The organism is Paenibacillus sp. 102 (genome assembly GCF_039549175.1).
GTDB lineage: Bacteria > Bacillota > Bacilli > Bacillales > Bacillaceae_G > Bacillus_A.
Genome location: NZ_JBCGHT010000006.1, coordinates 173015 through 227664, shown reverse-complemented (window position 1 = coordinate 227664; position 54650 = coordinate 173015). Strand labels below are relative to the sequence as shown.

At 35.9% G+C, this 54650-nt stretch carries 63 protein-coding genes and 4 riboswitches (2 of these 67 running past the window's edge); of the genes, 41 read left to right on the top strand and 22 right to left on the bottom strand.

Going from position 1 to position 54650, the window contains the following annotated elements:
• Window positions 1-106, top strand: partial view of a CBS domain-containing protein gene (locus AAIE21_RS16410; protein ID WP_343267757.1) — the 3' portion only. 314 nt of this gene lie to the left of the window's left edge; the window shows 106 of its 420 coding nt (coding positions 315-420); its start codon lies off the left edge, out of view; the stop codon is at window positions 104-106.
• A 368-nt stretch (window positions 107-474) separates the two neighbouring features.
• Window positions 475-1626: a DUF3965 domain-containing protein gene (locus AAIE21_RS16405; protein WP_343267756.1), complete on the top strand. Its 1152-nt coding sequence runs from the start codon at window positions 475-477 to the stop codon at window positions 1624-1626.
• Between the two features lie 90 nt (window positions 1627-1716).
• Here AAIE21_RS16405 and AAIE21_RS16400 read toward each other — a convergent pair whose 3' ends face one another.
• Window positions 1717-2049: a hypothetical protein gene (locus AAIE21_RS16400; RefSeq protein ID WP_343267755.1), complete on the bottom strand. Its 333-nt coding sequence runs from the start codon at window positions 2047-2049 to the stop codon at window positions 1717-1719.
• 6 nt (window positions 2050-2055) lie between these two features.
• Window positions 2056-3129: an SH3 domain-containing protein gene (locus AAIE21_RS16395; protein WP_343267754.1), complete on the bottom strand. Its 1074-nt coding sequence runs from the start codon at window positions 3127-3129 to the stop codon at window positions 2056-2058.
• A 352-nt stretch (window positions 3130-3481) separates the two neighbouring features.
• A riboswitch (TPP riboswitch) is annotated at window positions 3482-3593 on the top strand.
• A gap of 61 nt (window positions 3594-3654) precedes the next feature.
• Window positions 3655-3757: riboswitch (TPP riboswitch) on the top strand.
• 85 nt (window positions 3758-3842) lie between these two features.
• On the opposite strand from AAIE21_RS16395, the gene tenA reads away from it, so the two are divergent.
• The 19 genes from tenA to AAIE21_RS16300 all read left to right on the top strand — a co-directional run bounded on the left by tenA (window position 3843) and on the right by AAIE21_RS16300 (window position 19866).
• Window positions 3843-4538, top strand: coding sequence for a thiaminase II (gene tenA / locus AAIE21_RS16390; RefSeq protein WP_343267753.1), 696 nt, complete (start codon window positions 3843-3845; stop codon window positions 4536-4538).
• Window positions 4507-5256 carry an ABC transporter ATP-binding protein gene (locus AAIE21_RS16385; RefSeq protein ID WP_343267752.1) on the top strand — a complete coding sequence of 250 codons (750 nt, stop codon included), beginning with the start codon at window positions 4507-4509 and terminating at the stop codon, window positions 5254-5256. Before tenA ends, AAIE21_RS16385 begins: the two co-directional genes overlap by 32 nt.
• Entirely contained in the window at window positions 5253-6005 is a 753-nt protein-coding gene (locus AAIE21_RS16380) for an ABC transporter permease (protein ID WP_343267751.1), read from the top strand. Before AAIE21_RS16385 ends, AAIE21_RS16380 begins: the two co-directional genes overlap by 4 nt.
• On the top strand, window positions 6002-7003 hold the full coding sequence (locus AAIE21_RS16375; protein WP_343267750.1) for an ABC transporter substrate-binding protein: 1002 nt from the start codon (window positions 6002-6004) through the stop codon (window positions 7001-7003). The genes AAIE21_RS16380 and AAIE21_RS16375 overlap by 4 nt, the downstream gene beginning before the upstream one ends.
• A gap of 10 nt (window positions 7004-7013) precedes the next feature.
• On the top strand, window positions 7014-7634 hold the full coding sequence (gene tenI / locus AAIE21_RS16370) for a thiazole tautomerase TenI (protein ID WP_343267749.1): 621 nt from the start codon (window positions 7014-7016) through the stop codon (window positions 7632-7634).
• Window positions 7627-8736 (top strand): glycine oxidase ThiO, encoded by a 1110-nt coding sequence (gene thiO, locus AAIE21_RS16365; protein ID WP_343267748.1) that lies wholly within the window; start codon window positions 7627-7629, stop codon window positions 8734-8736. Before tenI ends, thiO begins: the two co-directional genes overlap by 8 nt.
• A 207-nt stretch (window positions 8737-8943) precedes the next feature.
• The gene (gene thiS, locus AAIE21_RS16360; RefSeq protein WP_343267747.1) at window positions 8944-9147 is read left to right on the top strand and encodes a sulfur carrier protein ThiS; all 204 of its coding nucleotides are present in this window, start codon (window positions 8944-8946) and stop codon (window positions 9145-9147) included.
• A 2-nt stretch (window positions 9148-9149) separates the two neighbouring features.
• Window positions 9150-9920, top strand: coding sequence for a thiazole synthase (locus AAIE21_RS16355; RefSeq protein WP_343267746.1), 771 nt, complete (start codon window positions 9150-9152; stop codon window positions 9918-9920).
• Window positions 9913-10932, top strand: a complete 1020-nt coding sequence (locus tag AAIE21_RS16350) for a thiazole biosynthesis adenylyltransferase ThiF (RefSeq protein WP_343267745.1) — start codon at window positions 9913-9915, stop codon at window positions 10930-10932. The genes AAIE21_RS16355 and AAIE21_RS16350 overlap by 8 nt, the downstream gene beginning before the upstream one ends.
• 16 nt (window positions 10933-10948) lie before the next feature.
• Entirely contained in the window at window positions 10949-11761 is an 813-nt protein-coding gene (gene thiD, locus AAIE21_RS16345; RefSeq protein ID WP_343267744.1) for a bifunctional hydroxymethylpyrimidine kinase/phosphomethylpyrimidine kinase, read from the top strand.
• A 229-nt stretch (window positions 11762-11990) separates the two neighbouring features.
• Window positions 11991-12138: riboswitch (cyclic di-AMP (ydaO/yuaA leader) on the top strand.
• A gap of 93 nt (window positions 12139-12231) precedes the next feature.
• A complete protein-coding gene (locus AAIE21_RS16340) occupies window positions 12232-12630 on the top strand; it encodes a hypothetical protein (RefSeq protein ID WP_343267743.1) in 399 nt (132 codons plus the stop codon).
• A 16-nt stretch (window positions 12631-12646) separates the two neighbouring features.
• Window positions 12647-12889 (top strand): hypothetical protein, encoded by a 243-nt coding sequence (locus AAIE21_RS16335; protein WP_343267742.1) that lies wholly within the window; start codon window positions 12647-12649, stop codon window positions 12887-12889.
• A gap of 274 nt (window positions 12890-13163) precedes the next feature.
• Window positions 13164-13309: riboswitch (cyclic di-AMP (ydaO/yuaA leader) on the top strand.
• Between the two features lie 103 nt (window positions 13310-13412).
• Window positions 13413-13517, top strand: a complete 105-nt coding sequence (locus AAIE21_RS16330) for a hypothetical protein (RefSeq protein WP_017153210.1) — start codon at window positions 13413-13415, stop codon at window positions 13515-13517.
• Window positions 13514-13594, top strand: coding sequence for a K(+)-transporting ATPase subunit F (gene kdpF / locus AAIE21_RS16325; RefSeq protein ID WP_000972376.1), 81 nt, complete (start codon window positions 13514-13516; stop codon window positions 13592-13594). The genes AAIE21_RS16330 and kdpF overlap by 4 nt, the downstream gene beginning before the upstream one ends.
• Before the next feature lie 19 nt (window positions 13595-13613).
• Window positions 13614-15281 carry a potassium-transporting ATPase subunit KdpA gene (kdpA, locus tag AAIE21_RS16320; RefSeq protein ID WP_343267741.1) on the top strand — a complete coding sequence of 556 codons (1668 nt, stop codon included), beginning with the start codon at window positions 13614-13616 and terminating at the stop codon, window positions 15279-15281.
• A 13-nt stretch (window positions 15282-15294) separates the two neighbouring features.
• A complete protein-coding gene (gene kdpB, locus AAIE21_RS16315; protein ID WP_343267740.1) occupies window positions 15295-17385 on the top strand; it encodes a potassium-transporting ATPase subunit KdpB in 2091 nt (696 codons plus the stop codon).
• Window positions 17386-17403: 18 nt separating this feature from the next.
• Entirely contained in the window at window positions 17404-17985 is a 582-nt protein-coding gene (gene kdpC, locus AAIE21_RS16310; protein ID WP_343267739.1) for a K(+)-transporting ATPase subunit C, read from the top strand.
• 65 nt (window positions 17986-18050) lie between these two features.
• Entirely contained in the window at window positions 18051-19196 is a 1146-nt protein-coding gene (gene kdpDN / locus AAIE21_RS16305; RefSeq protein ID WP_343267738.1) for a KdpD-like non-kinase potassium sensor, read from the top strand.
• Between the two features lie 121 nt (window positions 19197-19317).
• A complete protein-coding gene (locus AAIE21_RS16300; RefSeq protein ID WP_481858688.1) occupies window positions 19318-19866 on the top strand; it encodes a cupin domain-containing protein in 549 nt (182 codons plus the stop codon).
• 264 nt (window positions 19867-20130) lie between these two features.
• On the opposite strand, the gene AAIE21_RS16295 is transcribed toward AAIE21_RS16300, so the two are convergent.
• Window positions 20131-21339, bottom strand: coding sequence for an MFS transporter (locus tag AAIE21_RS16295; protein ID WP_343267737.1), 1209 nt, complete (start codon window positions 21337-21339; stop codon window positions 20131-20133).
• Between the two features lie 170 nt (window positions 21340-21509).
• On the opposite strand from AAIE21_RS16295, the gene AAIE21_RS16290 reads away from it, so the two are divergent.
• A complete protein-coding gene (locus tag AAIE21_RS16290) occupies window positions 21510-21950 on the top strand; it encodes a MarR family transcriptional regulator (RefSeq protein ID WP_481858689.1) in 441 nt (146 codons plus the stop codon).
• Between the two features lie 503 nt (window positions 21951-22453).
• Window positions 22454-23308 carry a patatin-like phospholipase family protein gene (locus tag AAIE21_RS16285; RefSeq protein ID WP_343267735.1) on the top strand — a complete coding sequence of 285 codons (855 nt, stop codon included), beginning with the start codon at window positions 22454-22456 and terminating at the stop codon, window positions 23306-23308.
• An 87-nt stretch (window positions 23309-23395) separates the two neighbouring features.
• Here AAIE21_RS16285 and AAIE21_RS16280 read toward each other — a convergent pair whose 3' ends face one another.
• A complete protein-coding gene (locus AAIE21_RS16280; protein ID WP_343267734.1) occupies window positions 23396-24697 on the bottom strand; it encodes an NCS2 family permease in 1302 nt (433 codons plus the stop codon).
• A gap of 231 nt (window positions 24698-24928) precedes the next feature.
• Between AAIE21_RS16280 and AAIE21_RS16275 the strand changes: the two genes are divergently transcribed.
• The 3 genes from AAIE21_RS16275 to AAIE21_RS16265 all read left to right on the top strand — a co-directional run bounded on the left by AAIE21_RS16275 (window position 24929) and on the right by AAIE21_RS16265 (window position 27227).
• A complete protein-coding gene (locus AAIE21_RS16275; RefSeq protein WP_343267733.1) occupies window positions 24929-25795 on the top strand; it encodes an SDR family oxidoreductase in 867 nt (288 codons plus the stop codon).
• 114 nt (window positions 25796-25909) lie between these two features.
• On the top strand, window positions 25910-26671 hold the full coding sequence (locus AAIE21_RS16270) for a L,D-transpeptidase (RefSeq protein ID WP_343267732.1): 762 nt from the start codon (window positions 25910-25912) through the stop codon (window positions 26669-26671).
• Window positions 26672-26954: 283 nt separating this feature from the next.
• Window positions 26955-27227: a hypothetical protein gene (locus tag AAIE21_RS16265; RefSeq protein WP_343267731.1), complete on the top strand. Its 273-nt coding sequence runs from the start codon at window positions 26955-26957 to the stop codon at window positions 27225-27227.
• A gap of 143 nt (window positions 27228-27370) precedes the next feature.
• Here the strand turns inward: AAIE21_RS16265 and AAIE21_RS16260 are convergent, their stop codons facing one another.
• From AAIE21_RS16260 to AAIE21_RS16200, 13 genes are all read right to left on the bottom strand, one after another.
• Window positions 27371-27586 (bottom strand): DUF1540 domain-containing protein, encoded by a 216-nt coding sequence (locus AAIE21_RS16260; protein WP_343267730.1) that lies wholly within the window; start codon window positions 27584-27586, stop codon window positions 27371-27373.
• A gap of 72 nt (window positions 27587-27658) precedes the next feature.
• A complete protein-coding gene (locus AAIE21_RS16255; RefSeq protein ID WP_343267729.1) occupies window positions 27659-28090 on the bottom strand; it encodes a thioredoxin family protein in 432 nt (143 codons plus the stop codon).
• Window positions 28091-28102: 12 nt separating this feature from the next.
• Window positions 28103-28522 carry a disulfide formation protein C gene (locus AAIE21_RS16250; protein WP_343267728.1) on the bottom strand — a complete coding sequence of 140 codons (420 nt, stop codon included), beginning with the start codon at window positions 28520-28522 and terminating at the stop codon, window positions 28103-28105.
• A 143-nt stretch (window positions 28523-28665) separates the two neighbouring features.
• Window positions 28666-29520, bottom strand: a complete 855-nt coding sequence (locus AAIE21_RS16245) for an LCP family protein (protein ID WP_343267727.1) — start codon at window positions 29518-29520, stop codon at window positions 28666-28668.
• Between the two features lie 128 nt (window positions 29521-29648).
• Window positions 29649-29897, bottom strand: coding sequence for a YhdB family protein (locus AAIE21_RS16240; RefSeq protein WP_343267726.1), 249 nt, complete (start codon window positions 29895-29897; stop codon window positions 29649-29651).
• Window positions 29898-30018: 121 nt separating this feature from the next.
• Window positions 30019-30525 carry a PCYCGC motif-containing (lipo)protein gene (locus AAIE21_RS16235; RefSeq protein WP_343267725.1) on the bottom strand — a complete coding sequence of 169 codons (507 nt, stop codon included), beginning with the start codon at window positions 30523-30525 and terminating at the stop codon, window positions 30019-30021.
• Between the two features lie 58 nt (window positions 30526-30583).
• Window positions 30584-31684, bottom strand: a complete 1101-nt coding sequence (locus AAIE21_RS16230; RefSeq protein ID WP_343267724.1) for a GerAB/ArcD/ProY family transporter — start codon at window positions 31682-31684, stop codon at window positions 30584-30586.
• A gap of 12 nt (window positions 31685-31696) precedes the next feature.
• On the bottom strand, window positions 31697-32779 hold the full coding sequence (locus AAIE21_RS16225) for a Ger(x)C family spore germination protein (protein ID WP_343267723.1): 1083 nt from the start codon (window positions 32777-32779) through the stop codon (window positions 31697-31699).
• Window positions 32776-34293: a spore germination protein gene (locus AAIE21_RS16220; protein ID WP_343267722.1), complete on the bottom strand. Its 1518-nt coding sequence runs from the start codon at window positions 34291-34293 to the stop codon at window positions 32776-32778. Before AAIE21_RS16220 ends, AAIE21_RS16225 begins: the two co-directional genes overlap by 4 nt.
• A gap of 162 nt (window positions 34294-34455) precedes the next feature.
• Complete coding sequence (locus tag AAIE21_RS16215) at window positions 34456-35658, bottom strand: NAD(P)/FAD-dependent oxidoreductase (protein ID WP_343267721.1); 1203 nt, start codon at window positions 35656-35658, stop codon at window positions 34456-34458.
• Window positions 35655-35987 carry a (2Fe-2S)-binding protein gene (locus tag AAIE21_RS16210; protein ID WP_343267720.1) on the bottom strand — a complete coding sequence of 111 codons (333 nt, stop codon included), beginning with the start codon at window positions 35985-35987 and terminating at the stop codon, window positions 35655-35657. The genes AAIE21_RS16215 and AAIE21_RS16210 overlap by 4 nt, the downstream gene beginning before the upstream one ends.
• Complete coding sequence (locus AAIE21_RS16205) at window positions 35984-36244, bottom strand: (2Fe-2S)-binding protein (RefSeq protein WP_343267719.1); 261 nt, start codon at window positions 36242-36244, stop codon at window positions 35984-35986. The genes AAIE21_RS16210 and AAIE21_RS16205 overlap by 4 nt, the downstream gene beginning before the upstream one ends.
• Before the next feature lie 263 nt (window positions 36245-36507).
• Window positions 36508-38205, bottom strand: coding sequence for a sigma-54 interaction domain-containing protein (locus tag AAIE21_RS16200; RefSeq protein ID WP_343267718.1), 1698 nt, complete (start codon window positions 38203-38205; stop codon window positions 36508-36510).
• A 303-nt stretch (window positions 38206-38508) separates the two neighbouring features.
• Here AAIE21_RS16200 and AAIE21_RS16195 point away from each other — a divergent pair, with 303 nt between their 5' ends.
• From AAIE21_RS16195 to AAIE21_RS16185, 3 genes are read left to right on the top strand one after another with little or no spacing between them, the layout of a single operon-like run.
• Window positions 38509-39687 carry an NAD(P)/FAD-dependent oxidoreductase gene (locus AAIE21_RS16195; RefSeq protein WP_343267717.1) on the top strand — a complete coding sequence of 393 codons (1179 nt, stop codon included), beginning with the start codon at window positions 38509-38511 and terminating at the stop codon, window positions 39685-39687.
• Window positions 39684-40706: a proline racemase family protein gene (locus AAIE21_RS16190; RefSeq protein ID WP_343267716.1), complete on the top strand. Its 1023-nt coding sequence runs from the start codon at window positions 39684-39686 to the stop codon at window positions 40704-40706. The genes AAIE21_RS16195 and AAIE21_RS16190 overlap by 4 nt, the downstream gene beginning before the upstream one ends.
• A 57-nt stretch (window positions 40707-40763) precedes the next feature.
• Window positions 40764-41693: a proline racemase family protein gene (locus tag AAIE21_RS16185; RefSeq protein WP_343267715.1), complete on the top strand. Its 930-nt coding sequence runs from the start codon at window positions 40764-40766 to the stop codon at window positions 41691-41693.
• Between the two features lie 38 nt (window positions 41694-41731).
• Here the strand turns inward: AAIE21_RS16185 and AAIE21_RS16180 are convergent, their stop codons facing one another.
• Complete coding sequence (locus AAIE21_RS16180) at window positions 41732-42328, bottom strand: hypothetical protein (RefSeq protein ID WP_343267714.1); 597 nt, start codon at window positions 42326-42328, stop codon at window positions 41732-41734.
• A 245-nt stretch (window positions 42329-42573) separates the two neighbouring features.
• On the opposite strand from AAIE21_RS16180, the gene AAIE21_RS16175 reads away from it, so the two are divergent.
• The 9 genes from AAIE21_RS16175 (at window position 42574) to AAIE21_RS16135 (ending at window position 49094) form a co-directional block, all read left to right on the top strand.
• A complete protein-coding gene (locus tag AAIE21_RS16175; protein WP_343267713.1) occupies window positions 42574-43134 on the top strand; it encodes a nitroreductase family protein in 561 nt (186 codons plus the stop codon).
• 233 nt (window positions 43135-43367) lie between these two features.
• Window positions 43368-44786 carry a stage V sporulation protein SpoVR gene (gene spoVR / locus AAIE21_RS16170; protein ID WP_343267712.1) on the top strand — a complete coding sequence of 473 codons (1419 nt, stop codon included), beginning with the start codon at window positions 43368-43370 and terminating at the stop codon, window positions 44784-44786.
• Window positions 44787-45145: 359 nt separating this feature from the next.
• Window positions 45146-45409: a metal-sensitive transcriptional regulator gene (locus AAIE21_RS16165; protein WP_343267711.1), complete on the top strand. Its 264-nt coding sequence runs from the start codon at window positions 45146-45148 to the stop codon at window positions 45407-45409.
• A 166-nt stretch (window positions 45410-45575) separates the two neighbouring features.
• Window positions 45576-46706 (top strand): MBL fold metallo-hydrolase, encoded by a 1131-nt coding sequence (locus AAIE21_RS16160; protein ID WP_343267710.1) that lies wholly within the window; start codon window positions 45576-45578, stop codon window positions 46704-46706.
• A 33-nt stretch (window positions 46707-46739) separates the two neighbouring features.
• Entirely contained in the window at window positions 46740-46967 is a 228-nt protein-coding gene (locus AAIE21_RS16155) for a sulfurtransferase TusA family protein (RefSeq protein ID WP_343267709.1), read from the top strand.
• Window positions 46968-47027: 60 nt separating this feature from the next.
• Window positions 47028-47396, top strand: a complete 369-nt coding sequence (locus AAIE21_RS16150; protein ID WP_343267708.1) for a rhodanese-like domain-containing protein — start codon at window positions 47028-47030, stop codon at window positions 47394-47396.
• Window positions 47397-47410: 14 nt separating this feature from the next.
• Entirely contained in the window at window positions 47411-47707 is a 297-nt protein-coding gene (locus AAIE21_RS16145) for a rhodanese-like domain-containing protein (RefSeq protein WP_343267707.1), read from the top strand.
• Between the two features lie 82 nt (window positions 47708-47789).
• On the top strand, window positions 47790-48269 hold the full coding sequence (locus tag AAIE21_RS16140; RefSeq protein ID WP_343267706.1) for a DsrE/DsrF/DrsH-like family protein: 480 nt from the start codon (window positions 47790-47792) through the stop codon (window positions 48267-48269).
• A 45-nt stretch (window positions 48270-48314) separates the two neighbouring features.
• Window positions 48315-49094 carry a sulfite exporter TauE/SafE family protein gene (locus tag AAIE21_RS16135; protein ID WP_343267705.1) on the top strand — a complete coding sequence of 260 codons (780 nt, stop codon included), beginning with the start codon at window positions 48315-48317 and terminating at the stop codon, window positions 49092-49094.
• A gap of 201 nt (window positions 49095-49295) precedes the next feature.
• Here the strand turns inward: AAIE21_RS16135 and AAIE21_RS16130 are convergent, their stop codons facing one another.
• Both AAIE21_RS16130 and AAIE21_RS16125 read right to left on the bottom strand, forming a co-directional pair.
• The gene (locus tag AAIE21_RS16130; protein WP_343267704.1) at window positions 49296-49736 is read right to left on the bottom strand and encodes a hypothetical protein; all 441 of its coding nucleotides are present in this window, start codon (window positions 49734-49736) and stop codon (window positions 49296-49298) included.
• 164 nt (window positions 49737-49900) lie between these two features.
• Window positions 49901-51256, bottom strand: coding sequence for an LCP family protein (locus AAIE21_RS16125; protein ID WP_343267703.1), 1356 nt, complete (start codon window positions 51254-51256; stop codon window positions 49901-49903).
• A gap of 341 nt (window positions 51257-51597) precedes the next feature.
• Between AAIE21_RS16125 and AAIE21_RS16120 the strand changes: the two genes are divergently transcribed.
• Both AAIE21_RS16120 and AAIE21_RS16115 read left to right on the top strand, forming a co-directional pair.
• Window positions 51598-52596, top strand: coding sequence for a YhdH/YhfP family quinone oxidoreductase (locus tag AAIE21_RS16120; RefSeq protein WP_343267702.1), 999 nt, complete (start codon window positions 51598-51600; stop codon window positions 52594-52596).
• 348 nt (window positions 52597-52944) lie between these two features.
• Entirely contained in the window at window positions 52945-53370 is a 426-nt protein-coding gene (locus tag AAIE21_RS16115) for a GNAT family N-acetyltransferase (protein WP_343267701.1), read from the top strand.
• Between the two features lie 78 nt (window positions 53371-53448).
• Here AAIE21_RS16115 and AAIE21_RS16110 read toward each other — a convergent pair whose 3' ends face one another.
• Entirely contained in the window at window positions 53449-53922 is a 474-nt protein-coding gene (locus AAIE21_RS16110; protein WP_343267700.1) for an 8-oxo-dGTP diphosphatase, read from the bottom strand.
• Window positions 53923-54165: 243 nt separating this feature from the next.
• Here AAIE21_RS16110 and AAIE21_RS16105 point away from each other — a divergent pair, with 243 nt between their 5' ends.
• Window positions 54166-54318: a hypothetical protein gene (locus AAIE21_RS16105; protein WP_343267699.1), complete on the top strand. Its 153-nt coding sequence runs from the start codon at window positions 54166-54168 to the stop codon at window positions 54316-54318.
• Between the two features lie 151 nt (window positions 54319-54469).
• On the opposite strand, the gene AAIE21_RS16100 is transcribed toward AAIE21_RS16105, so the two are convergent.
• A protein-coding gene (locus AAIE21_RS16100; RefSeq protein WP_343267698.1) for a Na/Pi cotransporter family protein crosses the window boundary here: on the bottom strand, window positions 54470-54650 show its 3' portion. 1475 nt of this gene lie beyond the right edge of the window; only the last 181 of its 1656 coding nucleotides appear in the window; its start codon lies beyond the right edge, outside the window; its stop codon occupies window positions 54470-54472.

The following is a 54650-nucleotide window of genomic DNA, read 5'->3' as shown; positions in this document are numbered from 1 at the left end:
TGGCCAGCTTGTTGGGATGTTAGCGCTAGGTGATTTAGCAATAACAGAGAAAGCTGATGATCAAGCAGGATTTGCTTTAAGTGAAATTTCTGAGCATACAGAATGAAATGTAGGTGTGAATTATTTTTCGCCTAGAAAATACAGTGTATTTAGATGTAAGAGAATAGGTAAGAGCGGATACGTTTTATTAATACTTATAAATAAGACTATATTGTTATTAAAACGTATCCCAATATACATAGGGAAAGAGGTTTATCTAAGTATATCTGAAGAATGACATATGTTAAGTTCATTTGAAATTTTGGTTAACAATTTCCATTACTAATTTTTGTTATGTTAAAAAATGATATAATAATAAATATAAGTTTCATAAGGGATTTTGAATATATTAATATTATTAATATTATTAATATTGTGATTATCTGCTAAGTTATTAAAAATTTCATATATATATAGAAACGGAGGGGAAATGATATGAGGGATGTACAGAGTAATCCAAATTGGAATTTGGTTACAGAGGCCTATGTGGAACCAAATGATTTTACGGACTTACTTTCTTTACTTGTACCAAATCATCCGAAAGGCGAAGGAAAAGAACGGACAATTTTAGCCTGGAAAGAAAAAGAATTTTATAAACAAGAAAACTTGGCTCCGTTTATTTTATATGGAATGAATAAAGTGAAGGATTTGCCACAGTTTCATAAAGATGAAATACCAACTTTAGTTCGTATTGTTCGTTTATGCCAGGACATTGGTTGGTATAAGGAAGCTTATACATTTATGGTGAACCATAAATTAGATGAATTTGTACATACATCTATGGAATATGAAACATGGGATGTTTTAACCCAAGTTGTGGCTTGGAACTACTTAATTGTAAAATATCGCATCGGAGAATTGGGAAATAGAGATATAATGATATGGGAAAGAATTAAATTTAATGAAGAATGTATTGAAAAATGTGAAAAGCTATTATCTCATAAGGAAGTAATGGAACTTACATTTTTTTATATTTGCAAACAGGCAAAACGATTGTCCAAAGAAGAATTGGATCAAGAGATGATGAATTTAGCAATATACTGTAATACATACGTTTATGACTTATACATATATGACCTATTAAAAAAATATCGTAAGTGTACGGATTTCTTAACATATTATGGACCTAGTCGCTCTGTTATTGCATGTCAAAGGGCTGTAATTGCTCAAATTTCTGACCGCCTTAATCCGCTAAAAACTACTCATGTGGATGATTATCTTTATGTAATGAAGGAAATGATGGAGCATATGTCATTTGAGTTTATGAATCGATACGAGCACTTCATTGGGAAACTATTATCATATGTACCATTTTTTGAAATGATTCAAGTTCCGCAACATGCATATTATTGTGAAGAGTTGATGTATGTTTGTAAAGGAATTGAACATAAAGAAGAAATTCTGCGGAATTATATATTTATACAATTACACGATTGTTTACCGTCATTTATTAAGCAATTTCTAAAGAATAAACGTTATGCAACGATTCATGATATTTTATTTTACTGGTGTGATGATGAACAACGAATGGGCTTAGAGAAGAAGTATAATTTAAGTTTTATTTATGAACGATATGCGTGTGGATAAAAAGAAATTTTTCAATATAATGTATAGGTGAAAAAAGGGGGCTCACTTGAAGTGAGACCCCTTTTTTCGTCGTAAATGTAGAAGGTTGTTCTAAGCTTCTTGTTGGTTCTTACGGTGTTCAGGAATGTAAATATATTGGGATATGATGATTAGTACCCCTATAAAAAATACAGGGAATATAGCAGCCATATGAAAACCACTATAAATAATATTTGTTATTAAGCCGCTCATAATAATAATTACAGTATATATATGAGAAATTTGTTTCTTTAGTCGGATTTTGAATGCTTCCATCAAAGATTCAATAGCAACAAATGAGATAACGATACCCAAAAAGACAGGGTTAGTATTGTAAATGACTAAGCAACAGATTAAACCGAGAAAAGCTATATACTCAATTATCAATGGTATATTACGTGGCATATAATATTACCGAACCAAATAAGGCAGTGGATTTACTGCGTTTGTCTTTTCAAAATTCCATTCACCATTATGTAATTCAAAATGGAGATGTTGTCCAAATGAATGACCTGTATTTCCCATATATCCTAACAATTGCCCGGTTTGAACTTGATCACCAACTTGTACTGAACGGTCTTTCATATGAGCGTAAACGGTTGTATATAGTTTACCTCGAATATGATGTGCTACAAATACGACATTTCCATAGCTAGCAGAGTAATAAGACTTTATAACTTTACCTGTAGCAGCTGCATGAATTGAAACATTACCTGGTGCGGAAATATCTACACCATAATGCATTTGTTCCCAGCGCATATTAAATGTAGAACTAATCGTTCCTTGAGTAGGGAATTTAAAAACAGCAGGAATAGAAGGAGCGGCTTGTCTCGTTTGTGGTTGTTTTTGAATAATATAATGTTTTGCTACAAATCCGTAAGATGTTCCGAAGCGAATTTTGTACCAGGTACCAACTGTTTCTATAACAGTGACTTGTGTCCCGTTTTGTAAAGATCCAATTACGGCAGTATCTGTTCCTGCTCCGCGGCGGACTTTTAATGTAGGTGTAGCAACGTAAAAGGAAGATTCATTTTGTACTGTAATTCCTTTTACTAATGGCTCTGATACATGGGATGCAAATTCTTTTTTTACATATCCTTGTTGTCCATTATGTGAGATTTTATACCAATCCCCTTGTATTTCTTGGACGGAGATGAATTTGCCGTTGGATAATCTATCAATAATAGGGGATTTGATATTTGGCTCAGAACGAATGTTTAACACATCGGCATTTATGATATAACTATTTTTACGTTCAGTAGATTTAGTAAACGCAATATTTGTTTTTTTTAAGGAGTTAGTTTTATTCCTTGTTTTCATTCTATTATTCAAATATAATATTTTTGAGCCTGGTTTTATATGTTGGATATTTTGTGTAGGCAATTCTTGGGCTGCTACAGTACGTGTGTCTACTTGATTTATGGATGGAAGTAGAGATGCGACTGCGACAGTAGTTGCCGTTAAAGCTGTAGCTTTCTGTTTCATCTAATATTAGCCTCCCATAGATGTATTAATATATTTTTTATTATAGTATAAAGATATAATATTTTGTGCATTGTTCACATAACTGTAATATGATATGTGAAAAAAATAACGACTTTTTAATGGAATCGAAATATATTACAAGAATAACAGATAAACAATCATTAGAGTTTGGATAAAAGATAATTAGTATTTTCAGAATAGATATAGAAATGCAAATTGAAAAAATGGCAGAAGAACGTTTTTTAGGTGGGGAAGAGAATCCACCCATGCATAGAAGTGGTCAGTAGCCCCATGCCAAGTTAAAACAGTTGCTGATAACCCATGACAATGTTATACTGACTATGGTAATTTCATATTGTGCTAGGAGAGCTGGTGTTGCCAGCTGAGAGTAAGACCGAAAGTCTTTTATCCTTTTACTACCTGATCTAGATTATGCTAGCGTAGGGAAGCAATTCGGACATGAACATTAGGTCCCCGTTTCTTTGCGTAAAGAAACGGGGATTTTTTATTTGCCAATTTAATAGTGAAAACCACTAGGGGTGCTTTGCATGCTGAGAGAGGAATAATCCTTAACCCTTACGGACCTGATCTAGGTAATACTAGCGAAGGGAAGTGGAACAACGAATAAATGTATTTTTATTTGCTGAACCACTTCTTATATAGAAGTGGTTTTTTATTTTAATAAACAGATATAAAAGGAAGGGGAAATATAAATGAAATTTTGTGAGAGGTTATTTGAGACCGTACAGCCTGTTTGGGAAAAAAGTCATAATCACCCGTTTGTAACTGGAATGGGGGACGGTACGTTAGACAAAGATAAATTCCAATATTACATCATACAAGATTATTTATATTTGCTAGACTATGCAAAACTATATGCAATAGGAGTTGTAAAAGCAACGAATCCGCAGGTAATGGGCAAATTTGCAGAACAAATAGATGGCATTTTAAATGGAGAAATGACAATCCATAAACAGTATGCAAAACGCCTTGGTATTTCTGTAAAGGAGATGGAAGAGGCAAAACCATCTGCTAAAAATTTAGCGTATACAAACTATATGATGTCAGTATCTCAAAATGGTACGCTTGCAGAGTTAATTGCGGCTCTTCTTCCATGTATGTGGAGTTATTGGGAAATTGGAAAGCGTTTAAATGATATTCCAGGAGCGAGAGATCATGAGTTCTTCGGAGAGTGGATTCAAGGATATAGCTCAGAAGAGTATGGAAGTCTTTGCATTTGGCTAATGGATTTATTAAATGAACTAGCTGAAGGGAAATCTGAACAAGAGCTAGCTAGATTAGAAGAGATTTTCTTATATTCCAGCCGATTTGAGTATTTATTCTGGGATATGGCGTATCGTAAGGAGATGTGGGGTTTTGAGGAGCAAGAGCATACTACAATTTCATAATGTTTCCTTTCATTATGATGAAAAGCCAATCATAAACGGTCTAGATGCTTCCGTGCAAGAAAAAGAGTTTGTTAGCATTATTGGACCGAGTGGCTGTGGCAAAAGTACATTGTTTCGTTTAATTACAGGGTTAGAAGAACCTACGGCTGGAAATATTCAACTGACAGAAACAACGAGTCATCCTGTAGGGTATATGCCACAAAAAGATATGCTTCTGCCGTGGAGAACGATTATTGAAAATGCGGCATTACCGTTAGAGTGCCAGGGGATAAAGAAAAAAGAAGCACATGTAAAGGCAAAAGAGCTGTTAGAACAATTTGGTTTACAAGGATACGAGAACAAATATCCGAAAGATTTATCAGGTGGTATGCGGCAACGAGTATCCTTTATTCGAACCTTATTAACAGGCGGGAACGTTTTGTTGTTAGATGAACCTTTTAGCGCATTAGATGCCTTAACGAAAGCAACGTTGCAAGAATGGTTGTTTGAACAATGGAAACAGTGGCAAAAAACAATTTTATTTATTACACACGATGTCGAGGAAGCACTTTTTCTTTCCAATCGGATTTTTGTTGTGACAGAGCAGCCTATTACAACTCTAACAGAGCGCATTGTTCCGCTAGGGATTGATCGCTCAAGAAAAGATTTGCATAAACCTGAAATACTAGCTTTAAAAGATGAATTACTAGGTATGCTACAAAGGCAGGTGCTCGTATGAAACGTGTGACAGAGTTATTGCCTGCGCTGATTTTAAGTGGCATACTGCTCATAGCTTGGGAAGTGGGGGCTAGAATTGTAGACGAGATGTATATTTTACCATCTCCTACTGCGATTCTAGCTAAAATGTGGGCATTGCGAGATATATTGCTTACAGTTCATTTGCCGGCGACGTTATACGTGGTTTTGATAGGAGTTGTTATTTCCATCGTACTTGGTGTGGGACTCGCGATGTTAATGAATGCTAGTATATGGATGGAAAGAGCATTTTATCCACTGTTGGTTGCATCACAAACGATTCCAATTACAGCTCTAGCACCATTGTTTGTTTTATGGTTTGGATATTCAATTTGGAGCAAGGTAGTTGTGACAGTTTTGATTACATTTTTCCCGATTGCAGTAAATACGTATGACGGATTACGCAGTACGAAAAAGGAATGGGAGGAACTTTTAGTTACATATGGTGCAACGAAAAAAGATATTTTTCTGAAGTTAAAGTTGCCCTCCGCACTTCCATATTTTTTCTCAGCTTTAAAAATTGCTGTTCCGCTTAGTGTAATTGGAGCAGCAATTGGTGAATGGCTTGGAGCACAGGCTGGGTTAGGATACTTTAGTAAACGAATGATGACGCAGTTAGACGGAGCTGGTGTGTTTGCGCCAATTGTACTGTTATCATTACTAGCTATTTTATTTGTATTACTCGTTTCTATATTAGAAAAGAAATTCATTAGTTGGAGGAAACATTCATGAAATTATTAAAGCGCATCTTTGTGTTTACATTATTAGTTGCAATGATTGCAGGATGTTCTAGTAATTCGGCATCAGACAAGAAAAAGAAAGAGAAAGAAATTACAGTGATGCTTGATTGGTATCCAAACGCAGTTCATAGTTTTATCTATGCAGCGATTGAAAAGGGCTACTTTAAAGAAGAAGGGGTAAAGGTGAATATTAAATTCCCTTCTAATCCAACAGATCCATTAACATTAGCGGCAGCAGGAAAAGTAACAGTTGGTTTATATTATCAGCCAGATGTTGTTATTGCAAAAGCAAATGAACAAATTCCAGTGAAATCAATTGGAGCTGTGGTCCGCTCACCACTAAATCATGTTGTATCGTTAAAATCAGCAGGTATTGGGTCACCAAAAGACTTAGAAGGTAAAACAGTTGGTTATTCTGGAACACCTTTAAGTGAGGCATATTTAAAAACGATGGTAAAAGAAGCCGGTGGTAATCCTGATACTGTAAAAGTAGTAGATGTTGGATTTGATTTAGTACCAGCGTTAATTACGAAAAAAGTAGATGCTGTTACAGGTGCTTATATTAACCATGAAGTTCCTGTTATGCGCCATCAAGGCCATGAGCCAGCATACTTTAATCCAGCTGACTATGGTGTACCAAATTATCATGAACTTGTTTTTGTCACAGGTGATAAAACATTGAAAAAAGATAAAGAATCATTGCAAGCATTTTTACGTGGTGCGAAAAAGGGATACGACTTCATGAAGAAAAATCCAGATGAGGCACTAAATATTTTATTAGATCATCAAGAAAAAGAAAACTTCCCGCTTGTTCCGGAAGTTGAAAAAGAAAGTATGAAAATTTTATTAGAGAAAATGGAAACAAAAGATGAGCCATTTTTATCGGATACAAAAGAGTCATGGGAAAAACAAAATAAATGGTTGAAAGAAAAAGGAATGACAAAAGAAAGTGTCCCTGCCAATGAATTATTTGAAAACATTTTAAAGTAGGCGAGTGAATATGAAAGATGAGCTCCATGTTATCTCAAATGGTCAGATGACATTCGAAGAGTTAACGAATGTAGCGATGCAAATTGAGAGTGAGATTGATTATTTGCATATTCGTGAGCGTGAGAAAAATACGAAAGAGTTATATGAAGGTGTGGAAAGTCTTTTAAAAAGAGGTTTTCCAGCATCTAAGCTTGTGATGAACGATCGGATTGATATTGCGATTCTATTAAATATCTCTCGCGTACAATTGGGATATCGAAGCGCAGATGTTAGGTCTGTAAAAGAAAAGTTTTCTTATTTGCATGTTGGGTATTCTGTGCATTCTTTGGAAGAAGCAATAGCAGCCTTCAAAAACGGTGCAGATTCCCTTGTTTATGGTCATGTATTTTCAACGAATTGTAAGAAGGGTGTTCCAGCAAGAGGGTTAGAAGAAATTTCAGATATGGCAAGGCGATTAACGATACCGATTACAGCTATCGGTGGGATAACACCTCAAAATACAGCAGAGGTTCTTAGGTCTGGTGTAAGTGGTATTGCTGTTATGTCTGGGATTGTCAGTGATCGTACTCCATACGAGAAAGCAAGATTGTATAAGGAAACAATAAGAAAGTGGGCGGAAAATCATGAGTAAGATATATGATGTAGCCATTATTGGTGGTGGTGTAATTGGTAGTTCAGTTGCACATTTTCTAGCGGAAAGAGGATACCAAGTGGCGATTGTTGAGAAGCAAATAATTGCGTCTGAAGCTTCTAAAGCAGCGGCAGGTTTACTTGGTGTACAGGCGGAGTGGGATGCGTATGATCCACTATTTGAGCTTGCTAGAGAAAGCCGTACAATATTTCCACAACTTGCAAAAGCTTTACGCGAAAAAACTGGCATCGATATTGGGTACGAGGAGAAAGGTATATACCGGATTGCCCAAAATGAAGATGAGAAGACAAGAATACTAGATATTATGGACTGGCAACAGAAAACAGGTGAAGAATCATATTTTATGACAGGAGATGAGCTTCGTGAAAAAGAGCCCTTTCTCTCTTCGGCCATTACGGGGGCTGTATATTATCCGAAAGATGGTCATGTCATCGCGCCGGAACTTACTAAAGCATTTGCGCATTCTGCAGCCGTTTCTGGAGCTGATATATATGAACAAACAGAAGTATTTGATATCAAAATAGAGAACAATCGAGTCGTAGGGATTATTACGAATGACGGTATGATTCTATGTGAAAAGGTAGTAATCGCTGGTGGTTCATGGAGTACAAAACTGCTTCGTCATTTTGATAAAGAGTGGGGGACATACCCTGTGAAAGGAGAAGTTGTTGCTGTAAAGAGTCGTAAACCACTACTAAAATCTCCTATTTTTCAAGAGCGGTTTTATATCGCGCCAAAACGTGGGGGACGTTATGTAATTGGAGCAACAATGAAGCCTCATACGTTTAACAAATCTGTACAACCAGAAAGCATCACTTCAATACTAGAGCGTGCTTATACAATCTTACCAGCTTTGAAAGAAGCAGAATGGGAAAATGCGTGGGCAGGGTTACGCCCGCAATCTAATCATGAAGTTCCTTATATGGGAGAGCATGAGGAAATAAAAGGGTTATATGCTTGTACGGGTCATTACCGAAACGGAATTTTATTAAGTCCTGTTTCTGGTCAATATATGGCAGATTTAATAGAAGGAAAGCAAGGCAATCATTTGCTAGATTCATTGCTTTCAAAGCCAGTTTAGATAAATGCAAATTGAAAAATGACATAAAACCTTTCTTTTTAGGTGGGAGAGAGCATCCGACCATGCATAGAAGCGGTCAGGTCCTTTTCCTGCCCCATGCCAAATGAAAACAAAGAGAGAAAACGAGAGCAGATTACCTTTTGTTCTTCAAAGCCGTGACTTATACGCTTGAAAAACAAAATGGATTTATAGAAAGGGGATGGAAGCTTGAACTTAAAAATTAATGGTAAGCAAATAGAGGTACCTGGGAGCATTAAGACAGTAGCAGAACTGCTTACGCATTTAGGATTAGATACAAAGATTGTTGTAGTAGAACGTAATACAGATATTTTAACAAAAGAAGACCATCAAAGTGCATCTGTTTTTGATGGAGACCAAATTGAGATTGTAACTTTCGTAGGAGGCGGTTGATTATGTTAAACATTGGACCATTTACATTCAATTCTAGACTTTTATTAGGAACAGGAAAATTTTCAGATTATGATGTGCAAAGAAAAGCAATTGAAGTATCAGAGGCAGAGATTTTAACATTTGCAGTGCGCCGTATGGATATATTTGATGCAGACCAACCGAATTTATTAGAAAAAATTGATGTGAAAAAATATACATTACTACCAAATACAGCAGGAGCGAAAAATGCTGAGGAAGCAGTTCGCATTGCAAAATTAGCAAAAGCTTCAGGGCTTTGTGACATGGTAAAAGTAGAGGTTATTGGTGATGACAGAACGTTATTACCAGATCCAGTTGAGACTTTAAAGGCATCTGAAATGCTTTTAGAAGAAGGGTTTATCGTTCTTCCTTATACATCAGATGATGTTGTATTAGCTCGTAAACTACAAGAACTTGGTGTTCATGCGATTATGCCTGGTGCATCACCAATTGGTTCAGGCCTTGGTATTGTGAACCCATTAAACTTAAGTTTTATTATTGAACAAGCAACTGTACCAGTTATTGTGGATGCAGGGGTAGGTAGCCCAGCTGATGCAGCGTTTGCAATGGAATTAGGAGCAGACGGTGTGCTATTAAATACAGCTGTATCTGGTGCAAAAGACCCTATTAAAATGGCATCCGCAATGAAATTAGGTATTCATGCAGGACGCTTAGGATTTGAAGCAGGACGTATTGCACGTAAGCGCTGCGCGACGGCAAGTAGCCCACTAGAAGGAATGAGTGTAGTTGAATAATCGATATTCTCGCCAAGAGCTATTTTCTCCAATTGGAGAAAAAGGGCAACAAAAGATAGGAGAAAAGCATGTACTAATTATCGGTGCGGGAGCACTTGGTAGTGCGAATGCAGAGATGCTTGTAAGAGCTGGTGTTGGCCGTGTAACAATTGTTGATCGCGATTATATTGATTGGAGTAATTTACAACGTCAGCAGTTATATTGTGAGGAGGATGTGAAAAATAATCTTCCAAAGGCTGTAGCAGCACAAAGACGCTTGCAAGCAATTAATAGCAATGTAATCGTAGAAGCTTTTGTTCAAGATGTAACGGCGGAAGAATTAGAAGAGCTCGTTAAAAATGTTGATGTCATGATTGATGCGACTGATAATTTTGAAACACGTTTTATCGTTAATGATATATCACAAAAGTATTCTATTCCGTGGATTTATGGGGCGTGTGTAGGAAGTTATGGCCTTTCTTATACGATTTTACCAGGAAAGACTCCGTGTCTATCTTGTTTATTACAATCCATCCCGCTTGGCGGAGCGACATGTGATACAGCAGGGATCATTTCACCTGCTGTATCTCTCGTTGTTTCTCACCAAGTAACGGAAACTCTTAAACTTTTAGTAGAGGATTATGAGGCACTTCGGGACGGACTTGTATCGTTTGATGTATGGAAAAATGAATATTCATGTATGAATGTACAAAAACTTCGAAAGCATAATTGTCCTTCATGTGGTGAGGAAGCGGTGTACCCATATTTAAATAAGGATAATACGTCAAAAACTGCGGTTTTATGCGGGAGAAATACAGTTCAAATTAGACCGCCTTATAAAGAACAACTGGATTTTGAACGGTATAAAGAACTGCTGCGCGACCATGTAGCAGAGTTAATGGTAAATCCTTATTTATTATCATTTTCGGTTGAAGGAAAGAGACTAGTTGCGTTTCAGGACGGTCGTGTTCTCGTCCATGGAACGAAAGATATAGTAGAAGCAAAGATAATTTATCATCGTTATTTTGGATAGAAAAAGGGTGAGTGAGATGAAAGTGAATAAAGCTTTAACAATTGCTGGATCTGATAGCGGCGGCGGTGCTGGGATTCAAGCGGATTTAAAAACATTTCAAGAGCTAGGTGTATACGGAATGACAGCTATTACAGCTATTACAGCCCAAAATACACTTGGTGTGCAAGGGGTATATCCAGTTGTACCTCAAGGGATTCAAGAACAATTAAACTCTATTGGTACAGACTTAACACCAGATGCTGTTAAACTTGGTATGTTATTTAGTAGTGAAATCATTAAGGTAGTAGCAGAAAATATTAAAAAGTTTGGCTGGAATAATATTGTATTAGATCCTGTTATGATTGCAAAAGGTGGGGCATCATTATTACAACAAGAAGCTGTGCAGGCATTAAAGGAATATTTATTACCAATTGCAACAGTTGTGACTCCGAATGTACCAGAAGCTGAAGTATTAACTGGAATGGAGATTCACAATATCCAAGATAGTAAAGAAGCTGCAAAAGTATTGCACGAATTAGGGGCCCAGTATGTTCTTATGAAAGGCGGACATGCGGAATATCAAGGTAACGAAGTAATTGATTTACTTTTCGATGGTAAGCAGTTTGTTGAATTTAGAAGCGAGAGAATTGATTCAAAACAAACACATGGTAGCGGTTGTACATTTGCATCTGCTGTAACGGCGGGACTTGCAAAAGGCTACCCAATTGAAGAGGCAGTAGGGGAAGCAAAACAATTTATTAGTATAGCAATTGAAGAGCAATTAAATATTGGAAGTGGTCATGGACCAACGAATCATTTTGCGTACAAACGTCAAGAAAGTCGTACATAAAGTGAAACTTTAATCAGTGGGGGAAACAGGAGCTAATAGGTTCCTGTTTTTTGTCGTTATTTGTCGCGAGGTCGATATATTTGGATTTGCACTGATAAAATTTCATTTACCAATTTATTCTACAGCACTATTGCTAAAAATTCTATCTCTCCTGTTTAACGGTCATATAACTGGTTTTTTTGTTGTTTACTTTTTCCATATTTAGGAGTATTATATCAGCCAGAATCTGTTTTTGGTAACGCTGAGTCCAATTCATTTGGAGCGGAGGAACCAAATTGTGCATCGTCACTAGGGGTGAATCTTTCATGATGAAAGTAGGGCTACTCTCAAAGTCCGAATCCGACAGCTAACTTCGTAAGCGTTTTGGGAGAGGATGGTGCATGGATGGGTACATTGCTTCATCGGTCTGATTAGTATAGGAGAATATCAATCTATATTCGAATTCTTTTATGCTAAGGAGGATGATATACATGGATGAGGAAAAAGAAGTAACGCTCATTTGTGTAGGGGAAGAGGAAAAAGTAAACAGTTTACGAGAATTAGTGCCTTTTCAACAAGATATGATTATTTTTACCACAACTGAACATGTAGCGGCTGAAGTGAGAGCATGTGGATTTGAATCAACGTATTGCTGCAATAAGGAACTAAATATAACAAGTATTTGTAACGGAATAAAAAAAGTAATCTTGCTAGGAGATGAGCTTCCAATCGTTAGCTTTTTTACTGAACGTATTCGTTTTTCTTTTCAAGCGCCTATTACAGTTGTCACAAGAAATAAAAGATATCCAGTCAGGCTCTATCAAACAATAGGAGCTAAATTTGTAGTGTTTACAAACTGTGATAATATTTCTTTTTTATTTTTTGAATAGGGCGGAGGAAGTGAAGATGAAGGTGTTATTACGTGAGGATATAGCAAATCGTTGGGCAGTATCAGTAGATCGAGTTCAAGAATTAGCAATGCAAGATCCAAATTTTCCAAAGCCGTATATAGTATTGCCATCAAAAGATAGTTTGTATTTAGAGCTCGATCTGATTGCGTATGAAAAAATACATGTGGAGTTGACACAAGTGTGCTTTCGTGGTCGGAGTTTACGAACGTTTTTAGCATGTTTTACAAATGGTGAGTGATATTGACAAGCTTATGAATGAGAAAAGAGCGGATTCCAGATGCTGAAATAGTATCTAGAATGATCCGCTCTTTTTTATTATTTCTAAATTAAAAGTTTATTTTAATGAAAAAGAAAGAAAAGACAAGGAAACAGATGATAAAATATTAATCTTAATCAATGTAAGCGTTTAAATGGATAATTCTTTTCTTATTTTAGTTAATTTTGCTCTTTACAAGTGAAATAGAGAGGAGTATATTTACATTCATAAATTGTTCATAAAAATTTCCAAAAACAACCTGATATCGCTGAGTCCAAGTATTTGGAGCGGGGGAACCAATTTTGTGCATTGTCACTTGGGGTGAATCTTTCATTACGAAAGTAGGGCTACTCTTTAGGCCCGAATCCGACAGCTAACCTCGTAAGCGTTTGGAGAGGAGGTTTACTTTTGTGTTGTTCATTTTTGAACACTGAGTAGAGCCTCAGTGTTCTTTTTTTGATGGGTAAATGGTAAAATTTTACATTCAAAGAGGAGAGGGATTGTAATGCTTGATATTGTGATGATCGGGATCTTTGTTGTATTAGTAGCATCTATGATAGGGCTTGCAAGCTGGTCAGATAAAGTTGTGAAAGAAGGGAAGCAATCATGATGATTGCCTTATCGATTATTGTTGCAGCGATTACTGTGTATTTAGTTTATGCGTTATTAAATCCAGAGAAGTTTTAATTAGGGGGAATCATTCATTATGATTTGGGTCGCAGTTGTCATCACAATGTTGTTATTTATTCTTGTTGCCAAGCCAACGGGTATTTATTTAGAGAAAGCTTTTCAAGGTAGTCGGAAATTAGATAAAGTATTTGGGCCTTTTGAAAAATTTATTTTCAAAATTGCAGGCGTTAGATCATACAACCAAACATGGAAACAGTACGCGTTATCATTAGTTGCACTTAATGGATTTATGATTGTAGTTGTATATTTTATTTTCCGTTTGCAAGGGGTATTGCCGTTAAATCCAGCGCATATTGAAGGGATGGAGCCGACGCTTGCTTTTAATACAGCAATTAGCTTTATGGCAGATACAAACTTACAGCATTATAGCGGTGAAAATGGATTATCTTATTTATCACAATTAATTGGAATTACGTTCTTAATGTTTGCTGCACCGGCAACAACATTAGCACTTGTAATGGCTTTTATAAGAGGATTAGCAGGCAAGGAACTTGGTAACTTTTTCGTTGATTTTACACGAGCTTTAACAAGGGTCTTCCTTCCAATCGCATTTGTTGCAGCACTGATTTTTGTTGCTTTAGGTGTACCACAAACGTTAGATGGAGCGGTTACAGCACACACGATTGAAGGTGTGAAACAAAGTATTTTGCGCGGTCCAGTAGCTTCATTCGTTTCGATTAAGGAGCTTGGTAATAATGGTGGTGGATTCTTCGGAGCAAACTCCACACATCCATTTGAAAACCCAGGACAAATCAGTAACATTTTACAAATGATGCTTATGATGCTATTGCCGACAGCGCTGCCGTTTACGTACGGAAGAATGGTTGGAAATAAAAAACAAGGACGTATCCTTTTCGTCTCCTTATTCATGGTATTTTTAATTGGATTTGGAACAATTGTTTCATCAGAATTACAAGGGAATCCAGTGTTAAATCAAATGGGTATGGAGCATGTACAAGGAAGTACAGAAGGTAAAGAAGTACGATTTGGAACAATCTTTTCTTCACTATATGCGACAGTAACAACAGCAGCAGAAACAGGTGCAGTTAATACAATGCATGACACGTTAACGCCAATTGGTGGATTGGTACCACTTGTAAATATGATGTTAAATACAGTATTTGGCGGCGTTGGCGCAGGTTTTGTCAATATTATTATGTACGCAATTATTGCAGTCTTTATATCTGGATTGATGGTTGGACGGACACCAGAATTTTTGGGTAAAAAGATTGAAGGGAAAGAAATGAAATTAATAGCGGTAACGATATTATTCCATCCATTGCTTATTTTAGGATTTTCAGCATTGGCTCTTTCAACACATGTAGGGACAGATGCAATTTCTCACTCAGGTTTTCATGGGTTAACGCAAGTTGTATATGAATATACATCTTCAGCTGCTAATAATGGATCTGGATTTGAAGGGTTAGCAGATAATACGCCGTTTTGGAATATTACAACTGGTTTAGTTATGTTTTTAGGACGCTATTTCAGCTTAATTACAATGCTAGCTGTTGCGGCTTCATTAAAAGAGAAGACAGTCGTACCGGAAACAGTCGGAACATTCCGAACAGATAATAGCTTATTTGGAGGTATCTTCATTGGAACAATCGTAATTGTCGGGGCGTTAACATTCTTCCCAATGTTGGTATTGGGTCCAATTGCAGAATTTCTTACATTGAAGTGATGGAGGGTAAATGATGAAACCTGTAGTGGTAAAAGAAAAACAAGTGAATCAATCACGAATACATGTTGTAGAAGATGAAGTTAGACAAGCAAAAACAATGGATCGTGACATTGTTACACATGCGATGAAGCAATCAGTCGCAAAACTGAATCCAAAAGTAATGGTGAAAAATCCAATTATGTTCGTAGTGGAAATTGGATTTATAATTACTTTGATTTTATCGTTTCTTTCCAATGAATCAAATAGTATACCAGGTTGGTTTAATATAACAGTTTCTCTTATTCTATTATTTACTGTCTTGTTTGCTAATTTTGCAGAAGCATTAGCAGAAGGGCGAGGAAAAGCACAAGCAGATTCTTTGAAACAATCGAAGAAAGATGTATTCGCAAATGTCTTAAAGGAGAATGGTAAAATCATTCAAGTTTCAGCTACTGAACTGAGAAAGGGCGACATTGTAATTGTAAAACAAGGAGAAATGATTCCAAGTGATGGCGAAGTAATTAAAGGTTTGGCATCAGTGGATGAATCAGCAATAACAGGTGAATCTGCTCCTGTTATTAAAGAAGCAGGTGGTGACTTTTGCTCAGTAACGGGCGGTACAATGGTTGTCAGTGATGAGATTACAATTTCGATTACAAGCAATCCTGGTGAGTCATTTATAGATAAAATGATCTCGTTAGTAGAAGGGGCTGCTCGTCAAAAAACACCGAATGAGATTGCTCTGAACACAGTATTAACAAGTTTAACTCTTATTTTCTTAATTGTAGTTGTGACACTACCAATCTTTACGAATTATTTAGGGTTTAAGATTGATACTGCTGTACTTGTTGCACTTCTTGTTTGTTTAATTCCAACGACAATTGGTGGCTTATTATCAGCCATTGGGATTGCTGGGATGGACCGTGTTACGAAATTTAATGTATTAGCAATGTCAGGTAAAGCTGTAGAAGCTGCTGGTGATATTAATACAATTATTTTAGATAAAACAGGGACCATTACTTTTGGGAATCGGATGGCACATACATTGCTTCCTGTAGGAAACGAAACAATTGAGCAATTAGGCAAATGGGCGGCATTAGGATCCGTTTTAGATGAAACGCCAGAAGGTCGTTCTGTAATTGAATATGTAAAATCAAAAGCTTTATCATATAACCATGAACTTGCTGAGCAAGGTGAGTTTGTTCCGTTTAAAGCAGAAACAAGAATGAGTGGTGTAGACTTACTTGATGGTACAAAAGTGAGAAAAGGTGCAGTTGGTGCGGTTATTGAGTGGGTACAAGCACAAGGTGGTATGATTCCAAAAGATTTGAATCAAAAAGCGGATTTCATTTCAAAAGAGGGTGGGACACCACTTGTAGTTGCAGTGAATAATCGTATTTATGGATTAATTTATTTAAAAGATACTGTAAAACCTGGCATGCGTGAACGTTTTGAACAGCTTCGTCAAATGGGAATTAAAACAGTTATGTGTACAGGTGATAATCCATTAACAGCAGCAACTATTGCGAAAGAAGCAGGTGTAGATGAGTTTGTAGCGGAATGTAAACCAGAAGATAAAATTGCCGTTATTAAAGCAGAACAAGATAAAGGAAAACTTGTAGCAATGACAGGTGATGGTACAAATGATGCACCAGCGCTAGCGCAAGCTGATGTAGGATTAGCGATGAATAGCGGAACCACAGCTGCGAAAGAAGCGGCGAATATGATTGACCTAGATTCCAATCCAACAAAAATTATTGAGGTTGTAGGGATTGGGAAACAGTTGTTAATGACGCGTGGTGCACTTACAACATTTAGTATTGCGAACGATATAGCAAAATACTTTGCAATTATTCCAGCGATGTTTACATTGGCAATTCCGCAAATGGAAGCACTCAATATAATGAAGTTAACTTCGCCGCTTTCAGCCATTTTATCAGCATTAATATTTAATGCGGTTATTATCCCTTTACTCATTCCATTAGCAATGAAGGGGATTGCATATAAGCCAATGAGTTCTAATGCTTTGCTTAGTCGTAACCTATTCATTTACGGACTTGGAGGAGTTATTGTTCCTTTCATTGGGATTAAGGTGATTGATCTAATTGTAGGGTTGTTTATATAAGGAAGAGGGGAAAAGAAGATGGCTAAAAAACAAAGTATACTTTCACCGGTCATTCGTGTTACCTTTACATTTCTTGTTCTATGTGGGCTTTTATATCCGTTACTTGTAACTGGAATTGCACAAGCAGTGATGAAGGATAATGCAGATGGAAGTCTTATATATAATGAGAAAAATGAAGTGATTGGTTCAAAACTAATTGGTCAAAACTTTACAGACCCGCGTTATTTTCATGGGCGTGTCTCTAGTATAGAATATAAAGCAGAAGCATCAGGGTCAAATAACTATGCACCATCTAATCCTGATTTAGTAAAACGTGTAGAAGAAAGTATAGCGAATTGGAAGGATAAAAACCCGGCTGTTTCAGTTACAGAAGTACCGATGGACTTAGTTACGAATTCAGGTTCAGGACTCGATCCTGATATTAGTCCGAAGGCAGCTTACGTACAAGTTGATCGTATCTCGAAATTAACGAATATTCCGAAAGAAAAGCTGAATCAATTGATTAAAGATCAAACAGAAGGTGCTGCACTAGGTTTATTCGGAGAGGATCGTGTAAACGTCTTAAAACTAAATTTGGAGTTACAGAAAATAATGAAATAGTATCATTACTACCTCAATCCAATCGATTGAGGTAGTGCTGTTTGCTAGGAAGGGTTGTGTGTGTCATGTATGCAGATGACTATAAACCGACGTTTCAAAGAAGAACACCAGAAGAGTATTTAGAATACATTCGAGAGCAAAACCGGGGGAAGTTAAAGCTATATGTAGGTGCTGCCCCAGGGGTAGGGAAAAGTTATAAAATGTTGTTTGATGCTAGGGAGATGAAAAAAGAGGGTGTTGATATTGTAATAGGTTTAATTGAAACACATGGCAGAAAAGAGACAGAAGAAGCAATTGCTGATTTAGAAAAAGTCTCTTTAAAGGAAATAACCTATAAAGGAAAAGTATTTTATGAGCTTGATGTAGGGGGAATTATAAAGCGAGCACCACAAGTAGTTGTTGTCGATGAACTAGCACATAGCAATATCCCTGGATCAAAACATAAAAAAAGATATATGGATGTAGAAGAACTATTAGAGGCGGGAATATCAGTATTATCAGCGTTTAATATTCAGCATCTGGAAAGCGTTCATGATATTGTGGAACAAATCACGAATGTAAAAGTACGAGAGCGTATTCCTGATTTTATTTTACAAAAAGCAAATGAGATTCAACTTGTTGATGTAACACCTGAAGTGCTGCGGAAACGATTAATAGATGGAAAGATATATAAGGAAGAAAAAATTCAGCAAAGCTTACAAAATTTTTTTACGGTTAATAATTTAGGTGCTTTACGAGAGTTATCACTTCGTGAAGTTGCTGATGATATGGACGAGAAAATTAGTCAGTCGGTGATGGAGCCAATAGGTGTAAAGGAGAAAATTCTTGTCTGCGTACAATACAGTTCAACAGCAGAGAAATTAATAAGGCGTGGCTGGCGCATGGCGGATCGGTTAAATGCTGAATTATATGTGCTAAATGTAGAAAGAGAAAATATAGAATCATTGTCGGCAGGAAAAAGGCAAACAATTGGTGAGTGGCAAGCTTTGACGAATCAATTTCATGCTACTTTCTTATTGGAAGAAATGAAAGGAAGAAAGCCAGCTGATGTCATTATTGAAGTTGCGAAACGATTACAGGTCACCCAAATTTTACTTGGTCAATCAGCAAGAACAAGGTGGGAAGAGATTCGAAAAGGCTCCATTGTAAATGAAATTATGAGGCAGACAAAGCATATTGATATTCATATTGTTGCAGACCAAAGAGCATAAAGTGTTTCTTTGAAATAAAGTTGGATAATTTATTACTGCCCATTTAGCCCCATTTTGCATCCATATAAATAGGCAACTGCATAGGATAAAAGGTAAATGAAATCATGAGAGGAGCATGAATATGTACCGTAAATCATGCTATCACTATCAATGGGAAAATCCAATGCATAACAATTGGAATAACAACAATTGGATATATAATTGGAATCCTTATTATTGTAATAGGAACAACAACAACAACTGGAATCCTTATTGCGGAAGCGTCAGATTAACAGATTATGGACCAAAACCATTTGTAGTGAATATTGATCAAGCTACTAAGCAAAACAATACTTACCGCACCACTTTATGGACAGGGGAAAACTTTCAGGTGACTTTGATGAGTATTAATGTTGGAGATGATATAGGTTTAGAGGTCCACCCTACAACTGATCAATTCATACGTATTGAAGAAGGTCAGGGACTTGTTCAAATGGGTGATAGTAAAGATAAATTAGATTTTCAAGAAATGGCCTATGATGACTATGCGATTATGATACCTGCTGGAAAATGGCACAATGTAACCAATATGGGTAATATACCACTAAAAATTTATGCTATCTATGCGCCACCAGAGCATCCATATGGTACAGTTCATGAAACAAAAGCAATTGCCATGTATGTCTACTGAAGAAAACCGCTATTACTAATCAACTAACAAGTGTCAATGTTCGACAAAATGTATCTTAAAACAATCAAACTTTTTATAAAAAAATTTAAATTTGCTGAAGAAGACTCCATTTTGATCAATCTTTTTTCAAATGGAGTCTTCTTATATACTTTAAAATATAAGTTTGTAGGGCGTTTTTAGTTAGACTTTATTCAAAAACTACATAAAGTGAGAATGTCTAAGTTCAGGAAAAGAGCTGTTCTCGGACACTCTCTTTTTTGCATGTTATTTAGCCTTTTGAATTTCTACGTTTTTTACAGGATGATGAGCTAGTTTTTTCATCGCATATAAGACCACGATTAGAAAAAGAATCGCCCCTGTAAAGAAAATCCAAAAGTAATTTTGATTAAAGAGTAGAAACCCACCTACAATTGGTCCCATGCCCATTCCGATATAACGAATAAAGTTATACATACCAATAGCAGTTGCTCGTTCTTCTAAAAATTCTTCTGTTAATAAAGTTGTATGAGTGGGCATAGATAATCCCATGCTAAAACCGTATAGAGATGTAGCGATGATAAGGATTAGGATATTTATATGATATGTGAAAGAGAATAGGATAACGCATATGATATTGAAGAAACTAGTGATAAGTAGAGCTTGTTTTGTTGTAAGCAATGTTTGTAAAAACTTGTAGCAATAACTGCCTAGCATAATGCATAGGGACATTGGTACAAACATAAGGCCGATTTCACCTGCGTTCAGATGAAATAGATTTGTTAATATCGCGGGTAAAAAAACGAGAAAACAAAAATATAGACAAAACTGGATAAAGCCAATGATTGCAATAGAAAATCCAGTGTTATGCCGTAAGATGCTCCAATAGTTATTGGTTGTTTTTGTTTTTTTAAGTACATTTGGTTTGGTTTCTGGGAGCAGTGAGATATTTGTAATTAATAAAATGACACCAATTGTAGATAAAAAGAGAAAAATAGATACGTGTCCATTTATATTTCCAAGATAGCCACCCATAAGAGGACCTATCGCAGGGGCAAGAGCAAGTAGTGTTTGATACAGGCTCATCGCTTTGCCTCGTTCATTTCCTTCGAATAAGTCGCCAATAATTGTAGCTGCTACAACAGGAATGGCAGCTATTCCTAGTGCTTGAATCGCTCTAAAAATAAGAAATACATAAATGTTTGTTGTAAAGGCACAACCAATTGAACCGATTGTACTTATTAATAAACTAGGAATAAGAATATATTTTCGTCCTTTTGCATCAATTAATGGTCCGTAAATAAGCTGCATAATGGCAAGAACAAAAGTAAAAATAGAGACAGTTAAATTTACAAGATAAAGAGAGGTGCGAAAGGAATCTTGAATCATTGGTAAAATAGGTGTGTAAATATTTTGAGCAAAAGAACCTAATAGAGCACTCAGGCAAACAATGTATAGAATGGAGTTTAATCTTGATGAAGATAATGAATGTCTCATAATAAACCCTCCTTAATTTAGTTTCCAAGGAAACTAAATTAATTTTAACATTATTTTCTTACTTGTAAAGATAAAAAAATGATTTTAAAATGGTATATAGTTAAATTGTTTCTGTGGAAACTTATAAAGTATCATGGAGGGGATCTGATTTGGACCGTACATTAAGGGAAATGGAAATACTTTCGGATATTCGGACACTTGTTCATAAAAAAGAAGAGCATATGAAGGAAAATGATGAGCAGTTTCTTCGTGAGACAGGTGTAAGCGGTATGTCTCTATCAGAACTACACGTAATTCAATGCATAGGAACAAAAGGTTTAATAAATGTGACAGCGATTACGGAAGAGATGGGAATGACAAAGGGAGCAATTTCTAAAATTTGTACAAAATTGTTTCATAAACAATTTGTTGAAAAGATGAAGATGCTAGATAATCAAAAAGAAATATTTTTCCGTTTAACAGATAGTGGAAATGAAATTTATATAGCGCATGAGACACTTCATCAACAAGCTGAAGAGAAGTGGCTATTACTTTTAAATCAGTATACAGAAGAGGAATTGTCATTGATTCAAAGGTTTATAAAGGATGTAGGAGCGCATTTAGAAAAGTAGAGGAATAATTTTTGCTTGTATTAAGCCTTCTGAATATGGTTTTTGGAAAGACTCATATATAATAGAAAGAGATACTTAACAAGATGAATAGTTAAAGATTCTAGATATATATAAATTCAAATAAAAAAACTAACATCCAACCATTCTTTTTAGATAGGTGAGAGCATCCGGCCATTCATAGAAGCGGTCAGTGCCTTTTTTAGCCCCATGCCATGTAAAAACAGAAGGAGAAAAGGAGTGAAAGTCTCTTTCTGTTCTTCATAACCACAATTTATATGTTAGAAAATCAAATTGGATTTATATATAAATGGAAATTATAAAACTATTCTTTTAGGGTGATAGAGAAGATTCGCCGGTGGATAGAAGCGGTCAGTGCCTTTTTTGGTCCCATGCTATGCAAAACCAAAAGGAAGAAACGAGCGGAGTTCACTTTTTATTTTTGTATCTACGACTGACATGTTGGAAAAGCAAAATCGATTTATATATAAAGAGGAGAGAAAACAATGCTTGAAAATACGGGTTTAGTATTAGAAGGCGGCGGTATGCGCGGCGTATATACGGGTGGAATACTAGAATACTTTATGGAACAGGATTTATATTTTCCATATATTATCGGTGTTTCAGCGGGAGCGTGTCATGCGGCGTCGTATCTTTCAAGGCAAAAAAATCGAAATAAAACAGTAAATATTGATTATGTAACACATCCGAGATATTTATCTTACAAAAATCTATGGAAAAAACGTCAGCTATTTGATATGGACTTTATTTTTCGTGAAATTCCAGAAAAGCATGTGCCATTTGATTTTGACACATATTTTAATAGTACAGAACGCTTTCTTGTAGGAACGACAGATTGTGAAACTGGAGCGCCGATGTATTTTGAAAAAGAAGGCACAAATGAAGATGCTTTGATGTTATTACAAGCTTCTAGTTCATTGCCATTTATCGCACCGGTTGTCAATTTCCGTGGTAAACGATTATTGGATGGTGGAATTTCGGATCCAATTCCTGTTCGGAAAGCACAGCAAGATGGATATGAGAAATCGGTTGTTATTTTAACGCGAAACCATGGATATGCTAAGAAAAAATCAAAATTTGGATGGATTGCAGCGAAGGCTTATAAAAAATATCCTCATCTTGTCAATACGATGCTTTCTCGTTATGAAACATATAATGAGACACTTCACTATATTGAAAAAGAAGAGTTGGCTGGTAATCTATTCGTGATTCGTCCAGAAGTACCATTGCAAGTAGATCGAATGGAAAAAGACCAAAAAAAACTGCAAAATTTATATGATCAAGGATATAAAGATGCAGCGAGACAGTTTGCGGATTTACAGGCGTTTTTACAAAGTTGATAGATGAAAAGTTCTTTAAGTTTTTTGATTCCGTATAATAAATGAGAAAGGCCTTGGCTCACAATTCTGTGAACCAAGGCCTTTTTATTAATGCGGTAAGAAAATCAACTGATAAGCGAACAAAATACCAAATAAGTATACAAGTGGATGAACAGCACGGAATTGTCCTTTTGCCATTTTCATAAGTGGATATGAAATGAATCCAAGTGCAATACCTGTTGCAATGCTTGATGTAAGTGGCATGCTTAAGATTACTAAGAATGCAGGGAATGCTTCGTCGAATGTATCCCAATCAATGTGACGTACTGAGCCCATCATAAGGCTACCAACGATAATTAATGACGGTGCTGTAATAGCTGAAACACCGGAAACAGAGCTGACTAGAGGACCGAAGAATGCAGCAACTGCAAATAGTGCAGCAACTGTAATTGTTGTTAAACCAGTACGACCACCAGCTGCAACACCAGCAGATGATTCAATGTAAGCTGTTGATGGTGTTGTTCCGAACATAGATCCGATTGTTGCTGAGAAAGAATCAGATAGAAGTGCTCGTCCCGACTTCGGTAGTTTCCCGTCCTTCATAAATCCACCTTGCTGAGCAACACCAAGTAGTGTGCCAGTTGTATCGAATAGTGTAACAAGGAAGAAGGAGAATACAACGCCGTATAATCCGTAATTAATAACATCGGAAACAGCAGTAATTGGATTTGAAACGATAATTCCTTCTGGTAATCCAGGCATTGATGTAATGCCGTTTGAGAAAGTTAATTGTCCTGTGAAATAAGCGATAATACCTGTTAGCAACATTCCTATGAATAATGCACCATTTATATTTAAGGACATAAGAACAAGGGTAATTCCAAGACCAGCTAATGCTAATAAAACAGGAGGGGAATGAAGATCCCCAAGCCCAACTAAGTTTGAGTCATGTTTTGTAACAATTCCAGTTAAACGTAAACCGATAAAAGCGATAAATAAGCCAATCCCAGCAGTAATTGCGTGTTTTAAGTTTTCAGGAATTACTTCCATTAACTTTGTACGGAAAGATGTGAATGATAATAAAATTAAAATCATTCCTGCTACAAATACAGCAGAGAATGCAATTGTAAATGTCATGCCTTCATGCGCTTTTACAACAGAGTAAGAGAAATAAGCATTAAGTCCCATACCCGGTGCGATTGCAATTGGTAAGTTTGTAAAGATTGCCATAAATAATGTTCCGACAACAGCTGCAATAATTGTCGCTGTAAATGCTTGTTCAAATGGAACACCTGCATCACCAAGGATGATAGGGTTTACGACAATAATATATGCCATTGTTAAAAAGGTAATGATACCTGCCATAATTTCAGTTTTAATAGAAGTTTTATGTTTTGAAAGGTTAAACATATAAACATCCTTTCTTTTCACGAATAATTGTCACAACAGTTATATATAATATTCGTTTTTTATCTGTATTGCAAGAGTTTTGCATAAAAAGTTTATAACAATTCATATTTTATGTCTTAATTTCGAATATTAATCGTAAGATTGCTTCTATATTTCGGCTTTTCACGTATAAGTACTTTTCATTATTGTGTACATCATAAGAAAGAGAAATGAGAAGGAGCTGAAAGATACATGACAGAACAAAAAAAGTTTTTAACGTTGCCACCGCAACACCAAAATAAACAACCAGGAATAGAATCGATGATGGACCCTCTTCCGAAGTACGAGGACCCTAATTACCGTGGTAGTGAAAAATTAAAAGGGAAAAATGTACTTATTACAGGAGGAGATAGTGGAATTGGAAGGGCAGTTGCCATTGCTTTTGCTAAAGAGGGCGCACATATTGCTATTGCTTATTTAGATGAGCATGCAGATGCAAATGAGACGACAAGACTTGTGGAAAAACAAGGTGTAAAATGCATATTATTTCCAGGTGATTTAAGTAGCGAACAACATTGTCAGAACATTGTAAAGGAAGCGGCTTTGCAGCTAGGTGGTCTGAATATTGTTGTAAATAATGTTGCGCAGCAATATCCACAGCAAAGTTTGGAATATATTACAGCGCAGCAACTTGAAAAAACATTTCGCGTTAATATTTTTTCTTATTTTCACGTTACAAAAGCCGCTCTCGCACATTTAAAAGAGGGCGATGTAATCATAAATACAGCTTCTATTGTAGCGTATGAAGGAAATGAGCAACTCATTGATTATTCTGCAACAAAAGGAGCGATTGTTGCTTTTACGCGTTCGCTCGCAAAGTCTTTAGTTCAAAAAGGGATTCGCGTAAATGGAGTTGCGCCAGGTCCGATTTGGACACCACTTATTCCAGCAAGTTTCGATAAGAAAAAGGTAGCTGAATTTGGAAGTAATGTTCCCATGAAGAGACCTGGTCAACCATACGAATTAGCACCTGCATATGTATATTTAGCTTCAGGAGATTCAACATACGTATCAGGACAGATTCTTCATGTAAATGGTGGTGTGATTGTGAATGGATAAAAGAAGGGGAATGAAGCTTGTATTTTCGTTCATAAGAAAGGAACTCATAGCAAAAGCTAATTATACCATTTTGCATTATGGTCAATTTTAATGGGGATGCTTGGGGGGATATGAATGAAAAAAGTATGTTTAGTTGTAATAATCTTTTTCTGTCTACCAATCAGTACTTTTGCAAGTAGCGATCATTTGATACTAATTAACCTTACGACAAATCAATTATCTTTTTTTGAAAATGGAAACTATGTAAGAACGTTTCCTGTTACAACGGGAAAACGTCAAACACCAACTCCTGAAGGCACATTTTGTATCATTAATAAATATAAAAACAAAGAATATCACCGTAAGAAGATCCCGGGTGGTGCACTGAATAACCCGCTTGGAACAAGGTGGCTCGGTTTAAATGAAAAAGAATATGCAATTCATGGTACAAATCGAGAAGGAACCATTGGAGGAAGGGAATCAAATGGTTGTATTCGCATGCATGATCGCGATATACAATGGTTATATGACAGGGTATCGTTACAAACAAAGGTAATTATTTCTCAGTTTTATACATCTCCAGAATATGCAGCCCATAAGCTTGGATATCGTGTTACAAGCTGGAATGGACGAATAATAGAAGAAGAACAAATTGGAATAGTAACACTTGTGGATCGCATGAATATATTTTGGCAGGAACCTAATGGTCAATTTACGAAAGTAAAAATGGTATTGCCAAATGAACGTTATGCTGTTTATTCAAAGGGGCAAAATGGCAGCTATTATATAGGTAATAATTTGTATATTATGGATGAAACAGGTGAGAAAATTCGTTATGAGCAAGTGCCTTATTCCGTTTTAAGTAATATTTATAAACGGAAATATAATGTACCGTAAAAGCTATCGTAAATAGACGATAGCTTGTTTATTATAAATAAAAGTCGAAAAAACCTTTCTTTTTAGATGGAAGAGAGGATCCGTCCATGCGTAGAAGCGGTCAGGACCTTATTTCGCCCCCTGCCATGTTAAACAAAGAGAGCGAATGAGTGGAAATCTCCATTTGTTTTCATAGCCGCGATGTATATGATGGAAATATAGCAAAGTGTAAATTAGCCTGCCCAATCGCAACTATTTTGTTCTTGTGAATATAATACAGTACAGATTGGGGGGCGGGCACATTATGAGAAAAGGGAATAGCCAATTTGCATTTAAAATCTTTTTGTTAACGAATTGCTTATTTATTATTTATTTGTATGTTTCATTTATGTTTAGTCTTTACATTCCCTATATTGATTTATTACTTTTCGTTGGCTTTATTTGGTCCTTTGTTGAAGCGAGAGACGGAGAAGATGGGATGTATCGCAGGATAACGCTGTTTGGAACAGTTTTTATATTGATTGTTTATATGACGATAATGCATGATGCATGGAAATATGGGTTTGTTATGATGTAGAAGCATATCTTTAACAGTATGCTTCTATGTCTTTAAGTATTGGCTGGGAAGCGATTGTTCCATGATTTGTACAAGTTATGGCCTACAATACATACTGAGGAAGAGAAAGACCCCCCATCTCCAAGGAAGATGGGAGGGAGGTATTAATATTTCGGTCTAAACGTTTGGCAACATGTTTCAACGCTTGTTGTCGCAGAGCTTTCAAGTGTTTCGCCTGTTAAGGCTGAGTTTGTATAAGAATCATTGCCTGCTTGATTCGTGTTTTGATCATCAGGCTGAACAAAGATCGCACTTGCTTGACAAAAGTTACCTTGTCCCCAAAATGAACAATTGGAAACAGAGCATCGTACCTCTGGCATAAAAACCCCTCCTTATACATTAGTGTGGGATTTTACACAGCTTTCATGTATAGAGGAAGTTTCCTTTTCTTGTTACTTTTTGTTTTCCTCAAACCATTTTTCAAACGTTTCTTTTGGCTCTTCGCCATGAATACGACTTACTTCTTTACCATCTTTAAAATGAATAATCGTCGGTGTTCCTTCAATTTTATATTCATCCCAAGTTGGGTTATCATTTAAAATATCAATGACTTTCATATCAATATTCATATCTTTTGCCATTGGAACAACGATAGGTGAGACTTTTTCACAGTGTACACAACCTGTTTGATAAAAATAGATAATCTGTTCTTTTTTCTCTTCGTTATTCTTACGGATATCAGAAGAAGAAATTTTATTTGAATAGTAATTTTTTTCATTCTTGGCGGCGTTTTTTGCTTCATTTTTACTTTCCATTTGTGTCACAGCGAAAATAGCTGCAAATAAAACGATAATGATACCGCCAAATATAAGCATTTTTTTCATTATTTCATCTCCCTATTTGTTTTTAATTACAATAAAGCTACAAATTGCAATCGTGATAAATCCGATCAGTGCTAAAAACGGAATTGTGACGAATCCAAACCAGTTAATATATTGTCCCGTACAAGGCACACGTCCGCAAGCAGCTCCTGCTTCTGAGAATGCAGAAATTTTTTGAATTGCATAATGATAGAGCGAAATACAGGCACCGATACTTGCAATTGGTAAGGAATATGTAGCAATGCGGTAGTCTTTTTTTACAACTGCGATGCCAAGCCATAAAACAAATGGGTACATAAAAATGCGTTGATACCAACAAAGTACACAAGGCTCAAACTTCATGATTTCAGAAAAATATAGGCTTCCGAGTGTAGCGATAAAAGAAGCCCCCCAAGCAGCAAACAATGCATATTCTTGTTTTGTTTCACGTGTCATGTTTTTTACCTCTCTTATAATAGTTACATACTAAATTATAGTATGAAGAGGACAAGAAAATAAAGAGAAAAAATTTTTAGTAAGAAAAGTTTTATAAGTGGAAAAGTTGGAAATGAAAAAAACAAGGTTTATAAACCTTGTTTTTAGGAGCGATTCACGGCTTTTGTCACATTGAAAAAGTTTTGGATGGCTTCTTTATTTTTTTTAGGCTGAATTTGTAATACGGAACCAGCATGTTTGGTAAGAGTAGATTCGTATTCGTTATCAATGGGAATTCGCATTGTTTCTATTTTTGTAACGGGTTGTTGACGGAATATACTATTGCTAAGTGACAATAGCGTTGGTATATCTAAATTTGTTTTTATATATGGAGAAATTTTATGTGCCATTATTGGTAAATCGAGTATATCGTCTATAGAATGAATTTTATCAGTAAATGAATGTTTTAAAGCTTGCAGCACTTCTTGTTGCCGTTTTACACGACCAAAATCACTTTCAGTATCATGACGAAAACGGGCATATTTTAATAAATCTTTTCCATGAAGAGCTTGTATTCCTGGCTTTAAATGTAGTCCCATATCATCGATTATTGTTTGTGTAACATTGACCGCAATCCCTTCAGGTGCAACCGTATCCACGATTTTCACAAATGCATCAAAATCAATCGTAACGTAATGAGAAACGTCGATTCCGAAATTACGTTGAATCGTCTTTCGTAATAATTCAGGGCCACCATAGTAATAGGCAGCGTTGATTTTATTATATTTTTTATCATAAGAAGGAATTTCTACATAACTATCTCGCATGATCGAAGCAAGTTTTGCGGTATTTTCTTTTTTATTATACTGGGCAATCATAATTGTATCAGCACGAGCTTGTTGTTCGCCTCGTGAATCGCTACCGATAATTAGGATATTCCATATGTCTTTTTCCTGTTTTACTCCGTGAAATGAATGAGGGTTATTCGCTTTTTCACAACCGATAAGTAGTATAATCATACAGAGAAATACGTACAAGGATTTATGCAAAGGATCACGTCCGTCCACTATTGATATATGTATTATGAACAGGTGTATGGAAAAATATTCAAAAAACGCTATTCTCGGGGGAGAGAATAGCGCTTCATTTACATTTGCATTTGGTCTATTTCTTCTATATGTGACTTTTGTGAGGCATGGTCGATATATTGAAATAGAAGTTGTAGCTGTTTGTCTACTTCTGGTAGTTCTTTTGCATATTGGTAAGCATGTAAAAAATGCTCGATTCGTTTAGAAAATAGTTGGTCATCAGTTTGTACCATTAAAACAAGCAACTTATCCCAATTACAACAATATGTGTAATAGAGAGCTTTATCGTAGTCGTTATATGTGTGCATTGTGTACCCTCCTTACTGAGGAGTTATATATAGTGTACACCAAGAGAGAAGAAAAACACTTGAAAGAATTTGTTAAGGAAAATGTTATGTAAAAAATAAAAAACGAGGAAATTCCTCGTTTTTACGCGTTTGGCATTGGGGTAGGCGTTGGTTTTGCGTAGCCCTCTTTATATTTATTATCAATGTAGTTTCGAATTTCAAGAGTGGATTTTCCTTTTTGCTGCATCGATGCAGATTCGACCGCAATTTCTAAACAATTTACACAGGTCGTTGCGTGAGAATCCCAAACAACTTCTCCACTTGGTTTAATTTCTTGGATAAAACAGTTTTTATTGTTTTTATGTCCCACACTTTCTCCGCATCCACAGTAACAAGGTATCCAATTTAATAATTCGGCATTTTTTCCTGCAACTGCATAGATATCCTTCATTTGTGGATCTAGTTTGTCCAAAAATGTTGGGAGTGTGTCAATTCCTTTTGTCGTTTCTTGGATATCACCTTGCTGAGCATGGGAAGCGTGCTCTTCTTTAGCTTCTTTAGGTTCAGAAGATTGTTTCTTGTCCGCTGCACCACAACTAGAAAGTATGAGACTGCTTATTACAAGTAGAGAGAATAGATACTTTTTCATCTGCATTTCCCCTTTGCTTTTGTGTTAGTAAAATTGTACCAAACTCTCTACTGCTTTCCTATGGAGAAGTTTTGTTTTGTTTATTTTTCAAGCGCCAACGAATGGAATGCCATAGAAAAAGAAGGGGGATATAGACATATACAATGTACATACCCGTCTGGGATAAAACTGTATTTAATGTGTTGATACTTTCTCGGTTTGTAAAAAATAAGGAAGCGATGTATATGACAAGAATAAAAAAAGGAAGTGTGATATTAAATGGGATACGGAATGAACGCTTCATAGACTGACAAGAGGACCATATTGTTAAACAGAGATTTGGTAAAATGATAAGAAACCATACAAAAATAATAATATATTCAAACCGCTGAATAAAAGGGATTTTAATAATTTTTAACATCGTTAACGTAGGCCAAATTGTATGTTTTAATAGTCCTTCACTATAGTACATAAAAGAGATAAGTGCTAAAAGTACATAAAGAATGGTTGTAAAAGCAGCGCCACCATGTGCCCATCTTTTTAAAGATTTTCCTTTTTCAATAAGTGGATAAAAGAAAAGGAGCGCTTCAAATCCTAGAAATTCTAACACAGAGTCTTTCGCTGATTTTGCAATATCTAAAGGTGAATGAGTAAGAATCGGTAGAATATTACGGAAATGTGCGTATTTCATTGGAAAAACTAAAAAGAACAATACGAAAATAGGTAGTACAATTCCCCAGAAACACATTCCTGTTACAGAACGAAACCCACCTTTGATAATATAGTAAGTGACTAATAAAAAGATTAAAGTTAGTTTCCATAATTTAATGGTCGGGAATACCCAAACTTGAATTACTTCGATATATGTACGAAGGACAGTAAGACAAAATAATAAAAAATAGATCGTAACAAGCAAAGAAAATAAGGAACCGATCCATTTTCCAAAGCATGTTGTATGAATATTGATGAGGTCGTTATCTTTTTCCAACATTTTTAGCATACAAAACAATACAAGGTGAGTTGCAATTCCCGCAAAGATAAGGGAAATCCAAGCGTCATAACCGGCACTTTTTGTAATAATGCGTTGATAACCTAAAATTCCGACTCCAATTTGAAGAGAGTGAATTAAAAAAAATACTAAGTAAGGGGAAACGGTTAGTTCTTTACTGGTTGTATCCATCTTATCACCTCACTATTCTCCGATACCAGATTGTACAACGTTAACATCAGCTTCAATATTAATATCTATAGATGGATACATTGCTTGAATTTGTTGTATGCTCCATTTTCTTGACCGACTTCTAATTTGGTCACGTATTCCTAAAGGGTCTATTTTTTTTTGTTGAAATTGTTGTATCAATTTTTGAGACTGGTTTTTAATATTTTGCTCTACTTGATTTTTTACAGAGTGTATATTTCCCCTTTTTGATAAATCAAGCCAACTAGGGGAGCTTTTTATTAATCCGTTTAATTTTAAACGGATGGTTACTTTAGGCGTAGCGCCTGTTTGATCAACATGATAGACACTTTTTCCGGATAAATTTTGTGCTACGACAAGACCTTTATGATTATCTTTTTTTATTTGTGCTTCATAACGACCATTTTTAGTCGGATTAAGGAACAATTTTACTAAAAAAGAGTCTTTTTTATCGGTATACATCACCACTTTATCATCTTTTAAAAAAGCAAGACCTTTTACAGAAACTGCGCGATCCTTATCGATTTGAATGTAAGGAAGAAATGGATCGCATACAAATGAATAATAATCATATAAAAAAATATTCAGAGCTGTCCGAGGAATATTTTCATTCATTATATTTTGTTCAAGTAAGTCAGATAGATACAATGAACCGTTTGATGTGACATGTTTTAGAAGTTCTTCAACTGAACCATCTACAAGTGCTAATTGTACATCTCGCCCAATATTAGGATCGCGTTGTAAATTATTGATGATTTCATCAATTCCATATGAACCCATAGATTTTCCAAATAACACGACACGCATTTGCCCTAAAACAACATTGTGAGGTGATTTTGCATTTAAACGAGAAGCAATCGTTTCAAGAGATCTTGCAGTGGTTGACTGAGTTTTTGGTTTTGTTTTTACACCAAGCGTGTAGTCAGGATATAAGATTGTACCTTGAAATTTTTTATCTTTTGTTATATCAAATCCAGCTATGTGAATGATTCTTTGCGTATCTATTATATTTGTTTGCGTACAAGCGGTTTGGAAGCATAACAGCACTGTTATGAATAAAATTAGAATGTTTCTCATTTTTCTCCACCATCACGTTTTCTTTTTGCTTGGCTTGGGCTATAGCGCCAATTTGATTTGGGGCGCAAAAAAGAAGGGCGTTGAGCTGTTTGACTAAACGGCCAGCGAATGAAACCTTCTGCTGAACCGAAACCACGAAATGGATATAAGGGTAATAAGTAAGGTGATCCAAGTGATTTTAAATGCAGTAAATGTGCCAATATAAAAACAAATCCTACAATAAGACCAAGTCCTCCGAAGGCCCCTGCTAAAAGGATGAGTGGGAATCGGAGTAAACGAATGGTAGTAGACATTTTCACAGTTGGTGTTGTGAAAGAAGCAAGTGCGGATAAAGCCACAGCGATTAACAGGATTGTACTTGTTAAAGCTGCTTCAACAGAAGCTTGTCCGATTACAATTCCACCAACGATACCGATTGTTTGCCCAACTTTTGTAGGTAAGCGGGCGCCGGCTTCGCGCAATAACTCAATTGTAATTTCTAAAAAAAGTGCTTCTAGGATTGGGGGAAAGGGTACATTGGCTCTAGAAAAAATAATGGGTCCTAGCAAATCTGCCGGAATCATTTGATAATGAAATGTTAATATAGCTGTATAGATTGCTGAGGAAAATAGAGAAAATATAGCTCCAAAAAAGCGAATCAATCTAAAGGCCGAGCCGATCATCCACGGCAAATAGTAATCCTCTGGTGAAATGAAAAAATCTAATAGTGTTGTCGGTCCAGCTAATGCATAGGGAGAATTGTCTGTTAAAATTAACACTTCACCATTGATTAAAGCAAATACAGCTCGATCAAGTCTCTCTGTTGGTAAGAGTAACGGAAAAGGTGAGTTACTATTATCACTAATAAATTGTTCAATCATTGTTGCATCAAAGGGGACGTCGAAATCAATGTCCTCTAGACGTTGTGTCGCAGTGTTAACGTGTTGCTCATTCGTAATTCCGTCTATATAGGCCACTACAACTTTTGTTTTGGATATAGAACCAACAACAATTTCTTTAAAAATTAATTGCTCTGTTACAATAGCGCGGCGTAATAAATGTAGATTCGTATCAATGTTTTCCACAAAACCAATTTTTGGCCCAATCACACTATACTCATTTTCTGTATCATTATATAAACGCTTACCAAGGACGGTACTTTCTGCTCGAACTAGAGCATATTGTGCAGACTGTGATATATTTTGTAGTTTAACGAGCACATAACCACCCAATAACTTTTCACGAATATCGTCAATGGAAGGTGAGATAACAATGTCTTCAATGGAGACGATGTTAGTTAAGTCAGCGATGTCTTGAATGTGTTCTAATTGCTTTTTGATAGGTGTTAAAATAAATTGTTTGATTATGAGCGCTTCTACGACGGATTTAAAATAAAATAGGCATAGTGTACCATCATCTGTTATGTTATGAGAAACAAAATCGACAGATTTTTTCATCGTACGGACGAATTCTGGAATGGAACATTTCTGTTTTTTGTCTTTTGCTTTAGTGTTTTTTCGTGGTAAGCCAAACATATTTTTCACTTCTTTCCCTTATATGGAATGCTCTTGTTAGTTTTGGGGGAAGACGAAATTTTATACAGGAAACATAAAAAAGCTGTCCAAAAGTTAGACAGTGTGTGCCTTTTGAACAGCTTTTTGATATTTGTTTATAAAAGTTAATATATAATTTTTTCTTCATATTTCTTGAGAAAGGGCAAGCAGTTGCTCTCGCCCTCTAGAAATATGCGGATGAAATTGGATTGTTGCACTTTCCCGCGTTCTTTTCACATCTTGAATCGCGTGCTGTAGTAAAGAATCAAGATGTGAATGAGATGGTTGTATTTCTTTTGCAATGGCAGTTCCGGCAACAGTTCCTTGTGCCATGGCGACCTTCGCGCTTTCAATGCCTGTAATATTTCCAGCGACATATAGGCCAGGAAGCGGTGTAGCCATTGTTTCATTATGAAGCGGAACATGCCCGCCAAGTTCTTCGATGTAATGAAAAGGGCATCCAGCGACAGCTGCTAATTCTGCTAGTGGATAAAGACCTCCGGCAATACAGACAAAATCAACAGTACGTATTTCTTCAGTTCCAGGAATGATATCTCCATCTGATGTAATCGTTGCGATTTTCACAGCTTCAACTTGCTTGTCGCCAATAATTTCAACAGCGGCTTTTCGTAAGTGAAGCGGTACATTCCAAATTTTCATTCCTTGCTTTGGATAAAATTGAATGGCTAATTTTCGCATTGCATGCTGTTTCATAAAGCGGCTCCCGATTTTTAATAAAGGGGAGGGAGCGATATGAGCAACGTGAAGTAGAGAATTCAAAACATGAAGCGGTTGTGCACTTTGCTTCGTTACTGTATGTTTTGGTGGTAAAATGATGCTCTCGATTTCTAGTCCAGCAAGCTGTAATTCATGCATAATCGCAAATGATAATATATTTGCCCCAATAATCATTCCTCTATTACCGACTTTGACGCGGTGTACATTTGTCATAACTTGTGCAGCCCCAATGGACATAACGCCGGGTAAAGTCCATCCAGGAAGCGGAGTTGGGAACTCAGCTGCTCCTGTTGCAAGGAGAACATGTTTTGTTTGAAAGACACCGATATTCGTATGAACAGCCCATTCATTTTCAACTTTTTCTAAATCATGTACAGTCACACCACATTCAATAGGGAGTGCTAAGTCTTGCAACTGTTTTTGTAGTTTCTTTGTTTCTTCTATACCATTCCACCATGTGCCATTTGGTTCTTGATGAAGTTGCCCAAGAAGGCGACCTCCAGGTTTTATAAATTCATCAAAAACCCTAACTGATAGTCCATATGTCTTGCAGGCAATAGCTGCACATAATCCAGCAGGACCAGCGCCGATAATGATAACATCATTCATATATGATCCTCCTTTTTTAAAGGAGTGGGTTGCTGCAGGCCGCTTTGTACTACCATTTGATCTTCAACTACAGTCATGCATGCACGCACATTTTGCTTGCCATTTATTGTGACGCGGCATTCAAAGCAATGGCCAATATTACAATAAATAGAGCGCGGTGCTCCTGTTTCTTCATGAACACGAAAAGTTCGAATGTTATTGGCGAATAGAGAAGCAGCGACGGTTTCGCCAGCTATTCCTTCACACTTCGTTCCGTTAAATGTAAAAGAGACGGTTTTGCTGTCTGATAGATCCCCAAGAATTGGGTGATGAATGATGCGATTACTCATGTTCTATCACCTAACAAGTCAAAGGTAATGGGACGAACGGGTGGTTGATGTTTTAATGGCTGATGGTTCTGCTCTCGTGATGATATAAAATTTTCTAGTGCGCACCTGCATGTTCGGCCTCCGCAAAACCCCATGCCTGCCCGGGTACGTAGTTTCAATTCTCGTGTAGAGCAATTATATGTGTTCGCTGTATGAAGCAGTTCTTTGTATGTTACTTCTTCACAACGACAAATGACAAAATCGTTTGCAATGTTCATGACAAAGCCCCCTTGTTAGATTGGTTGGTTGCTAATTTATATGCAAAATACATGCCAATCTATATATCCATTTTGATTTGTAGGTATATAAGTCGCTGCTATGAAAATAAAAGGGACTTTTCACTTGTTTTCTCCTTTTGTTTTTACTTGGCATGGAGCAGGAAGAGAGTCTGACCGCTTCTATGCGTGACCGGATGCTCTCTTTTCACCCAAAAGGAAAGGTTTTATGTTGTTTTTTCCATTTGTATTTATATAGATAAGGATTAAAATGGAATGCTTAATTTTTTCATACGATTATATAATGTTGCCCGTGTAATCCCAAGCCGTTTAGCGCAAGCGAGTTTATTGCCGCTTTCTAATTCGAGTGCATGTTGAATGATATTTCGTTCGTATTTGTTTAAAGCATCATCAAGTAATTCGCCTTCCGTTATATCTACTCTAAGAGGAACAGGCGGTTGTTCTTTTTGTGTTGTTGTAGAGAAGGGAAGGTCTTCTCGTTTTATGATTCCATCTGTCGCAAAAACAACGATTCGTTCAATGGCATTACGTAGTTCGCGGATGTTTCCAGGCCATTTATGCTCAAGCAATTCATACATAACGTCTTGCGGTATACTTTGAATGGGACGGTTATATTGAATTGAAAACTCATATAGGAAAGAGTGGATTAACTCCACAATATCTTCTTTTCTATTACGAAGTGGCGGCACATCAATACTTACAACGTTTAAACGATAAAATAAGTCCTCTCGAAATTTTCCTTTCGTGATTTGTTCTTTTAAGTTTCGGTTCGTAGCAGCAATAATATGAAAATCGGCATGTAATTCTTTTATGCCACCTACGCGGTAAAATGTTTTATCTTGCAAGACGCGAAGCAATTTCACTTGCATTTCCATTGGCATTTCACCAATTTCATCTAAAAATAATGTTCCTCCTTTTGCTAATTCAATTTTTCCTTTTTTTCCTTTCTGATCAGCCCCAGAAAAGGCTCCTTTTTCATAGCCAAAAAGTTCACTTTCAAATAATGATTCAGGAATTGCGCCGCAGTTAATAGAAATAAACGGTGCTTGTTCATTTTCACGCGCTTCATGAATCGCTTTTGCAAATAGCTCTTTTCCGACGCCGCTTTCACCTAAAATGAGCACAGTTGATTTTGTTGTACATATCTTTTTCGCAGTTTCAATTGTTTGATGCAGTACGGGGCTTTTTCCTTTAATCGCATGAAAAGGATCAACCGGTGGTGTTAATTTAGCAACTTGTTTTTCTAATTGATGCATTTTGGTCGAAACAGAGAATAGTTCCTGATTAAGCCGAACTTGGCTCGTAATGTCTGTTTCAGATACAACAGCTCCAATAATTTTATTGCGTAAGTAAATGGGATTGGAGTTAATGAGTACAATTAAATCTTCTCTCGGTTGATGTTGGTGTTTATGTAGTGAGCGACCTTCTTGTAGTGTTTTTAATATTTCTAGCATGTCTTCATGAAAAAATGATGTAATTGGTTTTCCTAAAATTTCTTGTCGTCTGACGGAAAAGATTGCTTCTGCGCCGTTTGTCCATACATTGACATTTTCCTTCTCGTCAATGACAGTTACGGACGCGTCTGTCGTTTTGATAACGGTTTCAAAATAAGCTTGTAAATATTCATAAGATTGAAAGATTGTTTCAGCAAGCATAGCAGCTGTAATAAAACCAATTGGCTTATGAGACGCATTTGTAAAAACAACGGCATGATAGTTTTTTAGTTTCTTTAATATATGTGAAATAGAAGAATAGTAGGAAGTTGTATAGCAAGGCTGATAGGTGCCGTCAGCAGTAAGCATATATATATCATTGCTTCTTTTGATTAGAACGGTTGTATTCTTATGGCTTGTATCACTTTTTTGGTGACATTCTTCTAGCGATGAAAAGAAGAGAAAATCTTTATGTATAAGTTGCTCTATAGAAGGGAGTTCGATTGTCATACTAAAGCCTCCTTATTGGATTGACTGTAAGTTTTTTATACACTATTTCATTATTTTTACACATTATTAAAGTGAATGTAAAATGTTTTTCGGAAAAGTTAGATAACTGTTTTTGTATAGCCATTTGAGGACAATGATTTAGGCATCTTCAAAAGTAAAGAGATGAAGTGAGGGACAGAAAATTTTTGCTAATAATCGTTTTTTATTAAGTTGGCATTTTAATTGCAAGTAAAAGAATATGTGAGCATAAAAAGGTGATAGATGCTATAAGTTTCACTTTATAAATAGAAAAGAGGGGGAATTATGACAAAGCATTGTGATGTTCTTATCATAGGCGGAGGCATTATTGGAAGTGCAATTGCTTATTATGTTTCAAAATGGGGGAGAGAAGTGACGTTATTAGAAAGGGGAGAATTAGCGAGTGGTACATCATCGCGATGTGATGGGAACATTTTAGCGATTGATAAAGATCCTGGATTTGATAGTCAAATGTCTCTCGAAAGCCAAAAACTTGTTGATCAATTAGCGAAAGAATTGCGACACTCTTTTGAATACCGCGCACCAGGAAGTATTTTGGTATGTGAAAGTGAAGAGGAAATGATCGCTGCAGAGAAATGGGTAAAGCGGCAAAAAGATGTAGGTTTACCATTTCGAATGTTAGACAGGCAAGATATTCGGCAGGAGTCACCGTATTTTGCAGATGATTTATTAGGTGGATTAGAATGTGCAACGGATTCGACTGTTAATCCGTATTTATTATCGTTTTCTTTGCTAGATGAAGCGAAAAGGCAAGGAACAGATGTGTACCTTCATACAGAAGTAAGCAGTATTCGAAAAGATATAACAGGTGTGTTTGTTGTTGAAACAAATAAGGGGACATTTACAGCGAATAAGGTCGTAAATGCAGCGGGAGTATGGTCGCCTGTTATTAGTGAGATGTTAGATGTGAAAATTCCAATTCAGCCGAGAAAAGGTCATATTATCGTGGCTTCAAGACAAGAACCAGTTGGGATGAGAAAAGTAATGGAGTTTGGTTATTTAATTAGCAAGTTTGGCGGCACACGTCATGTGGATGAAGAAACAGAGAAGTACGGAGTTGCTCTCGTATTTGAACCGACAGAAAGTCAAAATTTCTTAATCGGAAGTAGCCGGCAGTTCGTTGGTTTTCAAACGAAGGTCGATACAAGTGTTATAAAGTGTATTGCAAAGCGAGCGATTCGCTTTTATCCGAAAATGGCGGATATGTTGCTTATTCGAACGTATGCAGGATTGCGTCCATGGACGGCAGACCATTTGCCAATTATTTCTCATGTCGAAGAAGTGCCAGGTTTTTATATTGCAGCTGGTCATGAAGGGGATGGAATTAGTTTGGCAGCTATTACAGGAAAGCTTATTGCGGAAATGATTGAGGGGCAAAAGACAACCGTACCGATTGAATTACTAAGCCACAATCGCTTTCAAGAAAGGGTGGAACGCGTGTGAAGGTAAAAAAAGTGTTTACGACAATTGATACACACACGGGAGGGAATCCAACAAGGACAGTCATAAATGGTCTTCCAAAGCTAGAAGGGAATACGATGTCAGAAAAGATGTTATTTATGAAAGAAAAGTATGATTGGATTCGTACATTTCTTATGTTTGAGCCACGCGGGCATGATGTAATGTCAGGAGCATTATTAACAGATCCATGTGACCCAGAAGCTGATATGGGTGTTATTTATATAGAAACAGGCGGGTATTTACCAATGTGTGGTCACGATACAATTGGTGTTTGTACCGCTTTAATTGAAACAGGTATGGTTGAGGTGAAAGAACCGTATACCTATATTAAATTAGATACACCAGCAGGGCTTGTCGCAACAAAAGTGTATGTGGAAAATGGGAAAGCAAAAGAAGTGACATTTTGTAACGTGCCTGCTTTTTTATTAAAGTCTGTAGAAGTACATATAGAAAATATAGGGAATGTACAATGTGATATTGCCTATGGCGGTAATTTTTATGCAATTACAGATGCGAGAAAGCTAGGTGTGCAACTAACCACAGATAACTCTACAGAGATTATAGAAACGGCGATTCGGATTCGAGATGCTATTAATGCAGCTGTGCCCATCTCGCATCCGGAATTTTCTTTTATCGAAGGTGTGACACATGTCGAATTTTTTTGCGATCCAACGGACGAGCGAGCTGATGTGAAAAATACAGTAATTGTACCACCGGGTGGGATTGATCGTTCGCCGTGCGGTACAGGAACATCAGCTAAACTTGCTACATTATACGCTCATCAGAAGATTGATAGGGAAGAGTTATTTGTACATGAAAGTATTGTGGGTTCGCTATTTAAAGGGAAAATCGTTAGAACGACTCATGTAGGGGAAATTGAAGCTGTAATTACAGAAATTACTGGATCAGCATGGATGATGGGGATGCACCAATTTTTATATCATGAGGAAGACATTTTGAAAGATGGATTTATTCTTATTCCACCGATGGAAGGGCATTGATGTAACCATATTTAAACTAGCTAAATAACAGGAGAAATGGAAGACGGGGGAGATTGAATGAAGTTCGCAAAAGCAATTACAACAGTTGATGCACATATGGCTGGGGAGCCACTACGCCTCATTATGAACGGTGTACCTCTATTACAGGGAAATACTTTGCAGGAAAAACAAAATGAACTAGTTGAAAACTATCAAGCATTTCGAAGAATTCTTATGCAAGAGCCACGTGGTCATGCAGCGATGAACGGCTGTATGATTGTACCACCTTGTTCAAAAAAAGCAGATTTTGCAGCGTTGTTTATGGATGCGAATGAATTTACCTCTAGTATAGAAGAGTTTGTGATGATAGCTACTGTTGTTATGGTGGAAATGGGAAATGTGAAAATAAAAAATGATGTAGTAGCGGTGGAAACAATTGATGGGATATTTTCTGTGAAAATCTGTATAGAAGATGGAGAGATACACGCTGTTTCATTACAGAAAGATTGTAAATACGAACTTCAACATCATGCTTCTCAATCGGTCGTTTCATTTGGGGCAAATGAATACTACGTAATCAGTCATACAAAGCATATTGGTGTCAAACTAGCTATGGATGATTTAATAGAATTAAAGAACTGGGCGCATAGGGCAAGAACGTCATTATCATCTGAATGTAGTAGCATTTTAATAGATGCGGCGCAGATTGAGGAAAAACGCTTCAAAACGATGTTGCAGAAGAGGAATGGGATTGTAAGCCGTTCGCCATATGTTAGAGCAACATGTGCGTGTTTCGCACTTTTTAGAGAGGAAGGTATGTTACAAGAAGGGGAGATTTTGCAGCATGAAAGTATTACTGGCGGAACGTATGAAGCAAAGTTGATGAAATGTACACAAAATGCCATGACCGTACAAATTACAGGAAGGGTCTTTATTACGGGAATGCATCAATTTTTATTAGATCCATCTGATCCGCTGGCGGATGGTTTTATTATAGTGGGTTCATAAAGAAAAGGAAGAGTTGCTGTCTCTTCCTTTTCTTTATGTTAGCTTGTCTTTTTTTGTTTGACAGATTGTATTAACTTCATCATTTCAGCTCTTATATCTTCTTTCTTTACATTTAATTTCTCGGCGATTTGTTTGACATGCATCCCATCTTTTTTCATTTGTAATACATCATTAAACGGTGTATTACTTTTTTGTGCAATGATAGTTAAAACTGCGAGGTGATGCAAGTGAATATGGTTATCTTCCATTGTTTTCTTCATTTGTTCTGGAGTCGATTTTTGCATTTTAGCTATTTTTTGTAGTAATGCTGCTTTCATCTCTTTACTCATATGATGTTTATGCATTTTCTTTGGATCCACGCCAAAATGTTTCGCTGTTTCTTTCCAAGATTTATTTTGTTTATAGTACGATAAAACGTCATTGATATCTTTTTTACTTATGTTTGCAATGTGTGCAGCTTTCCAAATTTCATGTTTTTTGTAACCTTGTTTTTCTAATGACTGGATTTGTTCTTCTGAAATTATTTTATGGTGATGTAGCGCGACTTCTTTTGGTGTAGCGGCAGAAGCAGGGAAGACTGCTATTCCACATAAAAGCCCTGTTGTTAAGATACTTGCTATTACTTTTTTGTACATATAGATTCCTCCTAATTAAATGAAATGGAAAACTTTACACATAGGATGTCCCTAAGTTGTGGAGAAGTTGTGAAGAACTTATGAACATTGCAAGTTTTTCTGCAATATAACAAAAAAGTTTTTTTGTTAGTTTCACAACATAAAACATTGATTAATGGTAGAAAACTGCGTTATAATCGAAATTGAAAATCAATATCAATAATAAGCGTATACATATAATAGATGAAAATAAGGGAGAGAAACATATGACTACATATACTTCCATTGCAAATATCATTAAAGAAAGACGTTCCATTCGTACATTTACAGATAAAGCAGTAGAAAAAGAATTATTAATTGAATTATTAAATGATGCAACGTGGGCACCAAACCATCAGCATCGTGAGCCATGGAAATGTAAATTGTTTATTGGAGAAGGCCGTAAAACGTTAGTAGATGCTGTATTAAATTCCTTCACAGAAGAAGAAAGAGCAAAACGAGGTAAAATTTTATCAGATCGTTTTTTAAGTACACCAGCTCAAATCGTTGTGTATATGGATGAAGATCCGCGTCAAATACAACGTGATGAAGATTACGCAGCAGTGTGTGCATTTATGCAAAACTTCCAACTACTAGCTTGGGAGCGCGGACTAGGTTGTGTGTGGAAATCAGGCGGACTGAATTATAATCCTTTATTTATAGAAGGACTTGGGTTAACAAAAGGACAACGCATTGTTGGGATCCTTCATATTGGCTATTTTGATAAGAAGCCAGAAGGAAAAACGCGTACACCGATTATGGAGAAGATGGAAGTAATTGAAGGATAATAGATAAAGATGAGAAGCTGGATGCAAATGGTTTGAAATTTGTGTTCGGCTTTTTTTGTGGCTTTTTATAATAGAGAAGCATTGCAAGAAGTATATGTATCGGTGGTGTTAGTGAAATGAATATTTTCCATATAACTATGAAGAAAAACCGACTATCTATTTTTCATCATTTCTCATGAAAGCTTGGTTCCCCTCATACACTGTCTTAAGGGAAAGTGTAAGGAGGGAAAATAATGAGAGCTAGTGATGATAAAGCACTACAATATGCAATTGCCGAAATTACTGAAATTGCAACTGGATTTGGGCTGGATTTTTATCCGATGCGCTATGAAGTATGCCCAGCCGAAATTATTTATACGTTTGGTGCATATGGAATGCCAACACGATTTTCACATTGGAGTTTTGGGAAACAGTTCTTCAAAATGAAACTGCATTACGATTTGGGACTCAGTAAAATATATGAGCTTGTCATCAACTCTGATCCGTGTTATGCGTTTTTACTTGATACAAACGCACTCATTCAAAATAAATTGATTGTTGCACACGTATTAGCACACTGCGATTTCTTTAAAAATAATATCCGCTTCTCAAATACGAAGCGTGATATGGTTGAAAGCATGGCAGCGACAGCAGAACGTATTAAAGCGTATGAACATAAATATGGAAAAGAAGAGGTAGAAACGTTTTTAGATGCTGTTTTGGCTATTCAAGAACACATTGATCCATCGCTTGTGCGGCCGAAACTAGCTTGGAGCATAAATGACTTAGAAGAGGAAGAAGTAGAAAAGAAACGAGTTTCACAGTATGATGATTTGTGGAATTTAGATGATAGAAATAAAAAACGAGAACGACCAAATATGCGGAAGAAAAAGAAAATCCCGCCGCAACCAGAGAAAGATTTACTTCTATTTATTGAAGAATATAGTAGAGAGCTAGATGAGTGGCAACGTGATATTTTAACGATGATGCGAGAAGAAATGTTATATTTCTGGCCGCAACTAGAAACGAAAATCATGAATGAAGGCTGGGCTTCGTACTGGCATCAGCGCATCCTTCGAGAAATGGACTTAACATCTGATGAAGCAATTGAATTTGCCAAGTTAAACGCAGGAGTTGTACAGCCGTCAAAAACAAGCATTAACCCATATTATCTTGGTATCAAGGTCTTTGAAGATATTGAAGAACGCTATAATAATCCGACGGAAGAAATGAAAATGCGCGGTGTAAAACCGGGATCGGGTCGTGAAAAAATCTTTGAAGTGCGGGAAATTGAATGGGACGTATCGTTCCTTAGAAATTACTTAAATAAAGAACTTGTGATGAGGGAAGATATGTACTTATTCCAGCGCCAAGGAAAAGAATATAAAGTAATTGATAAAGAGTGGGAACATGTTCGTGATCAACTTGTAAATATGCGTACAAATGGCGGATTTCCCTATTTAGTAGTGGAAGATGGAGACCATTTAAAGAACGGTGAACTGTATATTAAACATTGTTATGAAGGAATTGAGCTTGATTTAAAATACTTAGAGAAAGTACTGCCGTATATTCATCAGCTATGGGGAAGAACGGTTCATATGGAGTCGGTCGTGGAGAATAAAAATGTTGTCTTTTCTTATGATGGAAAGATGGTACATCGGAAGTATGTGTGAAGCCGCTGGGATCAGCGGCTTTTTTATATTGAGTGTGTTTCAACTGTGTGAACGAGTATAAAGTTTTTATTGTAATATACTTATACAGGTATGTAGTAAATGAAGAGGGGAAAGACTAAACTGAAAATACCCGCGGAGTTTATGGAAAGCCCTCACCAATTAGGCTTTTATAAGCAGTTATTCTCTATCCATCTTCGACCTTACTACCCGTTAATCCAAAAGTATAAAATGATGCTTTACAAAATACCCTAAAGGGTATATGATGATGTTGTAAATTCAAATAAGAATTTTACTACAATATGTGCAGTAGAGATTATTTTTCACATGAAATATATCTAAAGTATCGAGGTGATCATACATTGGAATACAATCAAGATATTAAAAATAGGCTGAAGCGAATTGAAGGACAAATTCGCGGTGTCCTTCGAATGATTGAAGAAGAAAAGGACTGTAAAGAGGTTATTACCCAGTTAACGGCATCACGTTCTGCAATGGATCGCACAATTGGATTGATTGTAGGAACAAACTTGGAAAACTGTTTGCGAGAACAATTTGCAAAAGGTGATACATCCAATGAAGATTTAATTAAAGAGGCTGTACAACTACTCGTAAAAAGTAGATAATCTGTCAAACGAATGCGTTGACAGATTTTTAAAAACATCTTAACATACCTATGCGGGTATATGTATAAGGAGGTGCAGTGTAAACTGCTCAATAATAAGAAAAATTCGAGTATGGTAGTTAGTTTTTAATTTTTTTAACTATTTATATACCATAGGGGGTAAGGTAATGACTACTATAGGATTACAAGCGAAAGATGTTGCTGAAAAAGTTTTATTTGAAGAATTATTTATTTTAGATGTCCGTAATGAAGCAGATTATATGGAGTGGAGAATTGAAGGGAAGCAAATTTCTTCTATGAACAAACCATACTTTGATTTATTAGAAGGCGTAGAGAGCATTTTGGAAGAATTGCCAAAGAAAAAAGATATTCTTGTTGTATGTGCGAAAGAAGGCTCTTCTAAGTTTGTTGCTGAGCAGCTTATAGAAGCCGGTTTAAAACCTGTTTATTATTTAGTTGGTGGTATGAAGACTTGGAGTGAACATGTAAAGCCGATTGAAATAGGGAAGTTAAAAGATGGTGGCAGTATGTATCAATTTAACCGTCTTGGAAAAGGGTGTTTGTCCTATATGGTTATTTCTAACGGTGAAGCTGCAGTCATTGATCCTATGAGAACAATTGAAATATATGAGGAATTTGCAAAAGAAAAAGGTGCTGTGATTACAAACGTTATGGATACGCATTTACATGCTGATCATATTTCTGGTGGTCGTAAGTTAGCTGAGAAGGTGAAAGGGGCGTATTGGTTACCGCCAAAAGATGCTGAGGAAGTTGTTTTTTCTTATGAACCGCTTATAGAAGGAACGGTAATTACAGTAGGAGAGACAAAAATTGATATTCAAGCGATCTATTCGCCAGGCCATACAATTGGAAGTACATCATTCCTTGTAGACGAAGCTTATCTTCTATCAGGTGACATTTTATTTGTAGATTCTATTGGTCGTCCGGATCTTGCGGGAAAAGCGGAAGATTGGGTAAGTGATTTGCGTAACACGTTATATAATCGTTATAAAAAATTATCTCAAGAGTTGATTGTTTTACCAGCTCATTATTCGAAAGTAAGTGAGTTAGATGAGCACGGTGTAGTTCGTGCAAAACTGAAAGATTTATTTAAACGAAATGCAGGATTAAACATTGAGGATGAGTCAGAGTTTCGTAAAACAGTTACAGAAAACTTACCACCTCAGCCGAACGCATATGAGGATGTTCGCCAGATAAATATGGGGAATATCAATCCAAGTGTAGATGAAGAGCGTGAGATGGAAATTGGTCCAAACCGCTGTGCGGTTCATGGTTAATGATAAAAGAAAAATATTTTGGAGGTATGGAATATGAATGTAAAACAAGTATTAGATGTAAAAGGATTAGCGTGTCCAATGCCGATTGTAAGAACAAAAAAAGCAATGGAAGCTTTACAATCTGGAGAAGTGTTAGAGGTTCATTTAACAGATAAAGGTGCGATAAAGGATATTCCAGCTTGGTCAAAAACAGGTGGACATGAAGTACTGCAGCATACGGAAGAAAACGATGTACTGAAGTTCTGGATTAAAAAATCGTAAACAATAAAAGCGTGCTCTATGGAAACGGATTATATAAAGAACGATTGGAGGAGATGATGTATGAGTGCAAATATAGTATTCAATATCATTCTAACTATACTAGTTGCTTGGTTTATCATTTCTCGCTTTTTACCGGTTAAGGGAGTTAAAAGTATAAATGGGAAAGAACTAAAGACAGAGATGAATAAACAAAATAAACAATTGATTGATGTTCGTACACCCGGTGAATTTCGAGGGAATCATATTCAAGGGTTTCGGAATATCCCTTTAAATGAGTTAGTGCAAAAAGCGAGTCATTTAGATAAAAGCAAAGAAGTAATTGTGATTTGTCAAAGTGGAATGAGAAGTAAACGAGCGACAAAAATATTAAAGAAATTAGGGTTTCAACATATTACAAATGTCTCAGGTGGGATGAACGCTTGGAATTAAAGGGGAATTTTCAAATGAAAAAAATGACAGCAAAAGAATTAGAAAATAAATTAATGAACAATGAAAGATTAAATATGATTGATGTTCGTGAAGTAGAAGAAGTGGCGGAAGGTAAAATTCCAGGAGCTCTTCATATTCCACTTGGTCTATTGGAATTTCGCATGCATGAATTAGATAAAAACAAAGAATATATTATGATATGTCGCTCTGGTGGAAGAAGCTCAAGAGCTGCTCAATTTTTAGAAAGCAATGGTTTTGGGGTTATAAATATGACTGGTGGCATGTTAGATTGGGAAGGTAAAACAGAATAATACTGTGTACGATTTTTATAAATAAAGGATTTTGTCTATTTTTCAAAATACCCATATAGGTATATAAAGGTGAGGAGTCAACATGGAGAACAAGAAAAAAACAACGATCGTTTTGTTTAGTGGAGATTACGATAAAGCGATGGCAGCTTATATTATTGCGAATGGTGCAGCGGCGTATGATCAAGAAGTAACAATTTTTCATACGTTTTGGGGGTTAAATGCACTTAGGAAAGATGGGCATGTAAAAGTAAAGAAAAATTTCTTAGAGAAAATGTTTGGAAAGATGATGCCCCGCGGTGCGAATAAGATGGGCCTATCTAAAATGAACTTTGCCGGTATGGGTTCTAAAATGATTAAGCATGTTATGAAAAAGCATAACGCAATGCCACTTCCAGATTTAATCGATATGGCAAAAGAGCAAGGTGTGAAGCTTATAGCGTGTCAAATGACAGTTGATTTATTAGGGTTAAAAGAAGAAGAGCTTATGGAAGATATTGAATTCGCTGGTGTAGCAGCTTATTTAGCAGATGCTTCTGATGGGAATGTGAATTTATTTATTTAAAGGTAATGAAAGAACGCCTTCTTTTTAGAAGGGAGAAAAAGAAAGATGAGCTTCAGTTTTATGATTGTAATCTTTTTTATTGGATTTGTTGGTTCATTTATTTCAGGGATGGTTGGTATCGGTGGTGCCATTATTAATTATCCGATGATTTTATATATTCCGGTGGTGCTAGGGTTTACTGGGTATACGGCACATGAAGTAAGTGGTATTACAGCTATTCAAGTATTTTTCGCAACATTTGCAGGTGTGTGGGTTTACCGAAAAAGTGGTTATATAAATAAAACATTAGTGTTATATATGGGAACAAGTATTTTAGTCGGGAGTTTTGTTGGTAGTTTAGGTTCAAAAGTATTAGAGGAAGGGCAAATAAATATTGTATATGCTATTTTAGCTACAGTGGCAGCTGTTATGATGTTTGTTCCGAAAAAGAATCACAGTAATGTTCTTGCAGAAACACTCACGTATAATAAAGGAGTGGCAAGTATTTTAGCATTTATTATCGGTGCTTCTTCTGGGGTGGTTGGAGCAGGAGGTGCATTTCTACTAGTGCCAATTATGCTTGTCATTCTCAAAATCCCTACACATATGACGATTGCAACTTCATTAGCGATAACTTTTATTTCATCTATCGGGATTACGATTGGAAAAGTAACGACAGGACAAGTGGTAGTATTGCCGTCTGTAATGATCGCGATTGCAAGTTTACTTGCGTCACCACTTGGAGCAAGTATAGGAAAGAGGTTAAATCAAAAAGTATTGCAGTGGATATTAGCTATCTTAATTGGTTTAACCTGTGTTAAAATTTGGTTGGATATGATGTTGTAAATTAATTTAGAAGTATGTGTAAAGCCGCTGGAATCAGCGGCTTTTTGTTTGCTATATAAATCCCTATTGATTTTTCGAGATATAAATTGCGGCCATGAAAATAAAAGGAGTCTTACACTCATTTTCTCTTTTTGTTTTAACTTTGGATGGGGCAGGAAAAGGATCTGACCGCGGATGCTCTCTCCCATCTAAAAAGAAGGATTAAGCCCAAATAACTTTCATTAAATTTTCATATTCATCATTCGCTGCTTTATATAGTAGTCTCGTATGTTCAAATACAAGAGCGGGGTTAAAGTATGGTTCTGTAAATACAAGGGACGTTGAAATGTCGATTGAATCAGTTTTACTAATTATGAACTTTGCGAATCGATAAGCTGTATTTAACTCGTTGATTACAGGCAATAATTCGCTTTTCTTAGTTGCATCATGAACTTGAGCGACATTGAAGCAATATATATCGACAGTAGGATGCTCGTTATGAAAGGCAGCGATAAGACGAACTTTTGCGCCGCTCTCCGTTTCTAAGTTTACTGAAAAAAATATAGAACCATCATTTTCATCTATGTTTTCTTCCATATGTATTTCATTGGATTTTAGATAATCTTTAAAGTCTGAAACGTTATGTTTTACTGCGGCTTTCATATGTTTTTGCCCCCTGTTAATTGGAATATACATCTACCCTTTATTATAATTTAAAGATATGGAAATTGATAGTTGAAAAGTTAGAATTTTTAATATTTTTAGAGGTTATTCACAGATTAGAATGAATAAAAAAACCCAGCTCTACCTCCATAGAGCTGGGTTTCTTATTCATTCTCATTCGATGTAGTTTTTGTATCTGTGTCTTCATCGTTACTGCTATTTTTTTTGTTAGTAGAATTGTTAGTTGTATCTTTGGCTTTTTCATCCGATGTAGTTTCTATATCTGTGTTTTCATCATTACTGTTATTTTTTTTGTTAGTAGAATTGTTGTTTGTATCTTTGGCTTTTTCATCCGATGTAGTTTCTATATCTGTGTTTTCATCATTACTGTTATTTTTTTTGTTAGTAGAATTGTTAGTTGTATCTTTCGTTTTCTTTTTGTCTTCTTTATCACTAGAATCAACTTTCTTATACTCAGGTAGTCCTAGATGAGTACGCAGTTGATTTGTTAGATTTGTTAGGTCTTTTTCATCTGGTTGGTAGTAATATGTTCTTCCATCACCAGCAGAACGACTACATGTATCATCACCTTTTGCCATGTAACAGTCTGAACCATTGATTTGTAATTTTTCAATTGAAGAATCTGAACCGTATTTATAGAATGATAACATATCGTCAAATGTTAGGTTTGTAACAAATTGTCCATTAATATCATCAATAATACTTCCTACTTTTGTTACAGAGTCAACGCTTGTTACTTTTTTCAAAATGGCCTCGATAACAATTTGTTGACGTTGACCGCGCATTGCATCACTATCAATGTGGCGTGTTCTAGCAAGAGCAAGAGCTTCTTCACCGTTTAATTTTTGAACACCTTTTTTCAAGTGGATTGCTTCTGCATTATCATTGCTATCTTGTTCAGTAAATTCAACAGGAACATCTACTTCAATGCCACCTAAATCATCTACAATTTTCATAAATGATTTAAAGTTGAATTTTACAAAGTAATCAACAGGAACATGGAGTAATTTTTCTACCGCATCAATACTAGCTTGCGGTCCACCATCTTTTCCATTTTTAGCAGAACCATATGCATGTGCATGTGTAATTTTATCCATTTTCTTTTCTATTGGGATATAAGTATATGTGTCTCGCGGAATGCTTAAAAGTTTTACAGTTTTACTATCTTTATTAAACGTTGCAAGTAACATTGCATCTGTTCTTATAGCACCACCGTATTCTTTACCACGTACATCGCTTTCATCAACGCCCATTATTAATATAGATACATTATTGGTAATAGGTTTAACAGCTTTATCACGTAAATTTGATTTATCACCGCGTGCTAAATCGTGAGCGGCATTTCGAACAGCAGAGGATGCTTTATTTACTAGAAACCAAGTATACCCGCCTCCTATTATTAAAAATAATAAAAGGACACTTATGATAACTTTTGTTTTTTTCTTTCCTTTTTTATTAGTATTTCGTGTATTTTCTTGCAAGGATGGGTTTTGATCCATTTCATATACTCCTTCATTTGGATTGAAATACGACACTCATATCACCTAATTATAATGAAATTTGGCGAAAAAGAACATTACAAATCATTTACATTTCGCCAAAATTCAATTTATTTTACGAAAAGTCAGATTTTCTGACCTTTTATAGGGAGAATTTTAGGAGTGTGAGCAATAGAATGAGTGTAATTTGTCGTATTGGAAATAGGAATACATATTATGAGAACATAATAAAGAAGTAAGATTTGTTGAAATATGTTCAAGAGGAAGATTATATTACTTTCTATAAGTCTAATATAATGAAGTAGAAAGACTTTTTGTTAGGAGTAAAGGAGATAGACATAATGAATCATACATCATTTCGAGCAATTCTTATAAATGAAAAAGAAGAAAATCAATTTGAAAGAACTTTGGTTGAGAGGGATATAACAGATTTGCCTCAAGGAGAAGTATTAATACGTGTTCATTATTCTTCGCTAAATTATAAAGATGCCCTTTCAGCTACTGGGAATAGAGGCGTGACAAGAAACTATCCACATACTCCTGGAATCGATGCAGCGGGAGAGGTGATCAGTAGTCAAGATCCTTCTTTTAAGAAAGGGGATCAAGTAATTGTAACCGGATATGATTTAGGCATGAATACCTCTGGTGGATTTGGTCAATATATTCGCGTCCCTGCATCATGGGTTATTTCATTACCAGAAGGACTTTCTTTGAAAGAGAGTATGATGTATGGAACAGCAGGTTTTACAGCAGCTTTGTCTGTACATAAGTTAATGCTATCAGGAGTTACACCTGACATGGGGAACATTCTTGTGACAGGAGCAACAGGTGGAGTTGGAAGTGTTGCAGTTAATATTTTAGCAAAGTTAGGATATGAGGTTGTAGCTGCAACTGGAAAAGTAGAAGAGAAAGAAATGTTGCTTCATTTAGGAGCGAAAGAGATTATTCACCGCGATGAAATGAATGACGAATCGGGAAAACCGATATTAAAAGGAATATATGCGGGTGTAATTGACACAGTTGGTGGAAATACATTAGCGACGGCCTTAAAAATTGTGCAATACGGGGGCAGTGTAACGACGTGTGGTAACGTTGCGGGACATGAATTTAAAGCTTCTGTATATCCATTTATTCTGCGTGGTATTAATCTGTTAGGAATAGATTCTGTACAATGCCCAATGACAGTAAGGAAGCAGATTTGGTCAATGTTAGGGGATGAGTGGAAGAATCTAAACTTATTATCTTATACGACAGAATGCACATTAGAAGAATTAAATGATAAATTTGAACGTATATTGCAAGGAGAATTAAAAGGAAGAACGATCGTGACATTATTATAGTATTTAAATGTGGGGCATGGTAGAGAAATAGTTTATTTCTTTATCATGTTTTTTTTGTTGAAAGTGTATATATTATAAAATTAATTTATTAAAGTATGTATTGTTGTCTGAAGTTATTTGAAAGGTACTGGAAATGAAAAAAAAAGATAATTTTTTTTGGGTGATCCCCCTATAAGCTCATCCTTTTTTTATTTTTTTACGTTTCCTAGCATAGATGTTCCTTCTACTTCAATGAGGGATTATGCTAACTTTTACATGAATATGATATATAATTAAATTTGAACATTCGGAAGAAAAAGAAGTACAAAAATGCTAATTTGAAATTATATAGAGATAGGGGAAGGATTTATGGAAAGACAATATACAATCTCAAATTATGCACCAACATTAGAAGAATATAAATATTTATGTTCAGTTGTGGGTTGGGAAGATTATATGAACTTTGATGTTGCCGAAATATCATTAAAAAACTCTGTTTTTGCGGTTACAGTTAAGGAAGAGAGTAAGGCCATAGGAATGGGAAGAATTGTTGGGGATGGTGCTATTTACTTTTACATTCAAGATGTGGTAGTGCATCCAGATTATCAAGGAATGGGTATTGGCAAAAAAATTATGAAAGCGTTAGTAGAGTATCTAAAAGAAAACGCACCAAATAAGGCGTTTGTAGGATTATTTGCATCAGAGGGAAAAGAAAAATTTTATGAAAAATATGATTTTAAGGATTACTCACCTAGTATGACAGGAATGTTTACTGTAATAACGAAATATGATTAAAAAATTTATATCGGGTTCCCGCCCTATCGCTATCAAAATAATATAAGTTTGTTAGCTTGATAGCGATAGGAGATTCCCCTATGTTCTCTTTATGGTAACTAGTCCCTCTTGATTTTTTTCATGATCCCATTCCACTTGAATTTCGAATGTTCCTTCTTCAAAAAACAAAGGAAATCTTCTACGAATGGACTTTTGCATAGGAAGATTGTAAGCTTCATTGATATTCACCCAAACAGCTTTTCCTTCTGGCGAGTCTTGAAGCAAATCCCCTTTAAAGTCCTTTGTAAGATAGTTAAATATCATATATCGATCTTTGGCGATTGGATTAACATATTCATAAAGCCCTTTATAAACAAGGTTGCTAACTTCAAGACCAGTTTCTTCTTTAACTTCTCTAATGGCCCCATTAACTATACTTTCCGGAAATTCTACTTTTCCTCCAGGGGGAATGAATCCTTTGAAATCGTCATGTTGTCTGTCGAGAAGTAAAACCTTGTCCTCATTTTGAATCATACATACCGTCCAAATTTTATAATTTACGCCATTATTCATTTGGTTTCCCCCTCATTTTTCATCTAAATTCTACCATGATTTTTAAGAATTGTATTTTCTTATTCTACCATGTTAGTAGAATAAGAAAGAGAAATGCCGTTCTCTCATATCCTAAATCTTCGTTTTTAGGATACTTCAAAATATTAACTTGATGGACAAGGTGGTATAGAATCGTTAGAACCTGAGTGGACATTTATCGGAAATTCTCGTGAAAAAAATCATTATTATCGAATGATAGGAGAAATGCTACCAGAGTTAGAAGATAAACCAAAGTTGAAAGATGAATTTACAAATGTAGTTCGCCAGCATATCATAAACTTTTCGAATTTGATTGAAGTATATCCTCATCCAACGCAAGGTACAGAAGATCCAATGAAAAATGTACTACAAGATTAGGTACTATACATTCATTTTGATTTGCAGATATATAAGTCGCTGCTATTATGCACTTGTTTTTTCTTTTTGTTTCACTTGGCAAAGGTTCTCTGTCACTTGAAATTTGTATGAATAGAAAAAGACGATCTTATCAAGATCGTCTTTTTCTATATTATAGTGTTTGTTTTAACGCGAATTTTCCTTGTTCTCCTAAAACTCCATCTGCAATATTTACAGCATGGTCACCGATACGCTCTAAGTTACTTACCATATCAACATAAATGATACTTGCATCACCTGAGCAACTACGTTCATTTAGACGTAGTACGTGGCGTTTACGCAATACACGTTCC

What these genes read in the sequence shown, in the direction of transcription:
- AAIE21_RS16115 (WP_343267701.1), top strand. Translation starts at nt 52,945, where the DNA reads ATGGAAAGACAATATACAATCTCAAATTATGCACCAACATTAGAAGAA.
- AAIE21_RS16255 (WP_343267729.1), bottom strand. Translation starts at nt 28,090, where the DNA reads ATGAAAAAAATGCTTATATTTGGCGGTATCATTATCGTTTTATTTGCA.
- AAIE21_RS16330 (WP_017153210.1), top strand. Translation starts at nt 13,413, where the DNA reads ATGCTTGATATTGTGATGATCGGGATCTTTGTTGTATTAGTAGCATCT.
- thiO (WP_343267748.1), top strand. Translation starts at nt 7,627, where the DNA reads ATGAGTAAGATATATGATGTAGCCATTATTGGTGGTGGTGTAATTGGT.
- AAIE21_RS16250 (WP_343267728.1), bottom strand. Translation starts at nt 28,522, where the DNA reads ATGACACGTGAAACAAAACAAGAATATGCATTGTTTGCTGCTTGGGGG.
- AAIE21_RS16185 (WP_343267715.1), top strand. Translation starts at nt 40,764, where the DNA reads ATGAAGTTCGCAAAAGCAATTACAACAGTTGATGCACATATGGCTGGG.
- kdpDN (WP_343267738.1), top strand. Translation starts at nt 18,051, where the DNA reads ATGTATGCAGATGACTATAAACCGACGTTTCAAAGAAGAACACCAGAA.
- tenI (WP_343267749.1), top strand. Translation starts at nt 7,014, where the DNA reads ATGAAAGATGAGCTCCATGTTATCTCAAATGGTCAGATGACATTCGAA.
- AAIE21_RS16295 (WP_343267737.1), bottom strand. Translation starts at nt 21,339, where the DNA reads ATGAGACATTCATTATCTTCATCAAGATTAAACTCCATTCTATACATT.
- AAIE21_RS16160 (WP_343267710.1), top strand. Translation starts at nt 45,576, where the DNA reads ATGACTACTATAGGATTACAAGCGAAAGATGTTGCTGAAAAAGTTTTA.
- AAIE21_RS16240 (WP_343267726.1), bottom strand. Translation starts at nt 29,897, where the DNA reads ATGCACACATATAACGACTACGATAAAGCTCTCTATTACACATATTGT.
- AAIE21_RS16175 (WP_343267713.1), top strand. Translation starts at nt 42,574, where the DNA reads ATGACTACATATACTTCCATTGCAAATATCATTAAAGAAAGACGTTCC.
- AAIE21_RS16290 (WP_481858689.1), top strand. Translation starts at nt 21,510, where the DNA reads ATGGAAATACTTTCGGATATTCGGACACTTGTTCATAAAAAAGAAGAG.
- AAIE21_RS16260 (WP_343267730.1), bottom strand. Translation starts at nt 27,586, where the DNA reads ATGCCAGAGGTACGATGCTCTGTTTCCAATTGTTCATTTTGGGGACAA.
- AAIE21_RS16220 (WP_343267722.1), bottom strand. Translation starts at nt 34,293, where the DNA reads ATGTTTGGCTTACCACGAAAAAACACTAAAGCAAAAGACAAAAAACAG.
- AAIE21_RS16355 (WP_343267746.1), top strand. Translation starts at nt 9,150, where the DNA reads ATGTTAAACATTGGACCATTTACATTCAATTCTAGACTTTTATTAGGA.
- thiD (WP_343267744.1), top strand. Translation starts at nt 10,949, where the DNA reads ATGAAAGTGAATAAAGCTTTAACAATTGCTGGATCTGATAGCGGCGGC.
- AAIE21_RS16400 (WP_343267755.1), bottom strand. Translation starts at nt 2,049, where the DNA reads ATGCCACGTAATATACCATTGATAATTGAGTATATAGCTTTTCTCGGT.
- AAIE21_RS16230 (WP_343267724.1), bottom strand. Translation starts at nt 31,684, where the DNA reads ATGGATACAACCAGTAAAGAACTAACCGTTTCCCCTTACTTAGTATTT.
- AAIE21_RS16155 (WP_343267709.1), top strand. Translation starts at nt 46,740, where the DNA reads ATGAATGTAAAACAAGTATTAGATGTAAAAGGATTAGCGTGTCCAATG.
- AAIE21_RS16125 (WP_343267703.1), bottom strand. Translation starts at nt 51,256, where the DNA reads ATGGATCAAAACCCATCCTTGCAAGAAAATACACGAAATACTAATAAA.
- AAIE21_RS16205 (WP_343267719.1), bottom strand. Translation starts at nt 36,244, where the DNA reads ATGAACATTGCAAACGATTTTGTCATTTGTCGTTGTGAAGAAGTAACA.
- AAIE21_RS16405 (WP_343267756.1), top strand. Translation starts at nt 475, where the DNA reads ATGAGGGATGTACAGAGTAATCCAAATTGGAATTTGGTTACAGAGGCC.
- AAIE21_RS16375 (WP_343267750.1), top strand. Translation starts at nt 6,002, where the DNA reads ATGAAATTATTAAAGCGCATCTTTGTGTTTACATTATTAGTTGCAATG.
- AAIE21_RS16380 (WP_343267751.1), top strand. Translation starts at nt 5,253, where the DNA reads ATGAAACGTGTGACAGAGTTATTGCCTGCGCTGATTTTAAGTGGCATA.
- spoVR (WP_343267712.1), top strand. Translation starts at nt 43,368, where the DNA reads ATGAGAGCTAGTGATGATAAAGCACTACAATATGCAATTGCCGAAATT.
- AAIE21_RS16210 (WP_343267720.1), bottom strand. Translation starts at nt 35,987, where the DNA reads ATGAGTAATCGCATCATTCATCACCCAATTCTTGGGGATCTATCAGAC.
- AAIE21_RS16275 (WP_343267733.1), top strand. Translation starts at nt 24,929, where the DNA reads ATGACAGAACAAAAAAAGTTTTTAACGTTGCCACCGCAACACCAAAAT.
- AAIE21_RS16140 (WP_343267706.1), top strand. Translation starts at nt 47,790, where the DNA reads ATGGAGAACAAGAAAAAAACAACGATCGTTTTGTTTAGTGGAGATTAC.
- AAIE21_RS16235 (WP_343267725.1), bottom strand. Translation starts at nt 30,525, where the DNA reads ATGAAAAAGTATCTATTCTCTCTACTTGTAATAAGCAGTCTCATACTT.
- AAIE21_RS16105 (WP_343267699.1), top strand. Translation starts at nt 54,166, where the DNA reads ATGCTACCAGAGTTAGAAGATAAACCAAAGTTGAAAGATGAATTTACA.
- AAIE21_RS16195 (WP_343267717.1), top strand. Translation starts at nt 38,509, where the DNA reads ATGACAAAGCATTGTGATGTTCTTATCATAGGCGGAGGCATTATTGGA.
- AAIE21_RS16150 (WP_343267708.1), top strand. Translation starts at nt 47,028, where the DNA reads ATGAGTGCAAATATAGTATTCAATATCATTCTAACTATACTAGTTGCT.
- AAIE21_RS16245 (WP_343267727.1), bottom strand. Translation starts at nt 29,520, where the DNA reads ATGATTATACTACTTATCGGTTGTGAAAAAGCGAATAACCCTCATTCA.
- AAIE21_RS16285 (WP_343267735.1), top strand. Translation starts at nt 22,454, where the DNA reads ATGCTTGAAAATACGGGTTTAGTATTAGAAGGCGGCGGTATGCGCGGC.
- kdpF (WP_000972376.1), top strand. Translation starts at nt 13,514, where the DNA reads ATGATGATTGCCTTATCGATTATTGTTGCAGCGATTACTGTGTATTTA.
- kdpB (WP_343267740.1), top strand. Translation starts at nt 15,295, where the DNA reads ATGAAACCTGTAGTGGTAAAAGAAAAACAAGTGAATCAATCACGAATA.
- AAIE21_RS16265 (WP_343267731.1), top strand. Translation starts at nt 26,955, where the DNA reads ATGAGAAAAGGGAATAGCCAATTTGCATTTAAAATCTTTTTGTTAACG.
- kdpA (WP_343267741.1), top strand. Translation starts at nt 13,614, where the DNA reads ATGATTTGGGTCGCAGTTGTCATCACAATGTTGTTATTTATTCTTGTT.
- kdpC (WP_343267739.1), top strand. Translation starts at nt 17,404, where the DNA reads ATGGCTAAAAAACAAAGTATACTTTCACCGGTCATTCGTGTTACCTTT.
- AAIE21_RS16225 (WP_343267723.1), bottom strand. Translation starts at nt 32,779, where the DNA reads ATGAGAAACATTCTAATTTTATTCATAACAGTGCTGTTATGCTTCCAA.
- AAIE21_RS16215 (WP_343267721.1), bottom strand. Translation starts at nt 35,658, where the DNA reads ATGAATGATGTTATCATTATCGGCGCTGGTCCTGCTGGATTATGTGCA.
- AAIE21_RS16200 (WP_343267718.1), bottom strand. Translation starts at nt 38,205, where the DNA reads ATGACAATCGAACTCCCTTCTATAGAGCAACTTATACATAAAGATTTT.
- AAIE21_RS16130 (WP_343267704.1), bottom strand. Translation starts at nt 49,736, where the DNA reads ATGAAAGCCGCAGTAAAACATAACGTTTCAGACTTTAAAGATTATCTA.
- AAIE21_RS16110 (WP_343267700.1), bottom strand. Translation starts at nt 53,922, where the DNA reads ATGAATAATGGCGTAAATTATAAAATTTGGACGGTATGTATGATTCAA.
- AAIE21_RS16280 (WP_343267734.1), bottom strand. Translation starts at nt 24,697, where the DNA reads ATGTTTAACCTTTCAAAACATAAAACTTCTATTAAAACTGAAATTATG.
- AAIE21_RS16270 (WP_343267732.1), top strand. Translation starts at nt 25,910, where the DNA reads ATGAAAAAAGTATGTTTAGTTGTAATAATCTTTTTCTGTCTACCAATC.
- AAIE21_RS16395 (WP_343267754.1), bottom strand. Translation starts at nt 3,129, where the DNA reads ATGAAACAGAAAGCTACAGCTTTAACGGCAACTACTGTCGCAGTCGCA.
- AAIE21_RS16300 (WP_481858688.1), top strand. Translation starts at nt 19,318, where the DNA reads ATGTACCGTAAATCATGCTATCACTATCAATGGGAAAATCCAATGCAT.
- tenA (WP_343267753.1), top strand. Translation starts at nt 3,843, where the DNA reads ATGAAATTTTGTGAGAGGTTATTTGAGACCGTACAGCCTGTTTGGGAA.
- AAIE21_RS16135 (WP_343267705.1), top strand. Translation starts at nt 48,315, where the DNA reads ATGAGCTTCAGTTTTATGATTGTAATCTTTTTTATTGGATTTGTTGGT.
- AAIE21_RS16340 (WP_343267743.1), top strand. Translation starts at nt 12,232, where the DNA reads ATGGATGAGGAAAAAGAAGTAACGCTCATTTGTGTAGGGGAAGAGGAA.
- AAIE21_RS16180 (WP_343267714.1), bottom strand. Translation starts at nt 42,328, where the DNA reads ATGTACAAAAAAGTAATAGCAAGTATCTTAACAACAGGGCTTTTATGT.
- AAIE21_RS16335 (WP_343267742.1), top strand. Translation starts at nt 12,647, where the DNA reads ATGAAGGTGTTATTACGTGAGGATATAGCAAATCGTTGGGCAGTATCA.
- AAIE21_RS16120 (WP_343267702.1), top strand. Translation starts at nt 51,598, where the DNA reads ATGAATCATACATCATTTCGAGCAATTCTTATAAATGAAAAAGAAGAA.
- AAIE21_RS16145 (WP_343267707.1), top strand. Translation starts at nt 47,411, where the DNA reads ATGAAAAAAATGACAGCAAAAGAATTAGAAAATAAATTAATGAACAAT.